Source organism: Bacteroides sp. QWL-09, assembly GCF_058683585.1.
The window spans coordinates 57672-115342 of the sequence record NZ_CM178748.1 but is presented as its reverse complement, the minus strand read 5'-3'; the positions used below and the strand labels follow the sequence as shown (position 1 = coordinate 115342).

Here is a 57671-nt window from a genome sequence, read left to right as displayed (position 1 = left end):
GACTCTTTGCAAAGATGGCCAGTTGTAAAGATGATTAGTCGTAAAGATGATTAGTCGTAAAGATGGAAATTTACAAAAATGGCTAGTCGCTGAGATGAAGAGTTACGGAAATAATGAGTTTTAGAGATACTGATCGACAGTAATTTACTGGTAAAAACAAAGACCGGCAGTGTGCGTTATTCGTAACGCATAGAAGTGGCCGGATTGATGCGGGTAATCAAGAAAGAAGGGCCGATCAGCATCAAGACCGAGACCAACAACGTACCGATATTGATCAGTAGCCACAACAAAACATTAAACGAGATAGGCACCGTATCGATATAATACGTTTGCGGATCGAGCTTAAACAAGCCGAAATAGGATTGCACAAAGCAGAAAGCCAAGCCAATGGCATTTCCCCAAATCATCCCTTTCCCAATGAGAAAGACAGAGAACCAGAGGAAAGTCTTCCGAATGGTGTAGTTGCCGGCTCCCAACGCCTTCAAGATTCCAATCATATTGGTGCGTTCCAGAATGATGATCAACAATCCGGAGATCATCGTGAAGCCTGCCACTCCGACCATCAAGAACAAGATGACCCATACATTCATATCGAGCAAATCGAGCCAAGCAAAGATCTGAGGATTCATCTGCAAGATATTACGCACATAATAGACGCTTCCATAGCGGTCGATCCGATTATCGGTCACCTCACCCAACTGATTGGTGATCTGTTCCAAACGATCATAATCGTTTACCTTCAGTTCAACACCGCTGACTTGATCTTTCTCCCAGCCATTGAGACGGTTGACCATGTGGAGGTCGGTGATTAAAAATAGATTATCGTATTCCGAGAAGTTCGTTTCGTAGATACCGACAATTGTCAGTCGGCGGACTCTCACCTCTTGCTGAACGTAATAGGTATAGATCCGATCGCCTAATTTCAGACGTAACTTCGACGCAAGTGATCTGGAGATCACCACTTGATTCGAAGAGGTCGAATCACTGAACGTCGGGAACTCCCCCTCAATCAGATGTTTTTTAAAGAAGGTGGCATCGAATTCCGCTCCCACCCCTTTGAGCACCATACCCTGAAAAGCATCGGCCGTCTTGATCATGCCGGGCTTGGTGGAATAGCGTTCCACATGCTTAATCTCCGGAAAGGTCGTCAGAGCCTTCATCATACTGTCGCCCACCTCAACAGGATGTGTCTCATAAGAGGTCGCCGCATCCAGATTAGTCACCTGAATGTGCGAGCCAAAGCCAATCACCTTGCCACGTACCTCACTCTTAAAGCCAATCACGACAGCTACCGAAACGATCATCACCGCCAGACCGATCGCAATCCCAATGATTGCAATCAACACCGCCGGACGAGAGACACGTTTCCCGCCATCATGATCACGATAAATGCGTTTCGCTATGAAGAGTGATAATGACATGGTTCAAAAAGAGTTTACTGTTCGGTACGACCCGGATAAGCTTCCAATGCTTTTTGCAGCACAAACAACGCACGGTTCAAGTCTTCTTTCTTCAAGACGTAAGCAATACGCACTTCATTGATTCCCGCACCCGGTGTGGTGTAGAATCCCGAAGCCGGTGCCATGAAAACCGTCTGGCCTTCATAGTCGAAGTCAGACAGACACCATGCACAGAACTTATCGGAATTGTCGACCGGCAATTTAGCTACGGTATAGAACGCACCCATCGGAATCGGTGAATAGACGCCCGGTATTCGGTTCAGCCCATCGATCAGACATTTACGACGTTCCACGTACTCATCGTACGTCTCACGATAATATTCTTCCGGAGCATCGAGCGAAGCCTCAGCAGCAATCTGACCAATCAATGGAGGACTCAGACGAGCCTGACAGAATTTCATCACGGCGTCTCTGATGGATTTGTTCTTACTGATCAACGCACCAATGCGAATACCACATTCCGAGTAACGTTTCGAAACCGAGTCGATCAACACCACATTTTCTTCGATACCCTCAAGGTGACAAGCCGAGATATAAGGCGAACCGGTATAGATAAATTCACGATAGACCTCATCAGAGAAAAGAAACAAATCGTACTTCTTCACCAAGTCACGAATCTGATTCATCTCACGGCGAGTATACAGATAACCGGTCGGATTATTCGGGTTACAGATCAAGATCGCTTTCGTACGCTCATTGATCAGTTCTTCGAATTTCTCAACCTTAGGCAATGAGAAGCCTTCTTCAATGGTCGTTGTGATGGTACGGATCTTTGCACCGGCAGAAATAGCAAAAGCCATGTAGTTGGCATAAGCCGGTTCGGGCACAATAATCTCATCTCCCGGATTCAAGCACGATAGAAAAGCAAAAAGCACCGCTTCCGATCCGCCCGAAGTGATGATGATATCATCGGCAGTTAAGTTGATGTTATACTTTTCGTAATAGTGTACCAACTTCTCGCGGTAGCTTCTGTATCCGGCACTCGGACTATATTCTAATACTTTACGGTCGATATTGCGTATCGCATCAATCGCGGCTTGAGGAGTCGGCAAATCAGGTTGTCCGATGTTCAAGTGAAAGACATGCACTCCACGTTGCTTAGCAGCATCTGCCAAAGGAGCCAGTTTTCTGATTGGAGATGCAGGCATCTCGTTTCCGCGAATCGATATATTAGGCATAGTTAATATTAAAAAAAAATCGTTTTTATTTTCGTTGATTGTGCACAAAGGTACGTAATAATTTGAATACAGAGATATAAAAACTTTAAAAACCTTATCAACCCTAAAAACGTTGTATAGGTAAAAAAAGAAATACCTACATTTGCTGAAAAATAACCCAATTATCAAGCATAATGACAATAAACCTTATAACTTTTGCTTCGCATCTGCACAAGCAGGCTTCTATAAAGAGCTCACATGAAGCGATCTTAAGCGAACTTGAAAAATATTACACGCTAAAACTTGTCGACTACAAAGAGATGCACAAGCTTCGAGAAGATGATTTCAAAATTGTTTTCATTGCAACCGGAGGAGTGGAAAGACAAGTGATTCAATATTTCGAACAACTTCCTCGGCCAACCATCCTACTAGCCGACGGCATGCAGAATTCTCTGGCTGCATCACTCGAGATCTCATCATGGTTGCGTAGCAGAGGGATGAAATGTGAGATTCTGCACGGCGAATATCCCTACATCGTTCAGCGCATCGAAACCTTATATACCAATTTCTGTTCGCAACGCGCGATCGTCGGACAACGGGTCGGCGTGATCGGTACGTCGTCACCTTGGCTCGTGGCAAGCAGCGTCGACTACCTATTGGCCAAGCGTCGCTGGGGTATCGACTTCATCGACATTCCTCTCGAAAGGGTGTACGACGAGTTCGAACGGATCACCGACGACGAGGTGGGAGCTTCGTGTGCAGCAGTAGCCTCACAAGCTTTGGCTTGTCGGGAAGGTACTCCAGAAGATTTAATCAAAGCCATGCGTCTCTATCGGGCTATCCGTAACATCGCTCACCAAGAGAACTTGAACGCTTTGACCCTAAGTTGCTTTAAGATTATCGAGAAACTCGGCACAACGGGCTGTCTGGCTCTATCGCTACTGAACGACGACGGGATCATTGCCGGCTGTGAAGGCGATCTGCAATCGGTTTTCACCCTCTTGGCTATAAAAGCGCTAACGGGAAAAACGGGATTTATGGCCAACCCGTCGATGATCAGCGGACGAACCAATGAGGTCACCTTAGCACACTGCACTGTGGGACTAAAGCAAACCGACCGTTATATCATCCGTAATCATTTTGAGACTGAAAGCGGTATCGCCATACAAGGTTTATTGCCTACGGGTGACGTGACGCTAGTAAAATGTGGTGGGGAATCGCTCGATGAATATTTCATCTCATCGGGATCGCTGACCGAGAATACCAATTATATCAATATGTGTCGCACGCAAGTACGGGTCAGACTCGATGGGTCGACCGATTATTTCCTAAAGAATCCGTTGGGTAATCATCACATTTTGATACAAGGCAATTGTGAACAAGCTCTACACGACTTCTTCCAGGCAAACGGTTGCCGTCGCGTAGAATAACATTCAGAACCATCCGTTCATTTCTATATCATGGGTGGATTGTCCCGATCAGTCAACGATCGGACAATCGACCCATTTTTCATGATGCCGCTCCACAACCGTCTGATAGCCCACTTGCTTCAGATGATCCAAAGCGATCCGTCGCTGATGGTTGATCCGTTCCGGATAATGTGCGTCACTGTTGACCTGCACGCGAATGCCGAGTTCACGCATCATAGAGAAATAACGTTCATTGGGATAGAACGTATGGAGTTCGCGATGCGCTTTCGTGTTGATCTCAACGATATACCCTTTCGAGGCAATGTCGGAGAAGTAATCCGCCATCAAGGCCTCATACCAGGGCTCGTCGAGCATTCCCGGGCGAACCGCTTCGGCATTATAATGAATTTTATCGGCGTGACCTAAAATATCGAAACCACCTAAAGTCATCATGCGACGCAAACGTTGGTAATAGAGCTGAACCACACCTTTCACATCATTCTCAAAATGATCGCGCATCAAGGTCTTGAACACCTCAGCCGACACATCGACATCGACAATCTCTCCCTTCACATCGGGCAAGAGATGGACCGAACCGATGCGATAATCGAGAGGTAACGCTTGAAAGCAAGTCGCCCCCGGGTGATGTTCATCGTTCAGATAATCAATCTCGAGACCAACAGCCAATTCGATCTGATCCTTATATTTCGTTTTCAGGCGGGCGAATTCCCGGAGATAATCCGTCATATCCTCCCATTCCATGGTCCATGCCGTAGAAAAAGGTAGAGGAGCATGCGACGAAAAGCCATACGACGTAAAGCCTTCGCCGATGGCAAAACGTACAAATTCTTCCATGTTTGCCCGTCCGTCGCAGTACAAACAATGACTGTGATAATTGGTCAGATTACTCATAAAACTAATGCCTTATACCTTAACAAATGACTTAACAAATGACTTAACAAAGACCCTAACAAAAGGCCTTAACAAAATACCTTAAAATCATATCTTAAGACCGATGCTTCTATTCACATCGGCCGTTACAATCCTTAATGATTACAACTCTTAGTCGCAACAATCCTTAGTTGTTACAATCCTTACTGATTATAATCTTTAGTCGTTACAACTCTTAGTGAGTACAACTCTTTACCCTTCGATCTCGCTCAACTCCAACCAACGCATGGTTTTCTCGTCGATAAGCTCGTTGATCTCGGGCAAACGTTTCGACTTCTCCGTCAGCTCGTCGACCGAGAGTGATCCGCTGCAAAGCGATTCTTCGAGACTTTGCTTCTCAGCCTCAAGTGCGGCGATCTCGGTTTCCAGTTGCTCGAACTCCCGCTTTTCCTTAAAGCTCATCTTACGTTTATCGTTCAGACGTACCCGAGTGGTTTTCTCTTCCTGAGGCTTCTCGGCCAACTTCTCCTTCTGTGCCTTAGCCTCCTTCCAGTCGCGGTAATCGCTATAATTTCCGGGGAAATCGCGTATATCAGCCTGACCGTTGAACACCAACAAATGGTCGACCACCTTATCCATGAAGTAACGGTCGTGCGAAACCACGATGACGCATCCCTTGAAGCTTTGCAGGTACTCCTCAAGCACGTTGAGCGTCACAATATCCAAATCGTTCGTCGGCTCATCGAGCACCAAGAAATTCGGGTTACGCATCAACACGGTGCATAGGTACAACCGGCGACGCTCTCCCCCACTCAACTTATAGACATAGCTATGCTGAGTCTCGGGAGTAAATAGGAAATGTTGCAAGAACTGCGATGCCGTGAGCTTCTTACCGTTGCCCAGCTCGATCACCTCAGCAATATCCTGCACCACGTCGATCACCTTCATCTGTTCGTCAAACTGTAAGCCGTCCTGAGAATAATAGCCGAAACGTACCGTCTCACCGATGTCGAGCGTTCCACTATCGGCTTGCTCTATCCCCATGAGAATCTTGATAAACGTCGACTTTCCGGTGCCGTTGCTCCCCACGATACCCATCTTCTCATAACGCGAAAAGATATAAGAGAAATCGTCCAGGATCTTCAAGTCGCCAAACCGCTTACAGAGGTTCTCGGCTTCAAAGATCTTACTTCCGATGTACGACGCCTTCACCTCCAGCTTCACATTATCGCTTTTCATCCGTTGCTTCGCCACCTTCTCCAAGTCATAGAAAGCATCTTCGCGATAGCGAGCCTTGTGACCGCGCGCCTGCGGCATACGTCTCATCCATTCCAGCTCCGTACGATAAAGGTTGTTCGCCCGTTCAATCTCGACCGTCTTAGCCTCGATACGTTCCTCCCGCTTCTCTAAGTAGTAGCTGTAGTTGCCTTTATATTGATAGATCTGACGATTGTCGATCTCAAAAATCTCCGAACAGACCCGATCGAGAAAATAACGGTCGTGCGTCACCATCAGCAGACTGAGGTTGGTCCGTCGCAGATACTCCTCCAACCATTCGGTCATCTCCAGATCCAAGTGGTTGGTGGGCTCGTCGAGGATCAACAAGTCCGGCTCGGTGATCAGTGCATTGGCCAAAGCCACACGCTTCAACTGGCCTCCCGAAAGCTGACCGATCGGTTGATTAAATCGATGAATTTTAAGTTGCGACAAGATCTGCTTCGCCTTCTGCTCGTAGTCCCAAGCCTTCTCCTGTTCCATACGGGCCAACAGTTCGTCGAGCCCCGGATGTCCCTCGGTATCCATACACCGTTCGTACTCCTTAATGAGTTCGACGGTACTATTCCCATGCAAGAAACAGGCTTCGAGCACGGTGATGTCGGCAGGATATTGCGGATCTTGTTCGAGATAGCCTACGCGAAGATCACGACGAAAGACCACCGATCCGTCGTCGTAGCCCTCCTTACCGGCTATAATATTTAAAAGAGTGGTTTTGCCCGTGCCGTTCTTAGCGATCAAGCCAACGCGCTGGCCTTCGGCAATACCAAAAGAAAGATTGTCAAAAAGCACCAAGTCGCCGAACGATTTCGTCAGTCCGTCGACTTGCAAATAAGGATTTATCATAATAGTTCGTTATACGCTTCAATCAGGTTACAAGGCTCACCCGCCTTCACTTTACTCCAAGTCAGCTTCATCGGGTCAATCAGTCGTTCGCCATACATCAAGACCGGTGCTTCACGGTTACCGTCGACCAATGTCCGCCATTCGGCTCCATCCACCTCATTAGCGAAGATCACACACAGTGTAATGCCAAGAGCCACCCATTCATCGCGTTTCTTGCGACCGATGATCTCCTTATCGACAATCTTCTGCAGCTTCTCCAGATCCTCTTCCGTTCCTTGGAAGTCGACCTTCAACTCCTCCTTAACCAAGTTCGTTGCCCACTCGTAGCTCTCGTTCAGCTGATAAATCTCCATCAGTCGGATGGGAATCAGTTCAGCCGGGTACTTCTCACCTTCGTGACGCACCTCCAAAGAAGCAATGGTTTCCTCAGCCTCATGGATGTCACCACCCTTAGTCAGGGTGAACGAACAGTCGAATGCCAGTTCACCGGCACCAACGATCCAAACATGCGTCGTGTAGAATTCACCTTCCTCCTGAAACATCTCTTTGCTATAGGCACAATCCAATGCCCCAACACGCTTACGAACAGCCGTCGGATTCTCTTTCAGCTCCTGCTCCACGCTCTGGCGACCGAAGTTCGCCCCTCCTTTGTAAGCCGATATTCTGAAATTTCCGGTCCATACCTCCGGATTATAGAAGAGAAAAGACCCTTCACCATCCTCAAACTCATTCCATTGCGAAGGGTAGCTCATAGCAAACCAAGCTCCCGGAGAGATAAATTTCTTACCTTGCATTTCTTACTGACATTTATTTAATAAGGTACAAAAATAACATTACCGCCAATGATATGCAAACTTTTGCTCTATTTCCCTATCGGCTGAATCTTCTGGCGGACCTCCTTCGAGATTTCAAGGAACATATAGTTCAGCTTACCGGAATGGATACCCATCTCATTCTCTTGATATTTCTTGTTGGCATACTGCTTCGATTTTTCAAAAGTCAGCCGCGACATTTCGTTCTGCGATTTGCCCACCATGGTCGAATCGAGCTGTTCATCAGGGAAGAAATCGTCCAAATCGATATCCCCGATCATAGTCGTTTCGAGGAAGTTCATCTCCTTATGTTTCATATCGGTGTAGTACCCCACAAACATGTGACCCGGCGTACGAACCAAGATCGGTTCAATATTGATCGCTCTCAACAAAGAGGCAAACAGAACACTTCCATCCACACAGTTGATCTGCGACGATTGCAAAGCATCGTCGAACGTACGGACACGTTGCGAGAACACCACGTTGCTCGACAGACTAGTGTTGGAGACAGAGCTATATCGGAACTTACGCTTCTGCAGAACATTCCAAAGCGCATAGATTTGCTTGTCGACCGTATTCTTATACGAAGCTTGATATCCCAAGAAGCGGTTGACGATCCGGGTATTGAGTGCCTCGCGCAACAATTGGTCGATCATCGGATGATCTTCATTGACATAAGCGGCGAAGAAGATGCTCGTATCGTGAAACTCCGTACCATTGGCCACATAACCCAACAAACACTCGTTGACACTGCGCACCGAAAAGGTACGTACCCGTTGCCCAAGGTCTTCACCGTTCATCTCGACCTTAACCACCACACTCACCGGCTCAGCCTGTGCATTATTCTTCAACGCCTCATAGTTCCAGATGATATCCGGATAAATGGTATATTCCGTTCGAGGACGATCTAACACGAACTCCGATACCGAACGGGAGAAGAAAGGCGTTTCACCCACCTCTATCCGCACACGAGAATAGGCCGATCGTGATTTCAGACGAATAGAGATACACGACTTCGGGTTACCCAAATAGACCGAATCGGAAGGGACCACCACCTGAGCATCGGTCGTCGCCACCGACAAGATCGCTGAAGGAAAAATATTTCCTCCCAAATCGTCCGTAATCTCAAAACCGGTTTTAAAATCGGAACATTTCAAGACCCAAACACTCAATGCCACCATTAATAATACAGCAGCGAAAGCGAGCTGCTTCTTCTTAGTCAAAAATCCCTTTCCATGATCCATCTGAATAGCCATAACGTACTTTTACCTTTTATTGATAGGACAAAGTTAATAAATCGCTGCCGATATCATATCATTCTACCCAAAAAGAATGAAAGTAAAATCGGGCTTTTCATCGAAATAAAACCATCGATAAGCTCCAAATAAAACGGCGATAAAACATTCTTAACACTTGTCTCTCGAAAATGTCACATAAATGTAATGCCTGTTTCATTCACCAGTAACAAAAGAACGGCTATTTTGTATGGAAAATAAAATAAAAGCATAACTTTGTCTTAAAGGTTATTTTAACAGGCTTTTAATTACATCATTATAATAGTTACAAAAAGATGAATGATTATCGTATTTTAGTCGTTGACGACGAAGAAGATCTTTGCGAGATCTTAAAATTCAATCTGGAGAATGAAGGTTATGAGGTAGACACCGCCCATTCGGCAGAAGAAGCGTTAAAGCTAGACTTAAGTCAATATAACCTTTTATTGCTCGATGTGATGATGGGTGAGATCTCCGGATTCAAGATGGCTAATATGCTGAAAAAGGACAAAAAGTTGGCTCATATCCCCATCATCTTTATCACCGCCAAGGATACCGAGAACGACACCCTCACCGGGTTTAACTTGGGAGCCGATGACTATATCTCGAAACCTTTCTCTTTGCGTGAAGTTATCGTCCGCGTCAAAGCAGTACTCCGACGGGCTTCAGCAACGGCAGAGCCGGCTCAGAAAACCGAACAGTTGGTCTATGAGAAGATGGTAATCAATATCACCAATAAAAAAGTGACGATCGACGGCAACGAGGTTGCACTCACCAAGAAAGAGTTTGAGATCCTTTTATTGCTCGTGCAGAACAAAGGACGCGTCTTCTCTCGCGAAGAGATCCTCACCCGAGTTTGGAGCGACGAGGTCTATGTGCTCGATCGCACCATCGATGTGAATATCACACGATTGAGAAAGAAGATCAAAGCGTACGGCAAGCTGGTTGTCACCCGTCTGGGTTACGGTTATTGCTTCGATGCGGAATAAACGCACAGCAGCATCGCCCGACCTCTTTCGAGGATCTATTCATGCGGTGATTGATTCATGCGAGAATTTATTCAATGATTCGGGATTGATTCAATGATTCATTAATTCATTGATTCATTCAATAGGCTATTCATTCGAGGATTTATTCAACAGATTAAATACATGTATAAGAACACTCCTAAACGCCATTTCTTATCGTTCAACCGTAAGTTGTTTCTTTCGGTTATCTCGATCTTTTTTATCTTCATCATCACCTTCTTGGCTTATCAATACCAACGGGAAAAAGAGTTTAAGATAGAAATGCTCGAAGTGCAGTTGCAGAACTACAACAATGCGTTGTATGAGAAACTGAAGCAGCACCCTTTATCGGACGAACTCATCCGGGAGTCTCTCTACAATCATCTGAAAGATAGTCGTGTTACGATAGTAGACCTTAAAGGAAAGGTGATCTTCGACAGTTTCCGAAAAGACTATAACCTCTTAGGTAACCATTTCTACCGCCCGGAGATTCAAGAAGCGCTGAAGTACGGTTACGGATTCGATGTCCGTCGTACCTCCGAAAGCACGGGGTTGAACTATTTCTACGCCGCAACAGCCTACGATAGTTATATTATCCGATCGGCACTGCCCTACAACGTCCCCCTCATCAACACCTTGAAGGCCGATTCCAACTACCTTTGGTTCACCGGCATATTAACCCTCATTCTGGTTGCACTCTTCTACAAGTTTACGCATAAGCTCGGTAAGTCGATCAATAACTTGCGCGAATTTACCATGCGTGCCGATCGTAATGAGTCGATCGAGATGAATGCACTGACGGACTTCCCTCACAACGAGCTGGGCGAGATCTCACAACATATCATCCAGATCTATAAACGCCTGCACAAGACGAAAGAGGCGCTCTACATCGAACGCGAAAAGTTGATTGCCCACCTGCAAACCTCACGTGAGGGACTAGGCATCTTTACCAAAGACAAAAAAGAGATCTTGGTGAACAACCTCTTCACTCAATACAGCAACTTGATCTCCGACTCCAACCTGCAAGAGACCGAAGAGGTGTTTGCCGTGAAAGAGTTTCAAGAGATCACCGACTTTATCAGTAAGGGACAAGCACAGCTTCCTAAGGGACGTGAAGAAAAACGCATGTCGATCAGCATCGACAAGAACGGACGCACCTTTGCCGTGGAGTGCATCTTGTTTCAAGATTCTAATTTCGAAATCTCGATCAATGACGTCACGCTCGAAGAGGAACGGGTACGCCTTAAGCGCCAACTCACCCAGAACATTGCCCACGAGCTGAAAACACCGGTGAGCAGCATACAAGGCTATCTGGAAACCATTGTCAACAACAAGAACATTCCACCGGAGAAGTTACACACCTTCCTCGATCGCTGCTATGCGCAAAGCAATCGCCTCAGTCACCTGCTTCAAGACATCTCCGTGCTCACCCGCATGGACGAGGCCAGCAATCTGATCGGCATGGAAACATTAAACCTTTCGGTCATTGTCAAGAACATCATCAACGAGGTCTATCTCGATCTCGACGAGAAACAGATCACGGTGATCAACTCGCTCAAAGACAATCTCATGATGCGAGGTAACTACTCCTTGATCTACTCCATCTTCCGTAACCTGATGGACAATGCCATTGCCTACGCCGGGAGCAATGTTAAGATCTACATCAGCTGTTTCCGAGAAGATAGCAACTACTATTATTTCAGCTTTGCCGACAACGGTGTGGGAGTTGCTCCCGAACACTTGAACCGCCTGTTCGAACGCTTTTATCGCGTCGATAAAGGTCGCTCGAGAAAACTCGGAGGAACGGGATTGGGACTGGCTATCGTCAAAAATGCGGTTCTGATCCACGGAGGAAGCATTTCTGCAAAAAACTACCAACAAAACGGGTTAGAGTTCATCTTCACTCTGGCCAAAGGAAAATAATCTGCTATAATCGTAGTATTATTCAGCAAATAATCTTACCTTTGTAAGGTATTGGTTTGCGACTCTTGTTCACAAGGGAAGCAATTAAAAGGGAATCAGGTGAGAATCCTGAACAGTCCCGCTGCTGTAAGTTTCATAAAAACGCCGAAAGCAAACTACTAATAGCCACTGGATTAACTTCCGGGAAGGCGCTTGTTGGCCGAAACAAGTCAGAAGACCTGCCGTACTATCCATTTCACTGCTTTCGTGGAAAAAGCGTTGACTCTGATAGATTGGGAAATTCTCCCGTTATTAATCAATCTGATTCAAAGAAAGCAACTTTCTAAAGACAAAAAACTCTGCCGAGTTTATTGAAAATGTCCGGTCGAAGGGATTTCGCTCGGACATTTTTTTTATAATTCAAGGCCAACAGAGTTGAAAATCGTTGAAGCAGTTGAGACTATTAGAATATTCACATACACTAATTTACAACTGTTTCCACAGTTGGTCTCTTATAACCATTTTGCGGAATTAGAGAAAGATATTAATATTTCTATTGTACAAAGCTTTTCCATCTGATAGCCCACAATTTGTTAAATACATAGGGTTATCTACATACATCCTATTGGATGGTCCATTCTTTCTCAGTTAAGGGAGAAAGAACGCAAGTACTACATGCATAAACCCCTATAGCAACCCCTATTCTAATCTCCTCTTTCATCAATCAAATGCCAACTACGCAGCCACCTATCGATCAAAATTGACAAACATAAGCACGTTATTAGGGTTTTCCTCTTTAAGAAGTGAGGCAACCAATTCTTTCAACTTCCCACTGAGCTTATTTGCATAATAAGCTTCTTCCAATTCGTCAAAATTCAACTCAAAAGAGCACTTTCTTTCCTCATAAGCTGAAAGCCGTGGATTAACACAGAAGTCTTTTCCTTGATAATCCGAAAGGGTCAATTTCTGGCGGAAAATTTCACCAGTTTTTTTGTCACGCATGTAATATTGAGGCGATGGAGATTTTCCCGTCAGATAAGTATAAATAGAAATAAACTGGAATCGACCTGCGTCCATGCAAATATCCATCGCAGTCTTTGGATTATAATCGTTCACCAAAGGCTTTTTATAAAAATAAGGTACTAACAACTTATCTTTATTATAGAGAAAAACGGTATCCGCTTCCGGATTGTACAGAAGAAGTCCTTCCGGACATTTTCTCACACGTCCATATGCCACTTGAAAAATAAAAGTTCCTTCTAAATCCTTATAACTTAAATCAACATTCTTATTGGGCAATGGAATGTAATCTAACACAGCTCCATCCATTCTCGAAACGAGGAAAAAAGTTGAATCACAAATCAAATTCCTAGAACGATCTTTATCTGCAAAACTATTTTGCATAATGGCATTCCACAATTTAGTATTATCATACACCAATATAGATTGATCGTCAAACAAGATCACCTGACCGTTAATATTTCTTTGTGGCAATGCTATTTTTCTTTTAAATTCACCGGAAGAAGAATAGACCATGATATGGTCACTAAAATCCGGAAAAACAAAAGCCTCATCCTTCTCTTCATCATACATCACAGAAAAAATATCTGTATACTCTTCCGGGCCTTGCCCTTTCCGATTAAAGCGCGATATAGGATTTCCATCTTTTGAGAAGAACAACACACTCTGAGATGCGCGATCAATAACAACAATTCTGTTTTTGGTTACATAACTGATGCCCCCTTTAAAAACATAATCATCACTTTTCGAATTTAAATAGACGTAAGTTACCTCAGCAAGATCGGTCAACTTCAGTTCCTTTTCAGCATACTCCTTAGAGATATCTATGAATGCTAATTCATCCTTTGATGCTTTGTGCGAAGAACAACCTACCACAAAAATAATTAGAACCCAATATAAAGGGTAAAATATAATTCTTTTCATATTTTAGATTTAACATTTATATAATGTTATAAAGATATTTATATTATCCGACAATAAAATATTCATCTCAAACTCCAATATTCTAATTGGCGTGAGTTCAATAATCCACATCTAACTAAAAATCAGCAAAATAGTGATAAAATCAGTAAATTTACAATGCAAAAAAAATAACCGTTACAATCCTTTTATCGTTACGTTCACCGATTTCAAAGTTACTAAAATATTTTATTTGACAGATAATTACCGTAATTTTTTTTCAACTTTCTTTTAGATAATCACTCTTTGCAGTCATCTTCCATATCTCTTAAGCGTAAATATCATCGTTCTCCCAGAATGTCTAAATCCGGATAGCGACTTATTGCTATTTTCCAGAGAAAACAGCAATCAACTTGGCGAAAGAGATTGATACACAGTTACTTTATTCTGAAAGAAGTCGCCGAATTCACATTATGTACAATAATTTAATATCTATGTCGAGTGGTTCGTTATCCACGCACAATAATTTATTATCCACGCAGGGTAATCAATTATCCACGTAGGGTAATTCATTACCCTCCAAGAAAAAAATGAGATCAGTCTCAGGTTCAACAAAGAACCATCCAAGTCAGCACAAATTCATCCCGCAGTTCATAGCGAACTGTAAGCATCTTCTCGGGATCTCTCGACATCTGACGAGCCATCATTTGTCCTGACGTTCCAAACTTGAACGGATCAATTTTAATCTGCCGCAAGTCGGCATCGGCATCATCTACCCCTTTGTAGATACTCTCTTTAGCCGACCAATAAGTCAGCAACTCCCACGTCGTATCCCCTTCGGTTTGCGAAAGCCGCTCATCGGGATGCATGAAGCGACTCGCCACCCGATGCACTTGTCGACGGTAATGCTCGAGATCGACTCCAACACGACAGTCTCGGCTCAATAATACGGCCACATAACCTTTGGTGTGTGAGATGCTGAGTTGAAAAGAATCGCCGGTCAAAAATGGGCGACCGTTTTCATAGTAGTCCACCACCTTTTCTTCACCCAGCAAACGAGCGAGTAATACGCGAACAGAGAGCCATTCCAAACGACGGGGATCAGAGGTGATTCGAGCAAAAGCGGACTCGTAAAGCGCAGGGTTGTGCAGAAGTTGCCACAACTCCTCCGTCGTCTCCTCCATCTTCCAGACGCCAAGACGGTAATCGGGTTGATGATCATCTAAAAATAACGGCATATCAAGACTCTTTACGGTTGGACGTTTCGTCTCCGGAAGGCGGAAGAATGGTAAACTTAACTTTCATGATGCGACGTTTGTTCATCTCCAACACTTCAAACTCGTAGTTCTTATAGACCACCTTTTCATGCAGTACCGGGAATTCCCCTTTGATCTCCAACAAGATGCCGGCCAAGGTATCGGCATCGGCACTGATCTCATCGAAATCCTCCTCGTCAATGTTAGCCACCTTATAGAAGTCGAGCAACTGAGTCTTGGCTTCAAAGATCCACGACCGCTCGTTCAACTGTACAAACGTCCGTTCATCTTCGTCGTATTCGTCTTGAATCTCACCGACGATCTCTTCGATAATATCTTCCATGGTCACAATGCCCGATGTCCCTCCAAACTCATCGACTACCACCGCGATATGAATCTTGTTCGCCTGAAAGTCACGCAGCAGATCGTCGATCATCTTCGTCTCCGGTACGAAATACGCCGGACGGATGAGCGACTGCCAACGGAAAGTATCCCCTTTCGTCAGATGAGGGAGCAGGTCTTTGATGTAGAGCACCCCTTTAATATCGTCGCGCGTACCCGAATAGATCGGAATACGAGAGTAAGCATTATCGACCACACATTGGATCACGTCCTTAAACGGTGTGTGGATGTCGAGATCGACCATATCCAGACGAGAGGTCATCACCTCTTTCACGGTCTCTCCTCCAAAGCGAATAATCCCTTCAAGAATATTACTCTCTTCCGAGATCTCTGCCTTGTCGGTCAGCTCAAGCGCATGCGACAGCTCATCGACCGAGATGTTACGACTCTTAGGTAAGAATCGCTTGTTCAGAAAAGTGGTCGAGCGAATCAAGGCCGTTGCAAAAGGATGAAACAGTTGGCAGAGGAACGAGACGGTCGGCGCCGAAAAGCGACAAAAAGCCAACGTCTTCTGAGCAGAGTAAATCTTAGGCATGATCTCCCCAAAAAGGAGCAAGAGGAAAGTCAGCAGAACGGTGAGCACCACAAACTCGGCCAACATGGAATGAAAGACAAAGACATTCATGAAGAAGTAATTGCAAAGCATGATGATGGTCACGTTCACAAAGTTGTTCGTAATCAATATCGTAGCCAAGAGTCGTTCGGAATTGTTCAGCAGACGACTGATCTTTTCATCCGACGGATGACGATGTTGTTCTATGTCGTTCCGGTCGGATGGCGACAAAGAGAAGAAAGCAATTTCTGAGGCAGAAGCAAAACCTGAAGCGAGCAGAAGTAATGCCGCTAAGACAATAGCTATGATAGCAAAGGTGGAGGGAGCGTTTACGGTTATACCGCTAAAAATAGTTGCCATTTGGCATAAATAACCATCTGAGTCCAAAGAGTATCGGTTTTAGTTAAACAATAGTCGTATGTTCCACGAGCGACCGATGATAAAAGATGATCGGCCGCCGTTTCGGAAACATAGCGATGAATTTTAAAAAGGTAAATCGTCTGTTGGGTCCGACGTCATACCAGCCGACTGTCCTTGTGCAGGAGCCGCCGAAGGAGGAGTCGAATAACCGGTTGAGGAAGGGTTCGACAAACCGCCCATCGGATTGGGCTGAGCCGTAGTCGGATGTGCTCCCTTAGGCGTCAACATCTCCATGTTATCCACAAAAATCTCGGTAACATAGCGTTTCGCTCCGGTCTGATCGTCGTACGAACGTGTTCTGATCTTTCCTTCAATATAAAGTTTATCTCCTTTATGCACGTATTTCTCGGCCGTTTCGGCCAAACCGCGCCATAGCACCAAGTTATGCCACTCTGTACGCTCCGGAACTTGTGTTCCGTTGGATAACGTATACGCACGGTCGGTTGTCGCCAAAGATAAAGTAGCAACCGCAATACCTGAATCTAAATATCTTACTTCAGGGTCTTTCCCCACATTTCCTAACAAAATAACTTTATTCACTGACATTTGATGTAATATTTTTAGTCGTCAAATTGATTTATTGCCAAAAATAAACAGAAATAAAATAGAATGCAAATGTTCATCCTATTTTTATAACTCCATTTTTCAACTTTATTTCAAAATATATTTCTCAATAAAAAGGTGCATTAATCTCGACACGGCATAGCGTTCCAAATCGTTCAGGTCGATCCGAAGAAAGGTGTTAAAGGCTTCCGAACCTTCGGGTAGCGTGACTTCATAGAAGTTGGCGTAAATGACCCGATGCGAAAGGACGTGCTTGATTTCGCGACAAACCGTTCGAACGGTGATCGGCTCACCGGGCACGAGGAAGGCACGAAAAGCATCTGATCGCAAGAACTCTTCTTCCGAAAGCAACGTCTCCGACTCGACCAACGGAAACTCAAAGAGGTTTTTCCAAATGTCATTGCCCGAACGCTTTTGCAAAAAAGTATGCGCGCCCATGCGTACATATATATAGTTAAAATATCGGTTGGTTGTTTTCGTTTTATGCTGTTTCACCGGCAAAACATTCACCGTCCCGGTGGCAAGAGCCGCGCAAGAATCGGCTAACGGGCAGCGGATACAATCGGGCGATTTCGGGGTACATTGCAGAGCTCCGAAATCCATGATGGCTTGGTTATAACTGTCGGAATGTTTCTGGTCGAGCAATTCTTGTGCCGTCGCCGCAAACAACTTCTTTCCCGGAGTCGAATCGATCGGAGTGTCTATGCCTAGATAACGCGACAACACACGGTACACATTACCATCGACCACCGCATAAGGCATGCCATAAGCAAAGGAGCAAATCGCTGCAGCAGTATAATCGCCTACCCCCTTAAGTGCCAGCACCCCTTTATAGTCGGTTGGGAATACTCCATTCATACTTTTTGCCGCCGCATGCAAGTTACGTGCACGCGAATAATAGCCCAATCCCTGCCAATATTTCATCACCTCATCCTCCGAAGCCGACGCCAATGTCGTCACATCGGGGAAGCGTTCTACAAAACGTAAATAATAATCGTATCCCTGCTTCACCTGCGTCTGTTGCAGAATAATTTCCGAGATCCAAATCAAATACGGATCGGAAAGTTCACGCCATGGCAGACGACGCCCATTCTCTTTATACCAATCGATCAACACCTTACTAAAAACACTCATACCTACTATCCGGTCAAAAGTTAAACAATTCCTCCCGTGATCATAGATCCGGGAAGATTTCTGCAAATGTAATGAAGATCAGCCAATAGAATGACTTTTTTAGAAAAATGTGCAGAATATATTTTTTTAGGACACCAAAAAGCTATATATTTGCAGTCCAAAAAATTAGAAAGAACATAGTAATAATATTTTTTTTAGGACAAAATGACTAAAGCAGACATTGTAAACGAGATTACAAAAAAAACAGGTATTGATAAGGTGACTGTTCTTACTACTGTTGAAGCCTTTATGGAAGCAGTGAAAGAATCACTTTCGAATGATGACAATGTATATCTTCGTGGTTTTGGTAGCTTCGTAGTGAAGAAAAGAGCTCAAAAAACAGCTCGTAACATCTCTAAAAACACAACGATCATCATTCCGGAACACAACATTCCGGCATTCAAACCTGCAAAGACGTTTACCATTGCAGTAAAGAAATAATAAACAAGAGTATTAACCCATAAAATTTTGAAGCTATGCCAAGCGGAAAGAAGAAAAAAAGACATAAAATGTCAACGCACAAGCGTAAAAAAAGACTAAGAAAGAACAGACATAAAAGCAAAAAATAAGCTTTAAAGTCTGCTCTAAGCAGAAATAAAGAACAAACTTGTGAAGCTATTGTCTTTCAAGTTTGTTCTTTGTTTAAAGACCCGATGAAATGAACAAAAGAGAGTATAGATTGTTCATTTTTATAAACATAAATAACATAGGAAAATACAAATTGTGACCAGCGAATTAGTAGTAGATGTACAACCCAAAGAAGTCTCTATAGCTTTACTCGAAGATAAAAGCTTAGTCGAACTTCAAAGCGAAGGAAGAAACCTTTCCTTTTCTGTGGGTAATATGTATTTGGGACGCATCAAGAAACTGATGCCCGGACTAAATGCATGCTTTGTGGATGTCGGCTATGAGAAAGACGCTTTCCTTCATTATTTAGATTTAGGGCCTCAATTCAACTCTCTAGAAAAGTATGTAAAGCAAACCTTAAGCAACAAAAAGAAGCTTAACCCCATCAGCAAGGCAACCATCCTCCCGGATATCGAAAAAGACGGAAGTATCTCGAATATTCTGAAAGTCGGTCAGGAAGTGGTTGTACAGATCGTTAAAGAGCCCATCTCAACCAAAGGACCACGATTGACTTCAGAAATCTCTTTCGCCGGTCGATATTTGGTTCTTATTCCTTTTAACGATAAAGTTTCTGTTTCTCAAAAAATTAAATCGAGCGAAGAGCGCGCAAGGCTTAAGCAGTTACTGATGAGCATCAAGCCCAAAAACGTGGGCGTCATCGTACGGACAGTAGCCGAAGGAAAACGCGTAGCCGAACTCGACGGGGAGCTCAAAGTGTTGCTCAAGCATCTGGAAGATGCCATGGTTAAAGTACAGAAGGCGACGAAGTATCCAACGTTAATCTACGAGGAGACCAGTCGGGCTGTCGGACTTTTACGCGATCTTTTCAATCCATCGTTTGAAAACATCCACGTGAATAACGAAGAGGTCTATAACGAGATTAAAGATTACGTTACTCTGATCGCACCCGAACGCTCTAACATCGTCAAGCTGTACAAAGGGCAACTTCCTATTTACGACAATTTTGGGATTACCAAACAAATTAAATCCTCTTTTGGAAAGACTATATCCTACAAGAGTGGTGCCTACTTGATTATTGAGCATACAGAGGCGCTTCATGTCGTCGACGTGAACAGCGGTAACCGCACTAAGAATGCCAACGGACAGGAAGGTAATGCACTCGAAGTCAATCTGGGAGCTGCCGACGAGCTGGCTCGCCAATTACGATTGAGGGATATGGGAGGAATCATTGTCGTCGACTTCATCGATATGAATGAAGCCGAAAACCGTCAGAAGCTTTACGAACGGATGTGTGCCAACATGCAAAAAGACAGAGCAAGACACAACATCCTTCCACTGAGTAAGTTTGGTCTGATGCAGATCACCAGACAGCGCGTACGTCCGGCCATGGACGTCAACACGACTGAGATTTGTCCGACCTGCTTCGGTAAAGGGAAAATCAAATCGTCGATTCTCTTTACAGACACCTTAGAGAGTAAAATTGACTACCTAGTCAACAAGTTGAAGGTAACGAAGTTCTCACTTCACATCCACCCGTATATAGCAGCGTATATCAATCAGGGACTTTTCTCTCTGAAGCATAAATGGCTATTCAAGTACGGGTTTGGTATTAAAATTATTCCAAGTCAGAAGTTGGCTTTCCTTGAATATGTATTCTATGATACAGACGGCGAGGAAATCGACATGAAGGAAGAATTTGAGATTAAATAATAAAGAAGGCGGCATCTGAGTGATGACCGCCTTTTTTGTATCTTATTCACGTGTGGTGTTCTTAGGAGGATCACTCGAAACAGGTTTCTTATTACCGATCTTCATCAAAGCCAGACCGATCAAGATCCAAACAATTTCACGTACACGCGTAATCAAGGCCGTATAAACGCCATAAGCTCCGGTGAGCGAAAGACCTTCGACCGCCAAAGCAAAACCGCCCTCACGCCCACCGATCTGCATCGGCATAAAAAACAAGAGGTTGGCCAACAGCGATGAAAAGGCAACAATGAGTATACAATCCCAGAACGAGACATTGGTCGTTAGAATATTTAAGATGAGCCAGACCTCCAAGCAACTCACCACTCGCGCCAGATATTCCGAGAAGAGAGCCGTATAAAAATGACGCTTCTTCTGTCGATGGAGCAAGGCGATTTGTTGGTCGATGACTTCAATCTTATCACGATGAGCTTCAGCCAGACGAAGGGCATGCCTCTTCAAATAAGGAATCATGGTCCCCAGACGGATCACAGCCGCAGCCATCCCTTGGCGATAGCCTCGCACAAAGAGTCCGCCGAGCAAGACACAAAACAGCGTGACGAATGCCAAGACCAGCCCCATAGCCCACCCAACGGGATAAAGACAGAGGTAGAGGATTACGGCACTCATCCACAAACAGAAATGCGAAAAGATATGAGTCATGACATAAAGGACGACCGACGAGGTAGCGCGCTCCACTCCAACGTACGGAGTCAGCTCCATAATGCGATAAGGCTCTCCCCCCATCAGTCCCACCGGAGTCACATAGTTCAGTGCAAAGCCGGATACGGTGATCTTATACAAGCGCATAAAGGAAAAGTGGGTCTGTCCATCGCTGCGAATAATCACATACCAAGAACAGGTATTGAGGACATAAATCACTAACCAAAGCAGGAGAATCAAAGGCAGATAACCTCCGGCCCGCTTCAGGTTCAACCATAAATCGTAATAATCCATATCGAACGATAGAATCATTACCACCACAGCAACCACACCAAACCCTAAAAACCAATTCCGATACTTATCTTTCATCGTCCGCTCCTTCTTTATTTTTCACAGTCAGAAGTTTACTCAATCCATCGTTTGACAAGATAGCAACTTTATTCAATATAACGACGATAACGATCGAAGAACCGTTTAAATGCCGGTAAATTCATCAGTCCCTTTTCGAAGATCCAGATTCCGACTAACGCACAACCAACGCCCAGTATCACATCGATAATGTAGTGATGCGACGTGTAGACAGCCGTTGTCCAGATGCCAACCATAATCACCGCAAATAAGGTGATCACAGGCCAAGAGCACTTCCTGATCCAAGCATAGACAAGGGCTACCACCATATAAGCCGCATGAAGCGACGGCACCGCAGCAAACACATTGGCATTTCGTCCGTACATGGACTCAAAAAGAGTGAGACCGGTCAGCTGATCGAACCGCAACAACCCTGCAGGATCGCCCGGTGTATGAAGGATCGGTTCAAAGCCATAACGAAGGGCATACCAAGGTGGTGCCGCCGGATGAACATAATAGCCGACAAAGCCGATCAAGTTAACAAATAAGAAAACCATTGCAAAGCGTAGGTACAACGCTCTCGACTTCGAGAAGTAGAGCCATAAACCGAACGCAATCGGCACAGGCACCCAACACAAATAGAACAGTCCGGCAAAGAGATCGGCCACCGGATGGTGATGAGCGGCAAAATATTCACAAGGAATCATCAACGCTCCTTGATCGTAAAACCCAAACCATTTCTGTTCCAATCCATACAACTCCGCCACATCAATCGGGTTCACCTCATAGTTTGGATAAACACGCATCCAATCGTACGATACCCCAAAGATAATGAAAGGCAGCAAAGCCACAGCCAACTTACGAGTACTCCGGTTGAAGAAGAACAACCCCGTAAAGACAACAGCCATAAACAAATGCTCCGGACGAAGTCCGATGAAACTCGACGTTAAAGCCAAAAACAAACCAATAAAAGAAAAGACCGTCAACGACTCCCTACGGGACGGACGGCTTAATAAATGCGAACTCACACTCATACCTATTCCACTCCAAAATAATCACTTCATCTCTTTCAACACACGACGACAATGCTCAATACGCACAAAAGCAGTTATATTGGCAAACACAGCAATCAAGATCAAAGGAACAACCAGAATCATGATCGGATCGACCACCGTGGTCTCACTAAAAATGCCACAGAACAATGCTCCCAAACTCGTGAGTACCACCCGCTCCGGACGCTGCATGAATCCAACCTTACACTCAATGCCCAACCCTTCGGCTCTTGCACGCACATAACTCACCATCAGCGAACCGATCAGAGCAATAAATCCAACCATCGATGCCACGAAATAGCCTCTCATAAACAAGAAATAACACAAGCCAAAGAACGTCACCAACTCGCTGTAACGATCCAATACCGAGTCGTACAAAGCACCAAACGTCGAACTCATATTACCCATGCGTGCCACACGGCCATCCATCATGTCGAACAGTCCCGCGAAGAGAATGATTCCTCCGGCCCAGCCCAAAGGTTTCAGACTGCCGTCGCTGCTATACAAACCGGTATACACCAAAACACCTGCGGCCAAGACATTAAGCAAAAAGCCCACAGTCGTTATCACATTAGGAGTAATCCCAACCTTGATCATTCCCTTAATCAAGGGATTAATCACCTTATAAATCACTTGTTGTAACCAATCTCTATAATTCATATTCCTTCCATTTATTTTCGTTCAAAAAAGCCCTCCAAAGCGGTTTTTCTATACACAAACCAGCGTTGCATATTATAGTTCCAACAAATCGCAACGATGATCGCGACCACGACTTTAGAGAGAATAAAATAATCACCGAAATAAAGGCTCAAAGAGTGCTTCACCCACGGGATACGCCCCAGCTGTTCGGTAAGCAGATACGTCCCCCAAGTGTTGAACCCGATGCTACACAGCCAAACCATCACAAACTTTATCGCCACATTGATTTTCTTACAATCGGTTGCTTTGAACGTCCAGCGATAGTTGACTACCCCATTGACGATTCCTCCGTAGACCGCTCCGATAAAGGTGGCATAAACATAATAGATATCAAAAAAGGAGACCAACAAGATCGTCACCAGAAAGTCGACCAACGTAGCGATCTGAGCCGAGAGTTGAGCTCTGATAAACATAAACACGCCTCCCTCACTCGCCATCTTTCGCGATATCTCTTTCAGCCAACCCACCATTGTATACCCATCAAGATTATAAAGCCATAAACACCGGCCAGAATATCATCCATCATCACCCCGACTCCACCTTTAAAACGTTCCATCCGCCTAATGCCTAATGGCTTAAAAATATCGAGCAGGCGAAACAAGACAAACGCTCCTAAAGCATACCAAGGCCAGGCCACCGTATCAGGCACCGCCAATAAGGCTATCCATACGCCAACCATCTCATCGACCACCACCTTTGAAGGATCTTTCCCCCAGTACTTCTCCATTCGGTTAGCCGACCATATACCGGCTACAGTAAAGACAATAATCGCCCCGATCGTCAGACCGATCACCATCCAATAAGAAAGCACATCGTGCGCAACAAGCCAAAGCAAAGTGGCCAATAAAGCCCCTGCCGTTCCGGGTGCGACAGGCGAAAAGCCCGATCCGAATCCGGTAGAAATGATCAAAGGTAACCAAGGTTTCTTCTCCACGTCAACAAACATTAAAAAAAAGATTGAGAACTCAACTCATCAGCCAATGATTATCAAATTCTCAATCTTTTTCCATTCAAAATACCAAATTATGATAAGTAATAATTATGATAAATAATCAGGTTCTTTCTCTCCAACCATGTTACGCAACGTCTGTTTCACGATGCGCCATTGAGTGAACAAGTCATGTTCCGGTTGATGCTCAAAGTCGTGCATCGGACTCTTACAGAAGAACGACAACCAAGTCTGAATGCCACACATACCGGCACGAGAAGCCAAGTCAGAGAACAAGACCAAATCGAGTGCGATCGGTGCTGCCAAGATAGAGTCGCGGCATAAGAAGTTCACCTTAATTTCCATTGGATAGCCCATCCAACCAAAGATATCGATATTATCCCAAGCTTCCTTATTATCCTTACGTGGCGGATAATAGTTGATACGTACCTTATGATACACATCCCCATACAAGTCAGGATACTTTTCAGGTTCAAGAATCGTGTCGATTACCGAAAGCTTGCTCACCTCTTTTGTTTTGAAGTTGTCCGGATCATCGAGCACCTCACCGTCACGGTTACCTAGGATATTTGTTGAGAACCAACCATTCAATCCTAACATACGTGTCTTAAACATCGGTGCAAGTACTGTTTTCATCAAAGTCTGTCCACTCTTAAAGTCTTTTCCCGAGATAGGCACATTCATTTTCTTTGAGAACTCCCACATTGCAGGTGTATCGACACATAAGTTCGGTGCCCCCATCACGAACGGAGCGCCTTCAGCGATTGCTGCATAAGCATAACACATACTTGGCGAGATCACCTTTCTGTTGTCCTCTTTCATTGCTTTTTCCAAAGCAGCAAGCGACATATGCTCATCCGACAATGGAATATAGATCTCCGTACTGGCTGCCCAGAGCACCACCACGCGTTCGCAATGATTATCCGCTTTAAACCGACGGATATCCTGACGAAGTTGTTCCACCATATCCCAACGATCGGTTACCTTCTTTACATGAGTACCATTCAGGCGTTTAGCCCATTCATGGTCGAAAGCAGCAGGCATCGGTTTAATCGTCTCCAACTCTTCTTTCACTCCTCGTAGATCTTTCTCTTTCAATACTTCCGCATATAGAGCAGCCTCATAAGCATTATCCGGGAAAATATCCCATCCGCCAAAGACAATGTCGTTCAAATCGGTTAAAGGAACAATCTCTTTCACCAATTTCTCTTCATTGTTTTGCATCCGCATCGAGGCCAATTGAGTAATAGAACCGATGGGTTTTGACAGTCCTTTACGAGAAGCTAATGTACCTGTAATCATAGTTGTGGAAACGGCACCTCCCACTCCAACTACCAAGACTCCTAAGCGTCCGGTAGCCGGTTTAATTTCTTTCTCCATATCTATTCTATATTAAGATTAAATCAAAATTAATGCAAAAATAAAATTATTTAATTATTAATACATGTTTTAGTAAATTCCTGATCAACAATTAGCAGGATTTAACTTAAAAAATACATATATAACACAGAGCAAACAGCCATCAATTCGGTCATTCATCTTTTTTTGTAAAGAACTATTCCAGCGCAACCAAACAAATTCAAAAACAAATAGTTATTTTCCAAAAATCACAAAAGACTCAGTTTAAAATCTTTTCAACGAAAGACCTAAAAGCCACTTAATTCTCAATACATTAAAATAATATAATATATAGAATTATTCACACTACCTTTCTTCCGGTTATGCGATAACAAATTACAACAAAACAAACATAACAACCTTGCCGACGTTCCAAAACTCCATCAGAACTGACTCAAGATTATTTATCTATCGATAATTTTCAGGGATACGAACCTCAAAACGAGTCCCTTGACCCGGTTCGGAAGTCACAGAAATCTTTCCGCACAACCGTTCCACGATCGTATAACAAATGCTCAGTCCAAGTCCCGCTCCCTGCGTGAAATTATCCACCTTATAGAACCGTTCGAAGATGTGTCGGATGTTATTCGCATCGATCCCCACTCCCGAATCCTCAACAAACAGACAGACATAGCCCGGAGTCTCATCAGGTTCATAACCAAAGAGCACATGCCCCTCCGTCGTAAACTTCGCCGCATTATTAATCAAGTTATTGATCACCTGTTGCAGACGTACGCTGTCACTGATGACATACCGTTTATCTCCCTCAGGAACGCTCAAGCGCAATTCCACCCCCGGCTTCATATTAAACCGTTGCGAATCGTATATATTCTTTAGCAACAGCGGCAAGTTGTGCGGCTTAAACAAGAAATCCATCGTGCCCGACTCAATGCGCGACAAGTCGAGAATATCGTTAATCAACGCCAAGAGCAGTGAACAGTTCTTATTAATCGTCAGGATGAATTGCTCCACCTCCTCTTCCGAGAAATCGGCCTTGTTCGTCAACAAGTCGGAGAATCCCACGATTGCATTTAATGGCGTACGGATCTCGTGACTCATATTAGCCAAAAAAGCCGTTTTCAGTTTATCAGCCTGCAACGCCTTATCACGTGCAATTCGCAACTCAATCTCCGTAGTCTTGTAACGGTTCACGTTCTGACAAACCCCCAGCGCACTATAAGGCAAGCTATCCGACAACCCCTTCAATACCGAGAAGCGGAACTCCCACCATTCATATTCCTTATAGACATTCAGCAGACGAATATTGATCCGTTTAGATCCCTCCTTCTGCTGCAGAACCTCCTCAAAACACGCATAAACTTCCGGCAAGTCATCGGCATAGACCAATGCCCGAATATCCTCTTTCATGATATGTCCCCCATCCTCCGGACGTCCGAAGTAAGACAAGAACGCTTGAGGGAAGATAAACTGATTCTTCGAAAAGTCGTATTGCCAAGGATAAATGGCATTCTGTGCCACAGCCATATCGAAAAACTGCTTCTGGATCTCCTCATTCGAAATGTTTCTGACCGAGAGAGCCAATCCAATGACATGCTCCTTAGCCAAGATCGGAACCACCTCACCCGATACGGGAAAATACGTTTCACTATGCAGATCCTTCAAGAACGCCTGTTCAGGGATAGAAACCCCCTTTCCGGTACGCATCACCTCATTAAGCAGGTCATACAACACATCCTTTCCCTCAGACACAATCTCGAACAGCGGTTCGTTGATCTGGTCGTTACGTCCCGGAGTCTTCTCCACCAACTGAAGCATCTCCTTCAACGCATGATTAACAAACGAAATATTCAAGTTCAAGTCGAACGTCATAATTCCGTCGCGTATAGAATGGAACACATTATAATACTCATGTCGCTGTTCCACCAATTTATTCTGTACCAACAGACGAGTCTGCGCATGAATGCGCCTTCTATACTCCTTCTGTCGCGCCCGAACCAACCAAACGATTGCCGCGATAAACACAAACAGCACAACAGACACCAATAAAATCAGAACCCAGTAATATTGTCCCAGATAAGGTTGATTCAAAACATCCGCATTCTTCCCGATCCGGTTCACATCGACATGGAAATAATCGAGCTGCTTATAGTCGTAGTAAAACTTCCGGCTATCCACCTCATACGACAAGTCGTTGAGCGGATGTCCACTCAAAATCAATCCCGCCTTTTCACCGGCCAACCGCCCCACGGCAGTCGGGTCCGCATCGTACACACACAGCACCCCATTTTTCAGCACCCGATGTTGCGGAGAGAAGAACGGCGCCTTAGAATTCTTGCCCAAGATCGAGATAAAGAACGACCAGTCGGGCACCACCACCACTCGATTACCCGAGTTTCGAGGATTACAAATCTGAGAAACGAGATATTCGGTTGAGTCCTTCTCAATATTATAAATGCGAAGCGAACGATCGGAGAATTCCTTCTGATACGCCTCCCAATGATAAAGAAAATCTCTCATTCCTTCCCCTTCCTGAAAGCTATTATTGATCAAGCAGATCGTCTCTGTACGGTTAGGGAAAAGGAAATGTGCCTTCTTTAAGATCTCCAGATAATCGGGATGAGACGTAATCCCATGCACCTTAGGAAACTTCCGGATCAACGTCCAGTCGGGATGCTTCACATTAAAAAAGATCACCGGAATCTTCTTGATCCACTCGTCCCCACTCATCAGTAGCGCATACAACGCCTCCTCCCCGGAGACCAAGATCAAGTCCGTCTGTCGTTCCTCCGCCCGCTGACAATAACGCTTCACGATCACTTTCTCGGCGGCAACCGACCAGAAATCGGCATCCAAATACTCTTTCGTCAGTCGAATATTCGATCCCTCATGCTGCAAGCCAGACAACAATCCATCGAGCAATTGCTCGTCCCACTCCTTATTAGGCGTATAAGAATTGATGAGTAAGACTTCCTGTTTATCCCCGGCAAATACCCGGGTCGAGCACAAAAGTAAGATAAACCAAAAGAAAAGGCGATTATGTTGTTGCGTCATAGCGATCCGATTAATCTCATTGAGTAAAGAAATAAAAACTATATTCGCAAATATACGTTAAAAAAGGAAAAAGAAACACTCCTTTTGCAAAAATAAATCACATTTTTTCAATCCAACTCCTTTTACCGCCCTCCAATCGCTTCCTTAATCTAATTCAGCCTAGATCAAAACCATCCAGCCCACAAAAAAAGGTGAGCCTTTTTTCAAAAGCCCACCCTCATGACCGATTAAAGTCAATATCGTTTATCTCAATCGCAATCTATCGCCAACTTCCGGTACATATTCCCCGTCCTTGCGATTCATTTTATAGAGATATTTCAACTTAATACCGAACATCTGCGAGATCGTATGCATCGAATCGCCGTCCTTCACCACATACACCGTGTACGGATCCATCGCCTTCTTCCGTTTCGACTTCAGATAGATAATATCACCGTCGGTCAGCGTATAATCCTTATGCAGATCGTTATACTTCACCAGTTTCTTCCAACTGATATCGAACTCTTCGCCCAACGAACGGAACGAGTCGCCTCGGCGAGCCACCACATAAGCGATATCATTAGCGATAAACACCTCATGAGCATTCATCGGCACACGCTCTACGGTCACCTTCTCGGTCTTCTTAGCTCCCCCCTTACGGTCGTATTTATACAGTTCATAATCCTCAATGATCGTAATCAGTCGGTTGGCATACGACGGATCAGTAGCATACCCCGCCTTCTTCAGTCCCCGAGCCCAACCTTTATAATCGGTGATGTCGAGTTGAAACAAAAAAGCATACCGCGCTCCGCGACGTAAGAAATCGGAATGATCCTCATACGACTCCCGTGCATGCCGATACGCCCTGAAACACTCATTACGGGCATCATCATCGTGGCGTACCGACGGACCGTTCCATCGTCCGCCACATTTAATACCGAAATGGTTATTACTCTTTCGTGCCAACTCACTATACCCTGCTCCACTCTCGAGCAAGCCCTGTGCCAGCGTGATGCTTGCCGGTATCCGATGCAGACGCATCTGTTCGATAGCCAAGTCGTTGAATCTCTCAATATACTCCAAGTAGCGTGCATTCCGCCGTTGTGCCTGTAAGCCCGAAGTCAGCCCAATCACCAAAAAGAATAAGATCAGCCGATATCTATAATTCCTCATACTATTACCATAAATAAATGAAATACAAAAATCATAAAAATAATTGGGATTACCAATCTCTTTTCTAACTTTGTAACATTATTTGTAAAAACCAAATACTTTTCGGATATGAAAGATCTGACCATTACAACTACTATTCATGTCTACCGGTTCGAAGAACTCAATGAAGCCGACCAGAGGTTACTCAATTTGGCCAAAGAAGCCACGACACGAAGCTATGCGCCCTATTCTCATTTCTCGGTTGGCGCTGCCGCACTGCTCGCCAATGGTGAGGTAGTGACCGGTACCAATCAAGAGAATGCCGCCTATCCTTCGGGGTTATGCGCCGAGCGTACCACCCTCTTCTACGCCAACTCACAATATCCCGACCAAGCGGTCACCACTTTGGCCATTGCCGCTCGTACCGAGACCGATTTCATCGACAGCCCTATTCCGCCTTGCGGATCGTGTCGGCAAGTCATCCTCGAGACCGAGAAGCGTTACCAACAGCCCATCCGCATTCTGCTGTACGGGAAGTCGTGCGTCTACGAAGTCGGAAGCATTTGTGACCTGTTACCTCTAACTTTCGAATCCTCATCCATGCAAGACCAATGATCAAAGAATATCAAACCAAGCTCAAAGGGATCGTTGCGATGACCGATTCCTACCATGAAGCCGTCGACCTACAAAAGCAGAAGCGGCTTTATAAATTCATCTGGGTCAGAGCAGGTACCATTACCGTAGAGATCGACCATCAGCCCATCACGCTGAGGAAGAACCAAGTCATCTCGCTCTCACATCTGCAACACCTCGACATCACCAACATAGAGGGAGAATACCTCACCATCCTGTTCAACAGTAACTTCTACTGCATCTATGGCAACGACCAAGAAGTCTCCTGTAGTGGTTTTCTATTCAACAGTACCACCCATGTCCTCTCGCTCGATCTCAGCGACGACGAAAGCGAGAAACTCGGTCACCTGCTCAACTGCCTCGGTGAAGAGTTCAACATTGTCGATCGCCATCAAGACGAGATGCTCCGTATTCACCTTAAGAGCTTCATCATCCAGTGCACCCGTATTGCCCGCAAAACCTTCGACATCACACAAGAGAAAGAGCGAAGTTTCGAAGTGGTTCGCAAATACTTCAACCTGGTCGACGAACATTTCCGTGAAAAGAAACAAGTGCAGAACTATGCCGACATGCTCCACAAGTCGCCCAAGACGCTCACCAACATCTTCTCGATGTGTAAGCAGCCGGCACCGTTGCGCATCATTCACGAACGGTTGGAAGCCGAAGCCAAACGCCTCTTACTTTATAGCAATAAGAGCATCAAGCAGATTAGCGACGAGCTCGGCTTTGATGACCCCGCCTCTTTCAGTCGCTTCTTTAAGAAGATCACCGGAAAGAACGCCTCGGAGTTCCGCCAAGAAGAACTTCAAGCCAATGAAGCGTAACTCCGCGACCGTTGCCCCCGCATAAAGAGCAACGTCAAGCAATAGCGAAGAGTTTCGATAAAAAGAACTTAAGATAACAATGACTTAAGGCACCACTGTCTAAGGCAAATGGCCTAAGACGAAAGCCTTAAGACCTAAAACGAAAATATGATTATGAACGAAAATAAACCCTCATTTTGGTTCCTTTTTCATAACGACCGACTGCTGCTTCATCGTGACAAGCCGCAGAACCCGCTGCCTTTCGGCATAGAGCCCCCGCTGAAAAACGGAACACACCCCATACAAGAAATCGGACTGATCGGTGACATCCCTTGTCGCACCTTCGAGTTAAGCACCCCCGTCGACGAGAGCAATGGCTTTCAGATGAAAGGTCTGCGCGAAGCCTACGACGATCTTCAACCCGAAGAGTACAGCCTAGCCGGCAAAGCCCTCGAGATGCTCCATTGGGACAAGACCAGTCGCTTCTGTCCCGCCTGCGGCACCCCGATGACACACGAGAAACCCATCATGAAAGTCTGTCCCTCATGCGGACACACCATGTTTCCCGCCGTATCACCGGCCACCATTGTCCTGATCCGCAAAGAAGACTCCGTCTTGTTGGTCCATGCCCATAACTTCAGTCGCCCGTTCAACAGCCTCGTTGCCGGCTTCGTCGAAACCGGAGAGAACCTCGAAGAGTGCGTTCGCCGCGAAGTGAAAGAAGAGACCGGCATCGAAATCACCAACATCCGCTATTTCGGTAGTCAGCCATGGCCCTTTCCCAACACCTTAATGATCGGGTTCATTGCCGACTATGTAAGTGGAGAGATCGAGCTACAAGCCGAAGAACTCAGTTCGGGAGCCTTCTATCCACGCCATGCCCTTCCTGAGATTCCACGTAAGCTCAGCTTGGCACGTCAGATGATCGACTGGTGGATTGCCGACCAAGAAAAGAAAGAAAAAGAAAAAGAACTTAACGGGCTCAACTGCTTCTATGCCCGTCCGAAACAAGAAGTCAACGGACGATAAACTCACCGTTGCTTCATTGATCATTCCCCCTTCCAGTGAGATGCAGAAAAGGCGGTATCCCTCGTTCAGAGAAATCCGCCTTTCTGCATCATTTTTATAAATAAAACTCAATAATTTAACTTCTATCGTTTTTTATCGAAGTTGCGCATAAATTGACTGATCTCATTCTTGCTTGACGAAAAAGTTAGTGCATCCATCACCAAGAACATATTCTCGCGATCCACGATTCTGGGATACATCAGCTTAAACACCTTTATCTTATCGTTGTCGAACGAATAGATCGACATCAACCGCTTACACTGGTCGCATGTAAAATACGCCCCACCAATCGCAGCCGTCTGAATAAGATTCAGCTTATCGGAGTCGAACGGCTCATTACGTACCTTAGTATAAAGCGTCTCGAACGTATTTGCACTCATCGGTCGCACACGATGATAACTCCCACCGTCATGGCGATAATCCCGATCACGATCGGTATAAATCACATCACGATCATCCTCACGATCACGGTCGGTAGAGATCACGTCACGGTCGCCCACAACAATCTCCTTCACCCCGGAATTACTGATATAAATACGGTTATTATAAAGCACCGCCCCTCGTCTTGGGAAACGCGGCGAACTGTTCGGGTCGATCTCGAACACCTCAATCCGATAATATCCGGAGCGCAGATTCGCCACGAAGCAACTCAACGTCGGCGGACACATCTCCTGTCCATCGATACAAACCACGATCGGACCCTTCACACTATTCACCGAAAGCCCCTTTAAAGGTGCCGCTTGTAAGGCAACAGTCGCCACCAACATCAAGCATACGATCAAAAACTTACGCATCATCTAATCTCCTTATACTTTAAATTATCACATTTATTGACTTATCACATTTATTGACTTATCATATTTATTTCCATTCCCTTTTCATCGACAATCGAAAGGATAAGAGCCTTCCGGCCCGTCAACAGCCACCCCTTTAGGTTTCAATGTTATACGACAAAGATACAATAAAAAACAAATCACGAAAGAGTATAAACCCGATCTTTCCATAGGAAAATTCCTATCCATGATAGACATTCACCTCGCCCGTCTTCCTCTCAAAGATCTTCATACTCCTTACGAACATCGAAGCACGGGCAAGCCTTATGAATATCCCCGCTCAACTGTCGATGCCCCACGATCTCGGCCTCAGGGAACAACTCCTTCAGCTCACTCAACACCCGACGCAACGCTTCCCGTTGAGCCGGCGTGCGCGTATCCGTCGGCTGTCCGTCGACTCCCAATCCCCCCTCATAGCAGATCCCAAGGCTGTGTAAGTTAAAGCCTCGCGCATGCGCCCCAATCTCCGCCATCGGTCGCGTGTGATACACCCGTCCATCCTTCGTGATATAAAAATGATACCCGATCGTTCTAAACCCACGGGCCAAATGACATCGCAACAAGTCGTCGACCCCAAAATCCACATCTACCCGTGTTGCACTGCAATGCACCACTATCAAACGAATCCGACGGGAGATGTATTCCGCCGGATTCAGTTCCATAAACTTCATGCTTCACCTAGCATTACATGCACGAACTTGCGCCTAAAGTCGTAACAATCGCCGTAGCAACCGTAATAATCAACTGCAACAGCTGTTTCCAAACACTCTTTTTCATACTCAATTCGTTTTTAAAAGATTTAAGATTGAAGATTACTGATTTAAGATTAGAGATTAGAGATGATCGCTTAAAGATGATCACTTAGAGATGATCGCTTAGAGATTATCGCTTAGAGATTAAAGATTTCGATCCACTCCCCATTCATTTAGCCGATCGGATCGGGAGCCTCCCCACTTCCATCGTCGATTGGCTTTCCATCATTGGTTGGCTTTCCCTCCTCTTCCTCAGGATGCCTAAACGAATACTCCATCGACTTACACATCTTTTTAAGCAAACGCCCCGGCATGAAACGCACATGCGATCCCTTGATACAGGTCGCCACACTAAACTTCTTCTCATCGACCACCGGATTACTATTACAGATGGTGACATGGAAACATCCCAACTCACCCAGACGCACCGTATTCCCCTTTTCGAGCACATTCATCACCTCCAACAAGAACTCCTTGATCATTCCCTCAAGCTCCCCTTGCGAATACGATGACCGTTCGGAAACCCTACGGATCACATCACCGGTCTCGACCATTCCATTACTCACCGCAATGGCATAAAACTTCTCCGGTGCGGTTGGTTTCAACACATTCTTTCGCTTCACTAATACAAATTTCTGTGACATAACAACACTGTTTTAATTGGTTAACGATGCAAAGATAACCCCTCCGACAACGGGCATGTCCGTCATTGTCCTTCACTGTCCGTCAGCTATTTACATCATCAGAGAAAAAGAAGAAAGAGCCGTAAAAGCGGGAAGTAAACAACGACAGAATAGTTGTATAATTCACTAAAAATGAGTAATTTCAGATCAATAACCAGAAAGAAAGGCGAAAAGAAATGAAAGAAATGAAAGGCATGAAAGAGATGAAAGACATGACATTCAGAGTCCGGTGCTACGAGAAAACCACGCTAGCCAACCTCTATTTCCCACAAGTCAAACCCGAAACCGCCGTGAAGCACCTCCACCGGTGGATCTGCCGTTGCACCGCATTGATCAACGAGATGCAAGCCGACGATTACCATCCACGGTCGAAAATGTTCAGCGCACGCGAAGTACGACTGATCGTCCGCCATCTGGGTGAACCCGATCCACCTGAGGAGAGCAGTTGGACGAGCCTCTGCGATTCATAACAAAGAAAGTAAAGGAAATAAGAGAGGCGAAAGGAGACTAGAGAGGGGAAAGGAGATAAGAGAGGCGAAAGGAGATGAGAGGAAAGGGGAAAGAAAGAAAGAGAAATAAGGAACAATCTTGCTACAGAAAAGGAAGAAGACCCAAAAGCAGGGATAAACAAGCAGAGAATAAAGAGAAAGAAAGAGACCATTAAAAAGAAAAGGATCAAAGAAAGAAAAGGAAGGAAGAAGAAGAAAACGAAAAAAGTCGCTCGTGCAGTCTTAACAACCACACAGAGCGACTTCTCTGTTATACGATCGGCATAGGTTGCGAGTAAAACCCGCTAACCCTATTATTAATAACGGTCGTTGCTATAACCACCACGGTTACCACCGCCACCGTAACCACCACGGTTACCACCGCCACGGTTTCCGCTACCGTAACCGCCACGATTTCCACCGCCACGGTTAAAACCGCCACCATTTCCTCTTTCTTCTCTTGGACGAGCTACAGCTACGCTAATAGTTCTGCCTTCGAATTCTGTTTCGTTCAATTTGTCGATAGCTGCTTGACCTTCTTCGTCATTAGCCATTTCAACAAATCCGAATCCGCGTGAACGACCGGTTTCTCTATCTCTTACAATGTTAGCAGAAGATACCTCACCATACTCTGCAAATAATTCTTCTAAGCTCTCACTTGTTGTGTCGAAGCTTAAACGTGCCACATAAATGTTCATTTTTTCTTTTTTTAAAAATTAAGTATTGAAATTGGTTATTTCTTCTTTGTAATAGAGATTTCCACGGCATTCATGCCCTTTTTTCCACGTTCCAATTTAAAAGTCACCAAGTCTCTTTCTGATATTGATTGAGGAGCATTGTTAATGTGAAAGAAATACTTATCCGCACTATCCAAATCTTTAATAAATCCATATCCCTTACTCTCATTGAAGAACTCCACTCTCCCATTGAATTCAGTAATGACTTCCTCTTCCGATTTTTTAGGCGTTGAGATTAAAATATCCTCCACCTCAATTTCCTCTTTTTTTCTTGTTAAGTCCGGCGGTGTATTAGTAAGTTGACCATGTTCGTCGACATATGCAATCATATCCTCAAACGAGCGGCTACCTTCCGCCTTACGCTCTTCACGGCGTTTTAGTTTTTCTTGTTTCTTCGTCTGTTTCTTTTTCTCTAATTCTTTCTTGTTAAACGATATTGCCATTAGCAGTTCTATTTTTTTATAATTATATTAAAATCATTGCATCACTCTGATGCTCTTACCGGTCAGTTTTTGAATATCTCTGACCATTGATCGTTCGTCCTTAGCACAAAGCGTCAGGGCTACTCCCGAATGACCGGCTCTACCGGTACGTCCAATACGGTGCACATACGTCTCAGCCACGTCCGGCAAGTCGTAATTAATCACCATTTCCAAATTTGCGATATCAATGCCTCTAGCTGCGATATCGGTTGCTACAATCACCTTCGTCTTACCCGACTTGAAATTCGTCAACGCCCGTTGTCGCGCCACCTGCGTCTTATTGCCATGGATCGCTTCACATCCGATGCCCGTCTTATTCAGCATCTTTGCGATCTTATCCGCTCCATGCTTTGTGCGCGAAAAGACCAAGACCGATTTTTCGGTTTGTTCGTTCAGCAAGCTGATCAACAGTCCTCTTTTTTCTTCTTTCTCAGCCATATACAATCGTTGTTCGATCGTATCGACCACCGAAGCCACAGGAGCGACCTCCACTTTTTGCGGACGGTTTAAGATCGACTTCGACAAAGTTGCAATAGTAGTCGGCATTGTTGCCGAGAAACAAAGCGTTTGTCTGGTCTTAGGAAGCAATGGGATCAATCGTCTGATATCATGAATAAAACCCATGTCGAGCATACGGTCAGCCTCATCGAGCACAAATATACTTAATTGTGACAGATTCACATACTTTTGTGCAATTAAATCGAGTAAACGTCCGGGAGTTGCGATCAGAACATCCGTTCCGCGTCTCAATTGTTCGATTTGCGGTTTAGCGTTCACGCCGCCAAAAATCACGGTATGCCGCAAGTTTAGGTAAGTTGTATAATCTTTAAAACAGTCGTCAATTTGAATCGCCAGTTCTCTGGTAGGAGTTAAAATCAATGCACCGATAGATCGCTGAGAGCGATTAGATGCTTTTTCGGCAAGTTTTTGTATTATAGGAATAGCAAAAGCTGCTGTTTTGCCGGTTCCGGTTTGTGCTATTCCTAGTAAATCGTGTCCTTTAAGCACCACTGGAATAGCTTTTTCTTGAATAGGTGTCGGACTCTGATAATTTTTTAATGCTAAAGCCTTTAAAATAGGCTCTGAAAGAGATAATTCTTTAAATGTCATAAATTGGTTGTGGCCGTACGAAACAGCCTAAAAATAAATATTAGCCATCATTTTCTCCAAACAAGAAGCTAATTTTGAGATCTGTTTACGATGAACGTCCAACTAACACGGGGAAAGCAAGTAGAACAAAGCATTGTTGAGAAAGAGTCAAGACGAACTTTATTGTTTAAAGTGCAAAGATACGATAAATATTTGAATTATTGGATATTTTGCAAAAATAATAATAAAAATGAAGTATTCACACCGATACGGTGCAGATATATTTTGTGATATCAATATCGGGCAGCACGCTTCCTTTATTCCTAACCGTTTCTATAAACTCCCGGCACTCCTGTTCGGTCATCTTCCCCTTGCAATAAGCATAATATAAAAAATCGATCGTCGTCAGATAAGCAATCCCATTTTGAGCACAATACACTTTAATGTCGCTCAAATTACTGCTACCTAAAACATCCTGATTATACTTACAGTAAACCATACAAGCACTTTCACCCCGTCCACGATCTTGTTGAAGCGAGAAGAACTCTTTCATCGCCTCTCCCCGGGGCGCAAACCTTTCTTGCCTCATTTTAGGAAAGAGAGCCAGATATTTATCTAAATAATTTTTAGTTTTCGAACGTTTTGCCACCTCCTCATAAACCACATCCAAGATCAAGAAATCATACTCCGGAAAGATCTCAGGCAAAAGAGGAAAGCTATTCGCCTTCATAAAATGAATAATCACATCAGCATCGAGCACAATCTTCGTTTTCTGCCTTTCCATTACTATTGATTTTATGGAGTAATTCCCAATAGTGACCTTCCGATATTTTGTTCGCTTTGAACAAAGCATGAGCTTTCTCTCCAAAATCGCCGATCACCAATCCTTCATTTGCAGATTCATATAAAGAGGTGTCGTATCCATAACAGATGGCAGAGTTTTTCACCCCGATTAGCAACAAATCGGAATGCGTCTTTTTTTCAATCAATCCAATATTAAGCAAGCGATAAAGCAGTGCAGAGCGAGACACCGAAAAGTAATGTTCCAATTTTAAGATCGTACCAATCGACACCTCTTTACTGATCAACTCAGATTCAGGAATGAATTGACACAGCCCATCGCTAGGCATTAACAAGAAAGCCGCGAATAGATCAGCTTCCTGCTCTATCGTCGAGTTAACATACCCCGGGTTACATTTATGTGGTTTGGGGTTTTTCTCAACATACAAATGGTATAATTCATGAGCAATTGTAAAATGCTGTCTTCCTCGAGAGTGGTTAGAGTTAATCAACATAAACCGATGCTCGGAATTATCCTTCAAACACATCCCCGAGAAATTGTCCGACAACGGCTTGAAGACGGTGAGTACATTCAATTTCAATAGCAAACTTTTCAACGAAATAGGCTCACACGAACTCAGCCCATTCTCCTTACGGAACGCCGAAACCTGCTTCTCTATGACAAATCTATTTATTCTCATGCCTTGCAATGCGTTCCATTTTAAGATAAGACTTCACAATATCTCTGAAATGCGCCACCTCCCTCAGGTCATTTTCTTCCAGATCGGACATTCTAAAAGCCGTGGCCAAAATCTCATTCTGCGCCTCGACATGTTCTTCGAACAACAAGAAAGGTTCACACCCAAACAAATTTGAAAGGTTTTCCAAAACCTCATACGGGACTTCCCGCGTTCCTCCTTCATAATTACTATAAGCAGAACGTTCTATACCAACCGATTTAGCCACTTGCTCTTGTGTGAAATTGGACAGTTCTCTTATTTTTTTCAGATTATCTCCAACTATTTGATTAATCGTTTTCATAGGTACTCCTCCTTAAATTGTGTGGCAAAACTAGTCTTATTTTATAATAAATACAAATATTGACACACAAATGTTTATTTATTTAGTGTTAATTATAGCCTCTTCTCAACTTTTCAATAACAAACTCATATAAAGACGATTAGAACACACACCCATGCAATAAAAGCACCCCATTATTCGCACGATCGCATCCAATACCCTGCGTGGATAATTAATTATCTTACGTGAATAATTCCATATCCTGCGTGGATATCGAATTATCCACGCAGGATAAATCATCGCCCTCCAAGGTTTTCGGCACCAGCACGACTACGGCACACGACTACGATCGGCACCAGCACGACTACGGGCACCACCACTACGATAAGCACATTAACACTGCAATCTCTGCAATCACTGCAATCTCTTTCTTAATGATCCCCTACATCATCCTTTTCGTTATTCTTTTCGTTATCTTACCCATTATCGCCTACATTATCGCCTGCATTATCGCCTGCATTATCACCTACATCATCCTTTTCATCATCCTTTTCATGCCCCTCTACATCATTCGTTCCCGCGAACATCAACTCCCCCTGTTCGATTTCCGAAAACTCATCGAGCCAATTCGCCTCCACCTTCTTCGACCGTGCAGCCGGTGAACCCTGCCCCATCTTTCCATCGGGATGCACCTCGCTGAACGGCACATAACGCCCATTGCTCAAGTTGTAACAGAAGGTCACATCCCCTTTCTTACCCAGATGCTTAAACTTCACCTTGTCGACATAGAGATGCACCACCCCTAGCGCATCATCACGGTCGACCACCAACCCATAGTCCGCCTTATTAAAGAAGTCGGCCGACCCACTGATATCGTACATTTCCGGACGATGCGACTTACCCGTCAAGGCATCACGATACATCTTCTTCGGGTGCGCCACCAAGATGATGAGACAGTTGTAACGCTGCGCAAAACGCGTCAGGCGATTCAGGAACGACGAGAGATACTGCGTCTCAGTCTGCCCCGGTCGCGCATTATGATCGAAGCGGTTGAGCGGGTCGAGCACAAAGACACTACACTCCCGACGCACCACCAACTCGCGACACTTATTCAACACCACATCCGGCGTCGCCTCACCATCCGGACAGATATGCGTCACGTTGCGCGTCAAGAAGTTCACGACCTGATCGTAACGCCCCTGATTCATGTCACTGCTCGGCTGAAACTGACAACCCGTGAGCTTCTCGGCCAACTTCCGCAAGTGATAGACAATCGGGACATTCTCCGGACTAAAGAAGCCGATCTTCCAACCGTGACGGAGACAGAGCCGAAGCACCAACTCATCGACCCACTCCGACTTGCCACAGTTCGGGATACCCGTCACGATGGCCAGTCGCCGACGTTCATACGTACAAATCTCGTCCATCTCACTCCACCCCGTCTCGGCACCACGCGAGAAACCATTCTCGAACAACGCCCGCAAATCGCTCTTCAGATCGCTCGCCGTACACGCCCCCACAAGCGGCACCTCCTTGGCCTGCTCCATGACGATACGCAGACTCTCCGCACCGAACTTCTGCAAATGCTCATTCGCATCCTTACACCCCTCACCATAAGTCGCCACCCGACAACGCTCCGGTCCAAAGTACGTCAGTAGATTCTCACGCAACGCCAGTCCCGCCTCGTCAGTATCCGACGCCACGATCACCGTCCGCAGTCGCCCGAAGTGCGACTCTCGAAACCGATCGAGATACGTCAATCCCGCATTGGCACCGGCGGGTACCGAGATGACCGCCGAGAAGCCCACGGTAAGAAGCGACAGCGCATCGATCTCCCCTTCGGTGACATAGATCTGTTCCGCGTCACGCACACTGTCGATGTTATACGGGATCAGCTCCGCCCCCTGCACCATCTTGAAATGCTTGCTCCCACTCCGGAACTTCGTGTTTACCAACCGCTCATTCTCGAAATAGTTGAAACAGACACACCGTTCACGCTTCTCCGATTGAGGCATCCATTCCTCCTGCTCCGTGATCTTCATCCGTCGGATCACCTCCTGCGAGAGACAACGTTCCTCGACCAGCCACCGCTCCAACCGTTCGGAGATCGATAACTTCGTGACGTCGAACACCGGTCGCCTGAAGTGCTGCGGCACCTCCTCCCGACGTGATTTTTGTTGCCGCTCCCGCCGCCGATCCTCCTCATCGTCATCGGGCACCACGAAGGTCACCCCACAATGGAAACAGTGGCACACCCCTTTGTCGATGTCGACCAACAACGAACGGTCGCGCTTGTTGCGGCGGGTCGACCGACAACGTTCGCAATAGGTTTTTACTCTTCCTGCCGAATGTCCGCGCAAATCGACATTATACTTTCTGAAATTTCTCATGGTCGTATTTCGTTTAAGATTAAAATCAAGTTTAAGTTTAAGATCAAGATTAAGATCAAGATTAAGATTAAAATCAAGATCTGGGTTAAGATCAAGGTTAAGATCAGGTTTAAGATCAAGACTAAGGTTAAGTTTAAGATCAAGATCAGATCATAAGACTTTATCAAGTCATAAAGCTTTATCAGATCATCGCCAATACAATCGCCGTTCGTCCCACACCGACTCACGAGAGGGACGAGGAGGCGCATCGGGAGGAATCACATTTCCGCAATAAGTGCGGCAACCGTCGATCAACTCTTCAAACCGATAAGGATTCTCTTCCCAACGGCGTTGTTCCTCACGATCGAGTTCCACCGCAACTTTCTTACACGTGGGACTCCCTTCGCGCATGAAATTGGCGAAGTAATACTTCACATCCGAAGGAGATTTCAACCCCACATCCGTACCCAGCAACCGCACGTGACGTTTAAAAGCCTCGACGATAAACGCCTTATCTTTGATAAACCGCTCGTTCAATCCCGAATGCACCGCCATCATTTTTTGGTAACCCTCCGGGGAAAGAATCTCATCAAGCATCGACTCCCATGAGGAAGAGCCGGAAGAAGCCACCGACTTTTCTTGATGCTTTCTTTTTCTTTTTATCTCTCTCTCTTTATATAAAGAGATACTACTGTTACTAAAGCGCGCGCGTACGCGGGAGGACAAATTTCTATCTTTCAGCGCGTTACAGGTTCGAAGTTCCATTCGATTAACATTTCGATTAACAGTGGCGTTAACAGTTGCGTTAACAGTTGCATTAACAATTGTGTTATCAGATGCATTATCAACTGCGTGAACAATGGCGTTATCAGCTGCGTGAACAGTGGCGTTATCAGCTGCGTGAACAGTGGCATTATCAGTGGCGTGAACAGCAACATTATCAGTGGCGTGAACAGCAGCATTATCAGCTTCATTATCAGTTCGATCGGCAACTTCATTCCCATCCCTGTCCACATAGTCATTTACAGCCACACAATCGTCCGTCCGAACAGTCAGATCGTTGCCACCCCTTGTCAGATCATTACCGCCCCTTGTCAGATCGTTGCCACCCCTTGAATCCCCCATAAAAGAGCGTTCATTCCAACGAGCCGTCTCTTCCACGACCTTCACCGCAAACCGATTGTCGGTAAACAAGAACAAGTCGAAGTCGCGCACAATATGTATAAGATACGAATAGTTCACCCGGCACAAGCCCGTCAGCCAATGCAAGATGCCAAACGACGCCGAACGGTACGGCTGTCGGTTGAGTGTCAACAGAAGCAGATAGTAAACGCCCATTCCTTTCAGCCCCTCATTGACTAGCAACAACTGAAGCTTATCATCCACACACATCACACTCTCTCGGAAATTAAAATCTAATGTTTTCATCGTCAAAACCTTTATTTTTTAAATAATTTTCAGAGGGATAACTCCCTTAACCTGTTACACTTACAAAGGTCAGCATAAAAAAAAACATAACCGGTAAGGTAGACCTTACCGACTATAAAAAAAACAACATCTATCTTTGTAAACCACTGAATAAAAGGACAGTATTTCAACTATTTTTTTATAAAAACAATGAAAAACAACGATTTTAAACCACGTAAAGACAAAGAAGAACCGGCAGTCGATCTATGCTTATTGATCATCAAGTTACGATACTTTTGTCAACTTTCACTCGAGCAGATTTATGAAGACACAGACCAATGTAAGGAAACGACATTACGCATGGAGCACACCCTCAACTCCACCGTCAGTCATTATTTTAAAACCGTCTCTTATCTGTTGAAGGAAGCCAACTATAACTTCCATCTCCGACAATTCTTGGGTGCAATGTTATATTGCATATACAATCAACAGCGACTCGATATCATGCCTGTGCCGGTCGACTCTCCCATCCGCTCCGGAGAAACCATTTTCAGTCCTATCGACACGAATCACTTACTCAAGAAGCAAGAAGCCAACGAGCGGGTTCGCCAAGCTCAAAAAAACAAAAAGAGGGGAAGAAAGGAGAAGGTAAAAGCTAACCAACTCAAAGAAAAAAAGGAGAAAAAAGTCAAAGAGCCGAAGAAGGAAGTCAGTCAAGACTTAAACTTAAACTCAAACTCAAACTTAAACTCAAAGCCTAAATTAAAGAGAGAACAAGCGAACGAAATAAAAAACCAAACGGGAAAGGAGATCAAGAACCAAGCGGGAAAGGAGATCAAGGATCAAGCGACAGACAAGACAAAAAGTCAATCAACGGGCGAGGCAAAAAGTCAAACGGCAAGTAAGATAGAAAATCAAGCAGCAGGCAAGACGAAAAGTCAATCAATGGGCAGAGGAGTGAGTCAATTGGAGAGTAAACCAGTCAACAAACCGACTAGCAATTCGATGGGTAAATCGGTGAGTAAATCGGCAACCGAATCAGCTGGTCAATCGGCGAACCAATCAATAGGTGAATCGATAGGAGAATCAATAGGCAAATCGATGAACGAATCTACAAATAAACCACCAAAGAGAAACGCATCAGAACAGACACAAAAGCGAAGAATAAAGTGGAGACAAGAGAAAAGAAGAGCCCTCAATGAGGAACTTAAAACGAGCCAAAAAGAGCAAAGGAAAATAAAGCAGAAGAGTTACAGTCTCAAAAAAAGAATTGCACTACTGACTCAACAAATTGACAAGACAAAGAAGCAGATCGGCCTCAAACGACGAAGACCGGTGGTTGTCCCCGCCCCTTGTCCTCAATCACCCCCGGGGCTCATTCCATCGAACGAGCTAGAGCCAAGGGATTTCGATCCTAAGGATTTCGATCCTGAAGATTTCGATCCTGAAGATTTCGATCCTGAGGATGGTGCGTCATTATCCAAACGTTCAATCATTGAGAAGCCTTCGCTACTGAAAAAGCCTTCGCTACTGAAAAAACCTTCGCTACTGAAAAAACCTTCAACATCTAGCTTCCGGCAGCAAGAGTCTTTGTCGACCGACAGTAAAACAGACGACAACGATCCCCCTATCTGTCATTGAAATTAACCTTAATTATTCATTTTAAAAAAGAAAAACATGAATACCAATTCTTCCAGATCGAGCCAACGGCCGATCAATGAGCCGACCTACGGCATCGAATCATCTTCAAAAGCAAACGAGAAGCTTAAAAAAGAATGTGAAGCGTTCCCTAAAGAAAATGAGACGTTCCGTAAAGAGAACGAAACGCTCAGAAAAGCAAACGAAGTGATTAAAGCAGAAAACCAGTCGCTAAAGGCTGAACATGAAAAGATGCTGCTAGAAAAAGATTCTATCAAAAAAGAAGTACTAACCATGCAACAAGAGGCCAAGATCACGGCAAAAGAGGTCGGGGCTATGGCAAAGAATCAAAAAGCCATCAAAAAGGAGAACACGATTATAAAGAAGGAGAACACGCTCATGAGGAAAGAAAACATGGCTCTCAAAAAAGAGAACGTCGCCATCAGAGGTGAGAACCGATCTCTCAGGAATGAGAACAATTCCATCAAAAGTGAGAACAATTCTATCAAGAGCGAGAATAATCATTTTTGTCAAGTGATTACAACCTTACAACTGGAGATCACGCGCCATAAAAAGAGCGAAGAACAACTCCAAGTCGCTTGTCTATACGAGAGCATGCCCATCGAAGATCTAGAGCTCTCGCCAATCACCATAACCCGACTTGACAACGCGGGAATACATACCGTGGGCAATCTCCTGCTCTTCCCCACATCTGCCCTATTAAGGGTTTCGGGAATGAGCCTACCAATCGTGCAAGAGGTGGAGAAAGCTCTCATCCGTTATGGGATGACTTTACCGGACACAGAAGTGTTACCATTCTAAGACTATATTTAGGTATAAAGGTGCTGTTTTCAAAAAAGAGTCGTTCAATAAAGAGAACGGCTCTTCGCAGAGAATGTAATTGTTTTTATTTACTTTTTTAGTATCTTTGCACCATTGGTTACAACTTTAAAACTATCAATCGCAAAAGAACGTTAGCCTATGAATAAAGAGATGATATCCAACCTCGAGAAAAGACACAACCTTCATATTCATAAAATTTCCGAGGTGAATTTTGTGGCATTTGAGAACCACGAAAAACTAGGCCCATATACTTACATTATGAGCATGAAACACCCTAATTTAATGTTTCAATGTTTACCGTTCAAGACTGATGAAGACCTTGAAGCCTTCCGTCAGAAAGCACTATATACACACGAGATGGTACGCGGCTATCGCATTGCAGTGAATCTCGTAGGATCCTTACAAGACATCGGATTACGCGGTGATAATGCGAACGACATCAATCAGGATATTTTGGTCACTATAAAATGTGCCGCCAAATGGATCAAACTCTATCGCAAAATGGACGAAGATCCCCAATATATACCCTACAGAGTTGACACCAAATAGAGCCTAGCTGTTGTGATTTTTCACAAATTCAACAAAGACGGTGGGAGTTGCTCTAAAATTTGTATCTTTAAACCATTGGTTACAGCAACTAAATATAAATGAATATTATGGAACAAGCTGTGATTTGCTCTCAAATTAGTATCTTTGAACCATTGGTTACAGCAGGTAAGGCGGATGCTGTCAAGGAAGATGGTTGTGATTTGCTCTCAAATTAGTATCTTTGAACCATTGGTTACAGCTTTCAGATACAAAGAAAGATAAAATATTATGTTGTGATTTGCTCTCAAATTAGTATCTTTGAACCATTGGTTACAGCCTATATATATCTTGTAATTCTACTAGAGTAGTTGTGATTTGCTCTCAAATTAGTATCTTTGAACCATTGGTTACAGCTTCTTAACGGATAGATAGATGTCTGCTCCTGTTGTGATTTGCTCTCAAATTAGTATCTTTGAACCATTGGTTACAGCTAATAGCCGCTGTTGGATACAAAAATACTAGTTGTGATTTGCTCTCAAATTAGTATCTTTGAACCATTGGTTACAGCTGCTAAGCCAGTTATTCCAATGAAATAGAAGTTGTGATTTGCTCTCAAATTAGTATCTTTGAACCATTGGTTACAGCCAACTACTGATGTTCCACCTACAAATACTGGTTGTGATTTGCTCTCAAATTAGTATCTTTGAACCATTGGTTACAGCTGTTACTACGACATCTATACGTCACGATGCGTTGTGATTTGCTCTCAAATTAGTATCTTTGAACCATTGGTTACAGCTATGCTGTTTCCCGGTTGAATCAGGTTCCGGTTGTGATTTGCTCTCAAATTAGTATCTTTGAACCATTGGTTACAGCATCTATATGTATGTTTGTTGTCAAGACTAGTTGTGATTTGCTCTCAAATTAGTATCTTTGAACCATTGGTTACAGCGCAGCTTCGATAAATAACGCATCACAGCTGGTTGTGATTTGCTCTCAAATTAGTATCTTTGAACCATTGGTTACAGCACGAGGATGGCTCTATCTCAACGTGGACTGTTGTGATTTGCTCTCAAATTAGTATCTTTGAACCATTGGTTACAGCCATGCCATCAAGCAGACGCAGCTAAACTTTGTTGTGATTTGCTCTCAAATTAGTATCTTTGAACCATTGGTTACAGCGGTTGCGGATTTGAGCATTGCGGACGTTCTGTTGTGATTTGCTCTCAAATTAGTATCTTTGAACCATTGGTTACAGCCTTGCATCTCCTTCAACATGTTGCATAATAGTTGTGATTTGCTCTCAAATTAGTATCTTTGAACCATTGGTTACAGCTGCCGTGATGTGGGGATCATTCGCAGCCTCGTTGTGATTTGCTCTCAAATTAGTATCTTTGAACCATTGGTTACAGCATCTGTAATGTTTTCATTTTTTATTTACTTGTTGTGATTTGCTCTCAAATTAGTATCTTTGAACCATTGGTTACAGCACGCGAGTAATTTTATATTGAAGTTTTTCGTTGTGATTTGCTCTCAAATTAGTATCTTTGAACCATTGGTTACAGCTTCCGATGGGAAAGTGAGTTTCACAAAAGAGTTGTGATTTGCTCTCAAATTAGTATCTTTGAACCATTGGTTACAGCGAAAAAATGACTAACTAACTAGGAAGGTATGTTGTGATTTGCTCTCAAATTAGTATCTTTGAACCATTGGTTACAGCGTACACGTCTCATGTTAGTGGTCCATACCTGTTGTGATTTGCTCTCAAATTAGTATCTTTGAACCATTGGTTACAGCGAATCTATGTCGACCCCGATACTGGGTTAGTTGTGATTTGCTCTCAAATTAGTATCTTTGAACCATTGGTTACAGCAGTAAGCAGTCACTCGATGATTATATCAGAGTTGTGATTTGCTCTCAAATTAGTATCTTTGAACCATTGGTTACAGCCATAGGGAAAAATACCCTAGGAGATAACAAGTTGTGATTTGCTCTCAAATTAGTATCTTTGAACCATTGGTTACAGCCAATAACCTCGTTAGGAAGCCCATAATTCGGTTGTGATTTGCTCTCAAATTAGTATCTTTGAACCATTGGTTACAGCACGATCCACACAAACGACTGAAAAACAATGCTTTACAGAGCGTTTTAGGATTAAAAAAAAGCTGTATACACATTAAAAAATCCCGTAAGATTACGGGATTTTTTAATTCTATCAACACGACTATATTGCATTAGAAGAGCTCAAGTTGTTGCCCCGGAGTATTAATAGCATGTATTTTCTTGCCATAAAAGAGTTCTATCTCGCCAAATTGCTTATCGGTAATGCAAATAATACCGACTTGGCCAAATTCCGGCAAAAAAGACTTCACACGTTTAATATGCACCTTGGCGTTCTCACTGCTAGCACAATGCCTTACATAAATAGAAAATTGAAACATCGTAAAACCGTCTTTTTGAAGATTCTTACGGAAATCAGTATAGGCTTTTTTATCCTTCTTTGTTTCGGTAGGTAGATCAAAAAGTACAAGTATCCACATAATTCTATATTCACTAAAACGTTCCATTATCTCTCGGGATAAACAATTCGGCGAGACTCTCCACTAAAACATCGATAAAGTGATGCCGTGGTATGGGCTACTGCAACCATCAATGGACTGCGCTTACCTCCAATCACCACATCAAGTGTGGGGATCGTGAGCAACTGTGCCTTCAGTTCTTTATGAAGTGAATTACAATCGACTCGACTATCGAACAAGCGAACGACCAATTCATCGACATAAGGTCGATAAGGCTCCATAATGTCGTCGGCTAAGCAATAAGCATTGTATTTGTTATGATGAAAAATACCAAATGTTGGTAACAGTCCGCTGACAACCAATGAGCGCGCAACCACGGCACGCAGAATGGCATAGCCATAATTAAGGACATTATTAGGAGGTATGCCATTACGATCTCTAATAAATCCCGGCACATGACCAAACAACGACTTCCAATAAAAGGCTGCCGCACGAGCTTCCAGATTATCGGGATCACCGCTTTTCAAATCGTTTGCCCAGATACGCATGCAACGTACGTTCTCTTGGCGATACTCGGACAAGATCGTGGCTTGATTGTTGATCTTTGCCATCATGGTCTGTTGCCAAAGTTGCTTTTTCAAGGGTACAGACGCATTCAGCTGTTCATGAAAACGTTCACATTGAAGTTTATTCCCACACAAGGGAAGCAATAAACCCACCGGAAGACTTTTACTATCGCAGGTGATGATCGCACAATTATTTTCCAATAAAGCTTCCATCACTCCGGTAGTTAAAGTTATCTGTTTATGATCGAGTACCACAACGGCTATATCTTCAATCGGTTTGGTGAGCTCCGATTGCGCTTTAAAGCCTTCCGGAAGTTGATCGTTCTTTTCAACTTCCGGTAGCTTTATGACGAGTTGTTCGTTACGTAACGATAAGTAAGCCGGATTACCAAAGTATAAGGTTTTCTTTATCATTGCTCTCCTAAACGATTAATCTTAAATGGAACGCAAACCGATTTTATCATTTCACCCGTCCACGACTTTTCTGCTTTATTGTTTGCACCTAATTCTAACACATTAACAATAGGTGTAGAAATGAAATACGGAACAAAAAAACATTGATTTCCTGTTGAAGACACCATCTTATAAACTCTTGTCTTATCAATCTTACTCCAATCTATTCCGGAGATTTGCTCTTCGGGGGTTGGCACATAAACAAGATCGTTTGGCGAAAGAGAGAAGAGCAAGGTATCACCCTTCTCATTCGTTTCGTTGATCGAACTCCATCCCATCTTCTGACGTTCGATGACTTCGTTCAAAGGAACGGTTGTGTAACTTCGTTGTCCGTCTTTTGTTTGATAAACAGCAAAAAACAGATTAGTTCCTTTGGCCGATTCAACATATTTATCGACTTTGCTTCCGGTATAACCCACTTTAAATTTTAGACCGAGCGACTCGTAAACTCGTACTTTCAGAATCGGCTGATGAAACTTTCCATTGTTCAATGTTACAATGTTTTTATTCATGGCATCAATTCCATCTTCAGAGAAAGCTAGTTCTGGCTTATTCTCGTTGGCTTCCAAGTGAGCTAACAGAATCTTTTGTATACCTGTATCCGTGACCGATTCTTCGATCTTCTTCCGATTAAAGCTAGTATCGAGCACTTTACGACAAGCCACAAATGGCTCATTGGTCTGATCACTAAAATAGTAAACGGCAACTTTGGCCGGGGAGAGTTCTTTCCACAAAGAGGCATTCTCTTTGAAATACTTCTCAATCTTCTTCTTATCGTAGCCATAAGACAAAAGCTGCCGAACTTGGGCCTTCACTTTCTTATCGACAATAAGTTCCGGAGTCTCTAAAGCCACAGAAAGACGGACCTCTTTTTGCTGGCGTAGATTGACACGTCCATAAACGGTCTCCTTGTGCAACGGCTTACGAATAGCCCAACTATCACCTTTCACTTGTTCACGATTGGTTTTCTTACCGGTCGACGGATCAAAACCTTCGGTATAGTTCTTCGTTTTGTTTATCACACGCAGGTTCTGCTTGAAACTGACAATAATATCGGATAAGCTTTGACGAACCTCTTGGGTAAAGGTGTCCCAAGGTTTCTTAACCACCCATCGGTAATTACCGCCGGCATCGGTCTTTTGTTTCTCACAAAGCAGATGTTTTAAATCGTTACGCGAACAGGCTGCTTTGGCAGAAGCCGATTCGTTATTGAGATAGTTCACATGATTACGATTGGCACAAGCAATCACAATGGCATCCATTGCATGGTGACGATGGTCGATACGTTTCTTATTAAACCCTCTTTGATATTCTAATGGCATGGCGGTTTGAAAGTATCGCTTACCATCGGCATTCTCCCAATGTCCAAATTGGTTATTGGGCAGTTTGTCGTTCATCCGCTCAAAACGTGGTGTAACAATACTATTCCAAACATCATTCACCCCCCAATCTCTTTTCAGTCGGTCGGTCACTCCACCGGTACAGACGATGACATTCTTCGAGATGGCTTCCGGCTCGTAAGTGCCATCGGGAAGTTCTTCGCGAACGATATTCGACAATAGACTTTTGACCACTTTGCTGATGTAACGGGTGTCGTTCAGCTGACGCTCGATGAACTTCTCCGGGATCTCGTCCATCATGAGGTTTCTCATCTTGCTAGGCACTTTACCGTAATGATCTTTCACAAAAGATTCGTAGGCTTCTACACTCAGAACTTTGACTGTGCGACCAAAGCTAAGTTCAACCAATCGTCCGGCATTCGCTTTGATAAACTCATAGCCTAGCTGATTATCTTTAAGTTTGTTGACTTCCGATTCACAGATCACTTTATTGTTGAAGGAGTCGTCGAAGTAACGCGACTGTGGAATGATGTGCTCTATCTGATAGGCGGTGGTAAAGAGTTTGCCCAACGGAATAATCTCACCGGTATAGGGCGAACGGTATTTCTGTTCTAGCCAAAGCTTGTAGCGTAATACTTCGGACGTTGTCGGGTGTTTCTTAACGTCACTTTCTTTAAACTTCTTCAAGATCGCGAGGATATCGTCGGGCACTTCTTCATCGCCGTTCAATGCGGCATCTTCGTAAATACGGAGAATCTCTTGCTGGCTAGGAGAATAAGGGCGTACATTCTCAATAGCGAACTGAGGATTCATAAACTCTGCAAGAAGGGCTTTGATGCGAAGATTGGCGTTTTCGTTCTCTAGATTTCTCAAAGTCATCTGTTTCCGCTTATCGGCCGGGTTCTTCATCTCGCGACCGAGTTCAACATGGATCTCATCGATCCGGCCAGCTTTGCGCCAGAGGTCGCGAACCACACGAAGGGTTTCAAGGATGACTTGCTCGACAATCGGATTGCGCAAGGCGTGTTGTTTGAATCCTTTAATATAGGCTTCTAAATCTTCGGGGCTATGCCACTTCTTGATTTCACTCGCTTCTGAATGACGTCCATAAGCGACGTAACAAGCCTGCCAAAGGGGTAATCCGCTAAACTGTTCGATTCCTCCAAAGGTTATCTTGCTTTGAGCCTTTTGTGTCCATTTTTCGTCTAATTCGCCTGCAATGAGTTGGTGAATTCGTTCTTGCGTGGAGGCATCGATCGCTTCGACTGTCCAACAGGACCCGCGTCGCATCAAAGGCAACAGTTTCTTGATGGCTTTGGCGGAATAAGCGCCATATTCTTTTTTAAACGGAGGGAATTTCAGGAACACTTCAACAAACTGTTCGTTGAGTTCGTAGGTCGATGCAAAGCGTTTCAGTGCGGTTGCTAACTCATGTTTGTCTTCAACGGAATAGAGGAGATGCCACAAATGGTGTTCGATTGTTGGTAGGGTCCGGGGTGCCGTATGAGCGCCTTTGGACTGTAGCTTTGCGGGTTGATTTAAGAACTCCGCAGGAAGTCCGGCTTTAGTCAAAGCATGGATCATCAAATCACGGGTCTCATTGCAAGGATAAGCTTTATCTTCAACATAGTTCCAACGATAGCGATCGGCATTCTTCTTTAATCCAAAAGGTGGATATTTCAAAAAGGTGGCTTGCTTGATCTCTTTTCGATCGTTCAACCAAGTAAATAAGGCTACATAATCATCGGGAGTCTTTAGAAAGTCGGCCGTGACATCAACATCGAATTGAAGGCGACCGTCGACTATTTTTTCTTTCTCGTAAAGACGAATATTGTCGATGAATTGCCACAAACGGAATTCTTGAAAGAGGAGGTGCGATTTCGCAATGCACTTCACGCCGACAGAGTGAATCTCACCGGAAGAACGGTCGACGTATTCGTGCGACTCGTATGGACAATTGTCGATCAAGCTCTTTTTGCTTTTTAACAAGCGCTGATAGAAAAGAATATCGTCGACTAATAAATAAACAAAGTCACGCGCCGAAATATTGTTCTTATACTCTTTGTTTTGAGGATAAAGGACGTTCAGGCAGGCTTCATAAAGGGTACGATCGGTTAGCTCGGGATGAAAGGCCATTTGCTGACGAAGGATCGCCTTGAGCTCATCTTTGTAGAAACGACGTTCGACGGTATGCACCAGCTTGCCCTTGATCTTCTGATTTGGATTTTGTAGAAGCGTATCATAAATATAGGCTCCAACCGTTTTTCCACTTTGATCAATATCGAATTCGGTCTTTTTCTTCAAAAGTTTCCATTCATCCTCCTTAGGTGCACGAAACGATCGTTTCACCTGACCGTCCTTATCGGTTTTTGGGGTACCATCGGGAGCTAAGTCGGTGGTCACAATAAACTCTTTGATTTTACCTTCCCAATCAAGAGGGACACGACTTGAACGACGATAAATCCAACCGTTCTCGAGATATACATTATACCAAACATCCTGCCCTTTCCGATCATCGGTCGCTTCTACCCGATCGACTCTTAAAGCGTAGTAACGCTCATCTTTATTGGCCTTTTCTTCATCCTCTTCACCACGCAACTGATAGTAGCCTCGTTTCTGATTGAAATTTAACAGTATCCATGCCAATTCTTCTTTACTAATTTTAGCAGATAATGCTTTTTTTCGTAAATAATAAATGGTCCAATCGTAAGGAACTTGTCGCCCTTCGGAGACTAATGCGGGTTGATGAACCCGAAAATCGTTCAACATTTCTTCAAAAGATTCCCGGAAAAGAAACTCATAAGTCTTTGGAGCAATTTCCACCCAAGCCAATTTAGGCTCTGAATGAGCCTTGAATTTTGCCGAATGATTAGAGAAGTCGATCGATTGGCTAAAATGTTCCGGTAAGAATCCCATGGTATTCAATACCTTTAACATCCTTTCGCGTCGCAATAAGCTACGCTCACGGATACGCCGCACTAGACGAAAATTGGTACGTTCATGCGCTTGCGACTGAACATTCCCCTTATCAAAATCGCCAAGTGTGGCTGCATCCATTGGTATAATGCGACTACCCGATAGTTCTATGCACTGTGTCTCTTCCTCTCCCTTTTGGTTGAGTCTGACTACAGCCCAACCTATACTATTTGTCCCAAGATCTAAACCTAAAACCCGTTTCATGATAAAATATTTATTATTTAAGTCAAAAGTATATTTTTTTTCCAAAAGAAAGAATAAACTATTAAAAACATTATTATATTTGCAACACTAATTTTGAAGCAAATCACAATAAGGATTATTCCGTTGTGAAAACTTTAGGTTGCCCTCGTCCTATAACGGGGGCTTTTTTAATACGAATCTGCAACTTTAATAAACGCCTATACGTCTAATATATTTAGTGATTAACGTTCTCTAGCAAGAGACATAAAAGCCACAACTCATATATGAATAACCACAACGATGAACATGGTTCATATCGAGAACTCTTATTTGATAAGCGATGGATGGAAAAACGCGCCAATATCATTAAAAGAGATCAGTACAAATGTGCCATCTGTGGTGCAACAGATCGACTGACCGTACATCACAAACAATATCATTTCAATCTACGAACGAAAAAGAAGTGCGCTCCATGGGAGTACGACGATAAATATCTTGTCACTCTTTGTGAATCATGCCACAAACGAGGACATTATAAATACGATATTCCAATGAAGAATATTAATCATTAACACATATCATATCTTATGGGATTATTTTCATCACTATTCGGCTCAAAGAAGCCGACTGAACCAATCGCCGCCCCGGAAGCACCGGCTAAAGAGCTTCCGGAGATCAGACCTGAAGATTTTGTCGACCACTCCGACCCGGATAATACACCTTCTGGGAAAATCTATTATGGAACAAGCATGCCTATTGATGCGGTCTATGCTTTTATCAGTAGAGACTATGAGGAAGATGGGTATAATGATGCCATGTGTAATGCGGATTGTGCTTACAAAGATTCGAAGAAGGTAATTATCCGAAATGAACTGAAACGACTGTTCGAACAGGTTACTTTGCGTTATAAGGGAGACTTAAGGGATATCGAGGTACAAATCGGTATTCTCGAACAGCAAGGACTGATTAATACTTCATTGACTTTAAAAGCTAGAAAGCAAACTTATCTGGAACACATGGAGGTGTTGGCACAAATGAGAACTTCGCTCGACAGAGATGAAGAGCAGTTATTGAGTATGGTCAAGTCGTACGAAAGAGGCTTTTTAAAGGGGTTAGCAGCTAAATCGGAAACTTTACTACGTCATGAGAGATAAGAATAAGGTCGGCTTTCTGACCAAAATCGGCTGCTTCCTGATTGGATGGGATGCGAACATTCTAAGGGAATGTGGTGAGGCGAGCCATCGTTCGCTGAAAAAGTATATCTCGGCAATCATCATCTTGATTGCGATCTGGGGAACAATTGGTTTCTGCTTTGCGGATAACTATATCGGAATAGATAGCTTGCTCGGTAAGATCGCGGTATCGGCGGTATTTGTGGCTATCATCATTTGCATCGAACGGTATATCATACTTACCGGGAAACTCGGTTTTATGGCTGTGGTACGTTTCTTTCTAGCGTTTCTTATGGCGGTCTTGGGATCGGCCATCTTCGACCAGATTATCTTTAAGAATGATATTCAGGTGAAGATGAAGGAGATCAGAACGGAACAGATCAATAAGGAGATTCCTAAACGGATGCACTTTTTGGATGCAGACATTGTACGCGTCACGCAAACCATCGACTCGCTGGGAAAGGCAAACATCGAACTTTATGATAAGCTCGACAAACGACCGGTGATCGCGGCTACTGATGTGCAGACCATCACCCGACAGACAGGGGTGGATAGCGATGGGAAACCGATCTTGGAGAAAACAACCAACGTGACGAAACGTAATGTGGAAAATCCGTTAAGCGGTCAGGTGAAAGCGAATGAAGAGGCTCTGAAAGCGGCGGTCAAGCAGCTGGAGGATTTTCAAAAAAGGAAGATGACAGTGGCCGACGAGGTACGGAAGGAGTACGAAGAGGCGGAAACGGGATTCTTAGAGGAGTTGAAAGCATTATTCGGCATCTTAAGCGAGGATGGTGTGGCTCTAGCCTTTTATCTGTTCTTGTTTGCGTTTCTGATGTCGCTGGAATTATTGGTGGTGACGAGCAAAAGTGCCGACCAGCATTGCGATTATGATCTGATCGTGGAGCATCAGTTGAAGATTAAGAGCGAAACACTTAAAAATACGGAGAATAGTCTGTTGATTAAAGGAAGGGAGTGACGGATGTCACTCCTTTCTTTTTATGATAGGTTAGCCGTGCTGCATGGTTATTTCTTTACGGCGATCATCTGCGATAGTCCTCCATCGAGTCTTACTCTTCTGATGGCCGTGAAACCGGCATGAATCAGCCAATCGCTCACCTCTTTCTCGGAGTAGCAACCTCCATCGTTCACGCCAACCAGCATATTGATTGAGAAGATTGCTCCGGCCACCGGTTCGGTCTTGTCATCATTCATGATCCAGTCTTGTATCACGATCTGTCCATTGGGATTTAGGGCTCGATAACACTTCCGGATCAGTTCTTGATTGATCTCGGAGGAGTTGCCGTGAACGATGGCGGATAAGAAAGCCAAGTCGTAACCTTGTGGTAACTCATTCTGGGTATAGTCGCCTGCACAAAACTCGATCTGACCGGCGAAGCCTTCTTTTTCGACGATCGCTCTGGAGATGGGAACGACATTGGGCAGATCAAAAATGACGGCTTTCAGAGTGGGTTTCGATTGGATAAATGCCATACTGTAGCATCCCGAACCACCGCCAACATCTAGCATTGAATGAACTCCTTGCAAATCGATCTTGGCAACTTGGGAAGGGGCTTGCTTCATGCCTCTGTCGTGCATCGCGTGGATAAATGCACTGAGCCATTGATCGCCACGATTGTTTATATCGACTTGCTGAACGGCTTCACCTGTTTTCACCACCTCAGTCAGCTGACTCCAGGTATTCCACAGATGATTGGTGTGCATGAATCCTGCCATGTAGGAAGGACTATCAGCAGAGAGATAGGTCTGCGAGAGTTCGGTATTTGTGAATTTCCCTTTCTCCTTACGGAGCAGTTCCAAGGCAACCAGAGCGTTTAACAATCGCTCGGTAGCCCTATGATTTAGTTTCAGTCTCTTTGAGATTTCCATCGAGTCTAGACTCTGACGACCGATACACGTGAAGACATCTAGTTCGTAGGCCGTCAGAAGAATTCTGCTATCCCGAAAGGCCATAAACATTTCTCTTAATTCTGATACATCCATAATACGTTGATTTATAGGTGATAACAAAAAAACATCTTGTGATCGAATCTAACACAAGATCCTTAGCCAATATACAAGTTGGCTAAGGATAGGTGTTGTTAATCAACAGATAAGGATCATATAAAGTTTAAACTTGATGATCAGACTGAGATCTCTATTCTTGAACTTTTAAGATTCCCACTTCACCATCTGCGTTCTGTAGCGACTTCTTACTTTTCTTCAGTGACTTACCCCAGTTGAGCTGGTAGGATACTCCAAGCACGAACATGTTGCCGTTGTCTTTGATGCGTACACTTTCACTGAAGGGGTTGACTGACGACAAGGATTCGCTCTTGACTTTCCATGCTTTCGTAAACGGATAATAGACACCGGCTCTTAAGCTCAAACGCCCATGTCGATAA

The 57671-nt window shown here is 44.2% G+C and carries 49 protein-coding genes, 2 pseudogenes, 1 CRISPR repeat array and 1 riboswitch (1 of these 53 only partly in view); of the genes and pseudogenes, 15 read left to right on the top strand and 36 right to left on the bottom strand.

Annotated features, from left to right (window positions below):
• Nucleotides 1-176: 176 nt before the first annotated feature.
• The gene (locus AC4PG5_RS00480; RefSeq protein WP_492029546.1) at nt 177-1421 is read right to left on the bottom strand and encodes an ABC transporter permease; all 1245 of its coding nucleotides are present in this window, start codon (nt 1419-1421) and stop codon (nt 177-179) included.
• A 14-nt stretch (nt 1422-1435) separates the two neighbouring features.
• A complete protein-coding gene (locus AC4PG5_RS00475; protein ID WP_492029545.1) occupies nt 1436-2638 on the bottom strand; it encodes a pyridoxal phosphate-dependent aminotransferase in 1203 nt (400 codons plus the stop codon).
• Between the two features lie 173 nt (nt 2639-2811).
• On the opposite strand from AC4PG5_RS00475, the gene AC4PG5_RS00470 reads away from it, so the two are divergent.
• Entirely contained in the window at nt 2812-4047 is a 1236-nt protein-coding gene (locus tag AC4PG5_RS00470; protein WP_492029544.1) for a fucose isomerase, read from the top strand.
• A 48-nt stretch (nt 4048-4095) separates the two neighbouring features.
• Here the strand turns inward: AC4PG5_RS00470 and AC4PG5_RS00465 are convergent, their stop codons facing one another.
• From AC4PG5_RS00465 to AC4PG5_RS00450, 4 genes are all read right to left on the bottom strand, one after another.
• Nucleotides 4096-4938 carry a histidinol-phosphatase gene (locus AC4PG5_RS00465; protein ID WP_492029543.1) on the bottom strand — a complete coding sequence of 281 codons (843 nt, stop codon included), beginning with the start codon at nt 4936-4938 and terminating at the stop codon, nt 4096-4098.
• A 231-nt stretch (nt 4939-5169) separates the two neighbouring features.
• Entirely contained in the window at nt 5170-7038 is a 1869-nt protein-coding gene (locus tag AC4PG5_RS00460; RefSeq protein WP_492029542.1) for an ABC-F family ATP-binding cassette domain-containing protein, read from the bottom strand.
• On the bottom strand, nt 7035-7832 hold the full coding sequence (locus AC4PG5_RS00455) for a DUF3805 domain-containing protein (RefSeq protein WP_492029541.1): 798 nt from the start codon (nt 7830-7832) through the stop codon (nt 7035-7037). The genes AC4PG5_RS00460 and AC4PG5_RS00455 overlap by 4 nt, the downstream gene beginning before the upstream one ends.
• Nucleotides 7833-7900: 68 nt before the next feature.
• A complete protein-coding gene (locus AC4PG5_RS00450; protein ID WP_492030651.1) occupies nt 7901-9031 on the bottom strand; it encodes a hypothetical protein in 1131 nt (376 codons plus the stop codon).
• A 389-nt stretch (nt 9032-9420) separates the two neighbouring features.
• Between AC4PG5_RS00450 and phoB the strand changes: the two genes are divergently transcribed.
• A complete protein-coding gene (phoB, locus tag AC4PG5_RS00445) occupies nt 9421-10113 on the top strand; it encodes a two-component system response regulator PhoB (RefSeq protein WP_492029540.1) in 693 nt (230 codons plus the stop codon).
• Nucleotides 10114-10275: 162 nt separating this feature from the next.
• On the top strand, nt 10276-12054 hold the full coding sequence (phoR, locus tag AC4PG5_RS00440; protein WP_492029539.1) for a two-component system sensor histidine kinase PhoR: 1779 nt from the start codon (nt 10276-10278) through the stop codon (nt 12052-12054).
• A gap of 34 nt (nt 12055-12088) precedes the next feature.
• Nucleotides 12089-12294: riboswitch (cobalamin riboswitch) on the top strand.
• Between the two features lie 486 nt (nt 12295-12780).
• On the opposite strand, the gene AC4PG5_RS00435 is transcribed toward phoR, so the two are convergent.
• From AC4PG5_RS00435 to mutY, 5 genes are all read right to left on the bottom strand, one after another.
• Complete coding sequence (locus tag AC4PG5_RS00435) at nt 12781-13977, bottom strand: DUF4934 domain-containing protein (protein WP_492029538.1); 1197 nt, start codon at nt 13975-13977, stop codon at nt 12781-12783.
• A gap of 584 nt (nt 13978-14561) precedes the next feature.
• Nucleotides 14562-15191 (bottom strand): 4'-phosphopantetheinyl transferase family protein, encoded by a 630-nt coding sequence (locus AC4PG5_RS00430; protein WP_492029537.1) that lies wholly within the window; start codon nt 15189-15191, stop codon nt 14562-14564.
• Between the two features lies 1 nt (nt 15192).
• Nucleotides 15193-16551 carry a gliding motility-associated protein GldE gene (gene gldE / locus AC4PG5_RS00425; RefSeq protein WP_492029536.1) on the bottom strand — a complete coding sequence of 453 codons (1359 nt, stop codon included), beginning with the start codon at nt 16549-16551 and terminating at the stop codon, nt 15193-15195.
• Nucleotides 16552-16647: 96 nt separating this feature from the next.
• Nucleotides 16648-17130 (bottom strand): single-stranded DNA-binding protein, encoded by a 483-nt coding sequence (locus tag AC4PG5_RS00420; protein WP_492029535.1) that lies wholly within the window; start codon nt 17128-17130, stop codon nt 16648-16650.
• Between the two features lie 105 nt (nt 17131-17235).
• Nucleotides 17236-18282, bottom strand: coding sequence for an A/G-specific adenine glycosylase (mutY, locus tag AC4PG5_RS00415; protein WP_492029534.1), 1047 nt, complete (start codon nt 18280-18282; stop codon nt 17236-17238).
• A 204-nt stretch (nt 18283-18486) separates the two neighbouring features.
• On the opposite strand from mutY, the gene AC4PG5_RS00410 reads away from it, so the two are divergent.
• Together AC4PG5_RS00410 and AC4PG5_RS00405 are read left to right on the top strand one after the other, a co-directional pair.
• Entirely contained in the window at nt 18487-18762 is a 276-nt protein-coding gene (locus AC4PG5_RS00410; RefSeq protein ID WP_492029533.1) for an HU family DNA-binding protein, read from the top strand.
• A 282-nt stretch (nt 18763-19044) separates the two neighbouring features.
• Nucleotides 19045-20619 (top strand): Rne/Rng family ribonuclease, encoded by a 1575-nt coding sequence (locus AC4PG5_RS00405; protein ID WP_492029532.1) that lies wholly within the window; start codon nt 19045-19047, stop codon nt 20617-20619.
• Between the two features lie 42 nt (nt 20620-20661).
• Here the strand turns inward: AC4PG5_RS00405 and AC4PG5_RS00400 are convergent, their stop codons facing one another.
• The 8 genes from AC4PG5_RS00400 to AC4PG5_RS00365 all read right to left on the bottom strand — a co-directional run bounded on the left by AC4PG5_RS00400 (nt 20662) and on the right by AC4PG5_RS00365 (nt 29928).
• Complete coding sequence (locus AC4PG5_RS00400; RefSeq protein WP_492029531.1) at nt 20662-21687, bottom strand: lysylphosphatidylglycerol synthase transmembrane domain-containing protein; 1026 nt, start codon at nt 21685-21687, stop codon at nt 20662-20664.
• Nucleotides 21688-21755: 68 nt separating this feature from the next.
• Nucleotides 21756-22694, bottom strand: coding sequence for a phosphoinositol dihydroceramide synthase (locus AC4PG5_RS00395; protein WP_492029530.1), 939 nt, complete (start codon nt 22692-22694; stop codon nt 21756-21758).
• 27 nt (nt 22695-22721) lie between these two features.
• Nucleotides 22722-23378: a CDP-alcohol phosphatidyltransferase family protein gene (locus tag AC4PG5_RS00390; protein WP_492029529.1), complete on the bottom strand. Its 657-nt coding sequence runs from the start codon at nt 23376-23378 to the stop codon at nt 22722-22724.
• Between the two features lie 11 nt (nt 23379-23389).
• Nucleotides 23390-23887, bottom strand: a complete 498-nt coding sequence (locus AC4PG5_RS00385; protein WP_492029528.1) for a GtrA family protein — start codon at nt 23885-23887, stop codon at nt 23390-23392.
• Nucleotides 23872-24351, bottom strand: a complete 480-nt coding sequence (locus AC4PG5_RS00380; protein WP_492030650.1) for a phosphatidylglycerophosphatase A family protein — start codon at nt 24349-24351, stop codon at nt 23872-23874. The genes AC4PG5_RS00385 and AC4PG5_RS00380 overlap by 16 nt, the downstream gene beginning before the upstream one ends.
• A gap of 105 nt (nt 24352-24456) precedes the next feature.
• Nucleotides 24457-25746: an inositol-3-phosphate synthase gene (locus AC4PG5_RS00375; RefSeq protein WP_492029527.1), complete on the bottom strand. Its 1290-nt coding sequence runs from the start codon at nt 25744-25746 to the stop codon at nt 24457-24459.
• Between the two features lie 426 nt (nt 25747-26172).
• Nucleotides 26173-28776, bottom strand: coding sequence for a sensor histidine kinase (locus AC4PG5_RS00370; RefSeq protein WP_492029526.1), 2604 nt, complete (start codon nt 28774-28776; stop codon nt 26173-26175).
• Between the two features lie 243 nt (nt 28777-29019).
• The gene (locus AC4PG5_RS00365; protein WP_492029525.1) at nt 29020-29928 is read right to left on the bottom strand and encodes a glucosaminidase domain-containing protein; all 909 of its coding nucleotides are present in this window, start codon (nt 29926-29928) and stop codon (nt 29020-29022) included.
• A 108-nt stretch (nt 29929-30036) separates the two neighbouring features.
• Here AC4PG5_RS00365 and AC4PG5_RS00360 point away from each other — a divergent pair, with 108 nt between their 5' ends.
• From AC4PG5_RS00360 to nudC, 3 genes and pseudogenes are all read left to right on the top strand, one after another.
• Nucleotides 30037-30522: a cytidine deaminase gene (locus tag AC4PG5_RS00360; protein ID WP_492029524.1), complete on the top strand. Its 486-nt coding sequence runs from the start codon at nt 30037-30039 to the stop codon at nt 30520-30522.
• Complete coding sequence (locus tag AC4PG5_RS00355) at nt 30519-31364, top strand: helix-turn-helix domain-containing protein (protein ID WP_492029523.1); 846 nt, start codon at nt 30519-30521, stop codon at nt 31362-31364. Before AC4PG5_RS00360 ends, AC4PG5_RS00355 begins: the two co-directional genes overlap by 4 nt.
• A gap of 153 nt (nt 31365-31517) precedes the next feature.
• Nucleotides 31518-32291 (top strand): annotated as a pseudogene (gene nudC / locus AC4PG5_RS00350) (NAD(+) diphosphatase); the annotation flags it as partial.
• A 203-nt stretch (nt 32292-32494) separates the two neighbouring features.
• Here the strand turns inward: nudC and AC4PG5_RS00345 are convergent.
• The 4 genes from AC4PG5_RS00345 to AC4PG5_RS00330 all read right to left on the bottom strand — a co-directional run bounded on the left by AC4PG5_RS00345 (nt 32495) and on the right by AC4PG5_RS00330 (nt 34640).
• Complete coding sequence (locus AC4PG5_RS00345; RefSeq protein ID WP_492029522.1) at nt 32495-33208, bottom strand: proline and serine-rich protein 1 family protein; 714 nt, start codon at nt 33206-33208, stop codon at nt 32495-32497.
• 254 nt (nt 33209-33462) lie between these two features.
• The gene (locus tag AC4PG5_RS00340; protein WP_492030649.1) at nt 33463-33906 is read right to left on the bottom strand and encodes an N-acetylmuramoyl-L-alanine amidase; all 444 of its coding nucleotides are present in this window, start codon (nt 33904-33906) and stop codon (nt 33463-33465) included.
• A gap of 22 nt (nt 33907-33928) precedes the next feature.
• The gene (locus tag AC4PG5_RS00335) at nt 33929-34021 is read right to left on the bottom strand and encodes a smalltalk protein (RefSeq protein WP_492029521.1); all 93 of its coding nucleotides are present in this window, start codon (nt 34019-34021) and stop codon (nt 33929-33931) included.
• A gap of 148 nt (nt 34022-34169) precedes the next feature.
• Nucleotides 34170-34640, bottom strand: a complete 471-nt coding sequence (locus AC4PG5_RS00330; protein ID WP_492029520.1) for an HU family DNA-binding protein — start codon at nt 34638-34640, stop codon at nt 34170-34172.
• A 215-nt stretch (nt 34641-34855) separates the two neighbouring features.
• Here AC4PG5_RS00330 and AC4PG5_RS00325 point away from each other — a divergent pair, with 215 nt between their 5' ends.
• Complete coding sequence (locus AC4PG5_RS00325) at nt 34856-35149, top strand: DUF4248 domain-containing protein (protein WP_492029519.1); 294 nt, start codon at nt 34856-34858, stop codon at nt 35147-35149.
• A gap of 335 nt (nt 35150-35484) precedes the next feature.
• On the opposite strand, the gene rbp is transcribed toward AC4PG5_RS00325, so the two are convergent.
• The 8 genes and pseudogenes from rbp to AC4PG5_RS00285 form a co-directional block, all read right to left on the bottom strand.
• Entirely contained in the window at nt 35485-35865 is a 381-nt protein-coding gene (gene rbp / locus AC4PG5_RS00320; RefSeq protein ID WP_492029518.1) for an RNA-binding regulator, read from the bottom strand.
• 35 nt (nt 35866-35900) lie between these two features.
• Nucleotides 35901-36353 (bottom strand): cold-shock protein, encoded by a 453-nt coding sequence (locus tag AC4PG5_RS00315; protein WP_492030648.1) that lies wholly within the window; start codon nt 36351-36353, stop codon nt 35901-35903.
• 27 nt (nt 36354-36380) lie between these two features.
• Nucleotides 36381-37496, bottom strand: coding sequence for a DEAD/DEAH box helicase (locus AC4PG5_RS00310; protein ID WP_492029517.1), 1116 nt, complete (start codon nt 37494-37496; stop codon nt 36381-36383).
• 238 nt (nt 37497-37734) lie between these two features.
• Nucleotides 37735-38259, bottom strand: a complete 525-nt coding sequence (locus AC4PG5_RS00305) for a hypothetical protein (RefSeq protein WP_492029516.1) — start codon at nt 38257-38259, stop codon at nt 37735-37737.
• Nucleotides 38222-38956 (bottom strand): ImmA/IrrE family metallo-endopeptidase, encoded by a 735-nt coding sequence (locus AC4PG5_RS00300; protein ID WP_492029515.1) that lies wholly within the window; start codon nt 38954-38956, stop codon nt 38222-38224. Before AC4PG5_RS00300 ends, AC4PG5_RS00305 begins: the two co-directional genes overlap by 38 nt.
• Nucleotides 38943-39296, bottom strand: coding sequence for a helix-turn-helix domain-containing protein (locus AC4PG5_RS00295; RefSeq protein ID WP_492029514.1), 354 nt, complete (start codon nt 39294-39296; stop codon nt 38943-38945). The genes AC4PG5_RS00300 and AC4PG5_RS00295 overlap by 14 nt, the downstream gene beginning before the upstream one ends.
• Before the next feature lie 665 nt (nt 39297-39961).
• Nucleotides 39962-41665: pseudogene (locus tag AC4PG5_RS00290) on the bottom strand (bifunctional DNA primase/helicase); the annotation flags it as partial.
• Nucleotides 41666-41851: 186 nt separating this feature from the next.
• Entirely contained in the window at nt 41852-43072 is a 1221-nt protein-coding gene (locus AC4PG5_RS00285) for a DUF7833 domain-containing protein (RefSeq protein ID WP_492029513.1), read from the bottom strand.
• A gap of 189 nt (nt 43073-43261) precedes the next feature.
• Between AC4PG5_RS00285 and AC4PG5_RS00280 the strand changes: the two genes are divergently transcribed.
• The 3 genes from AC4PG5_RS00280 (at nt 43262) to AC4PG5_RS00270 (ending at nt 46081) form a co-directional block, all read left to right on the top strand.
• Nucleotides 43262-44692 (top strand): hypothetical protein, encoded by a 1431-nt coding sequence (locus tag AC4PG5_RS00280; RefSeq protein ID WP_492029512.1) that lies wholly within the window; start codon nt 43262-43264, stop codon nt 44690-44692.
• A 36-nt stretch (nt 44693-44728) separates the two neighbouring features.
• Nucleotides 44729-45511: a DNA-directed RNA polymerase subunit alpha C-terminal domain-containing protein gene (locus AC4PG5_RS00275; protein WP_492029511.1), complete on the top strand. Its 783-nt coding sequence runs from the start codon at nt 44729-44731 to the stop codon at nt 45509-45511.
• 159 nt (nt 45512-45670) lie between these two features.
• Complete coding sequence (locus AC4PG5_RS00270; protein ID WP_492029510.1) at nt 45671-46081, top strand: hypothetical protein; 411 nt, start codon at nt 45671-45673, stop codon at nt 46079-46081.
• Nucleotides 46082-46120: 39 nt separating this feature from the next.
• A CRISPR array of direct repeats spans nt 46121-48164; the repeat unit is 47 nt; unit sequence GTTGTGATTTGCTCTCAAATTAGTATCTTTGAACCATTGGTTACAGC.
• Nucleotides 48165-48294: 130 nt separating this feature from the next.
• Here the strand turns inward: AC4PG5_RS00270 and cas2 are convergent.
• Genes cas2 through cas9 form a run of 3 tightly spaced genes read right to left on the bottom strand, consistent with a single transcriptional unit; the run spans nt 48295 to nt 54118 of the window.
• On the bottom strand, nt 48295-48627 hold the full coding sequence (gene cas2, locus AC4PG5_RS00265) for a CRISPR-associated endonuclease Cas2 (RefSeq protein ID WP_492029509.1): 333 nt from the start codon (nt 48625-48627) through the stop codon (nt 48295-48297).
• On the bottom strand, nt 48627-49559 hold the full coding sequence (cas1, locus tag AC4PG5_RS00260; protein WP_492029508.1) for a type II CRISPR-associated endonuclease Cas1: 933 nt from the start codon (nt 49557-49559) through the stop codon (nt 48627-48629). The genes cas2 and cas1 overlap by 1 nt, the downstream gene beginning before the upstream one ends.
• A complete protein-coding gene (gene cas9, locus AC4PG5_RS00255; protein WP_492029507.1) occupies nt 49556-54118 on the bottom strand; it encodes a type II CRISPR RNA-guided endonuclease Cas9 in 4563 nt (1520 codons plus the stop codon). The genes cas1 and cas9 overlap by 4 nt, the downstream gene beginning before the upstream one ends.
• Before the next feature lie 263 nt (nt 54119-54381).
• Between cas9 and AC4PG5_RS00250 the strand changes: the two genes are divergently transcribed.
• Genes AC4PG5_RS00250 through AC4PG5_RS00240 form a run of 3 tightly spaced genes read left to right on the top strand, consistent with a single transcriptional unit; the run spans nt 54382 to nt 56245 of the window.
• Nucleotides 54382-54669 (top strand): HNH endonuclease, encoded by a 288-nt coding sequence (locus AC4PG5_RS00250; RefSeq protein WP_492029506.1) that lies wholly within the window; start codon nt 54382-54384, stop codon nt 54667-54669.
• A 15-nt stretch (nt 54670-54684) separates the two neighbouring features.
• Entirely contained in the window at nt 54685-55251 is a 567-nt protein-coding gene (locus tag AC4PG5_RS00245) for a hypothetical protein (RefSeq protein WP_492029505.1), read from the top strand.
• Nucleotides 55241-56245: a DUF4407 domain-containing protein gene (locus AC4PG5_RS00240; RefSeq protein WP_492029504.1), complete on the top strand. Its 1005-nt coding sequence runs from the start codon at nt 55241-55243 to the stop codon at nt 56243-56245. Before AC4PG5_RS00245 ends, AC4PG5_RS00240 begins: the two co-directional genes overlap by 11 nt.
• A 47-nt stretch (nt 56246-56292) precedes the next feature.
• Here AC4PG5_RS00240 and AC4PG5_RS00235 read toward each other — a convergent pair whose 3' ends face one another.
• Both AC4PG5_RS00235 and AC4PG5_RS00230 read right to left on the bottom strand, forming a co-directional pair.
• Nucleotides 56293-57270, bottom strand: coding sequence for a methyltransferase (locus AC4PG5_RS00235; protein WP_492029503.1), 978 nt, complete (start codon nt 57268-57270; stop codon nt 56293-56295).
• Between the two features lie 154 nt (nt 57271-57424).
• Nucleotides 57425-57671: the final stretch of a TonB-dependent receptor plug domain-containing protein gene (locus tag AC4PG5_RS00230; RefSeq protein WP_492029502.1), read on the bottom strand. 2093 nt of this gene lie beyond the right edge of the window; the window shows 247 of its 2340 coding nt (coding positions 2094-2340); the start codon falls outside the window, past its right edge — the gene reads right to left on this strand; its stop codon occupies nt 57425-57427.

Excerpts from the sequence above, each read along its gene's own strand:
- AC4PG5_RS00480 (WP_492029546.1), bottom strand. The coding sequence starts at position 1,421 with ATGTCATTATCACTCTTCATAGCGAAACGCATTTATCGTGATCATGAT.
- AC4PG5_RS00475 (WP_492029545.1), bottom strand. The coding sequence starts at position 2,638 with ATGCCTAATATATCGATTCGCGGAAACGAGATGCCTGCATCTCCAATC.
- AC4PG5_RS00470 (WP_492029544.1), top strand. The coding sequence starts at position 2,812 with ATGACAATAAACCTTATAACTTTTGCTTCGCATCTGCACAAGCAGGCT.
- AC4PG5_RS00465 (WP_492029543.1), bottom strand. The coding sequence starts at position 4,938 with ATGAGTAATCTGACCAATTATCACAGTCATTGTTTGTACTGCGACGGA.
- AC4PG5_RS00460 (WP_492029542.1), bottom strand. The coding sequence starts at position 7,038 with ATGATAAATCCTTATTTGCAAGTCGACGGACTGACGAAATCGTTCGGC.
- AC4PG5_RS00455 (WP_492029541.1), bottom strand. The coding sequence starts at position 7,832 with ATGCAAGGTAAGAAATTTATCTCTCCGGGAGCTTGGTTTGCTATGAGC.
- AC4PG5_RS00450 (WP_492030651.1), bottom strand. The coding sequence starts at position 9,031 with ATGGTGGCATTGAGTGTTTGGGTCTTGAAATGTTCCGATTTTAAAACC.
- phoB (WP_492029540.1), top strand. The coding sequence starts at position 9,421 with ATGAATGATTATCGTATTTTAGTCGTTGACGACGAAGAAGATCTTTGC.
- phoR (WP_492029539.1), top strand. The coding sequence starts at position 10,276 with ATGTATAAGAACACTCCTAAACGCCATTTCTTATCGTTCAACCGTAAG.
- AC4PG5_RS00435 (WP_492029538.1), bottom strand. The coding sequence starts at position 13,977 with ATGAAAAGAATTATATTTTACCCTTTATATTGGGTTCTAATTATTTTT.
- AC4PG5_RS00430 (WP_492029537.1), bottom strand. The coding sequence starts at position 15,191 with ATGCCGTTATTTTTAGATGATCATCAACCCGATTACCGTCTTGGCGTC.
- AC4PG5_RS00420 (WP_492029535.1), bottom strand. The coding sequence starts at position 17,130 with ATGTCAGTGAATAAAGTTATTTTGTTAGGAAATGTGGGGAAAGACCCT.
- mutY (WP_492029534.1), bottom strand. The coding sequence starts at position 18,282 with ATGAGTGTTTTTAGTAAGGTGTTGATCGATTGGTATAAAGAGAATGGG.
- AC4PG5_RS00410 (WP_492029533.1), top strand. The coding sequence starts at position 18,487 with ATGACTAAAGCAGACATTGTAAACGAGATTACAAAAAAAACAGGTATT.
- AC4PG5_RS00400 (WP_492029531.1), bottom strand. The coding sequence starts at position 21,687 with ATGAAAGATAAGTATCGGAATTGGTTTTTAGGGTTTGGTGTGGTTGCT.
- AC4PG5_RS00390 (WP_492029529.1), bottom strand. The coding sequence starts at position 23,378 with ATGAATTATAGAGATTGGTTACAACAAGTGATTTATAAGGTGATTAAT.
- AC4PG5_RS00385 (WP_492029528.1), bottom strand. The coding sequence starts at position 23,887 with ATGGTGGGTTGGCTGAAAGAGATATCGCGAAAGATGGCGAGTGAGGGA.
- AC4PG5_RS00375 (WP_492029527.1), bottom strand. The coding sequence starts at position 25,746 with ATGGAGAAAGAAATTAAACCGGCTACCGGACGCTTAGGAGTCTTGGTA.
- AC4PG5_RS00370 (WP_492029526.1), bottom strand. The coding sequence starts at position 28,776 with ATGACGCAACAACATAATCGCCTTTTCTTTTGGTTTATCTTACTTTTG.
- AC4PG5_RS00365 (WP_492029525.1), bottom strand. The coding sequence starts at position 29,928 with ATGAGGAATTATAGATATCGGCTGATCTTATTCTTTTTGGTGATTGGG.
- AC4PG5_RS00360 (WP_492029524.1), top strand. The coding sequence starts at position 30,037 with ATGAAAGATCTGACCATTACAACTACTATTCATGTCTACCGGTTCGAA.
- AC4PG5_RS00355 (WP_492029523.1), top strand. The coding sequence starts at position 30,519 with ATGATCAAAGAATATCAAACCAAGCTCAAAGGGATCGTTGCGATGACC.
- AC4PG5_RS00345 (WP_492029522.1), bottom strand. The coding sequence starts at position 33,208 with ATGATGCGTAAGTTTTTGATCGTATGCTTGATGTTGGTGGCGACTGTT.
- AC4PG5_RS00340 (WP_492030649.1), bottom strand. The coding sequence starts at position 33,906 with ATGGAACTGAATCCGGCGGAATACATCTCCCGTCGGATTCGTTTGATA.
- AC4PG5_RS00335 (WP_492029521.1), bottom strand. The coding sequence starts at position 34,021 with ATGAAAAAGAGTGTTTGGAAACAGCTGTTGCAGTTGATTATTACGGTT.
- AC4PG5_RS00330 (WP_492029520.1), bottom strand. The coding sequence starts at position 34,640 with ATGTCACAGAAATTTGTATTAGTGAAGCGAAAGAATGTGTTGAAACCA.
- AC4PG5_RS00325 (WP_492029519.1), top strand. The coding sequence starts at position 34,856 with ATGAAAGAAATGAAAGGCATGAAAGAGATGAAAGACATGACATTCAGA.
- rbp (WP_492029518.1), bottom strand. The coding sequence starts at position 35,865 with ATGAACATTTATGTGGCACGTTTAAGCTTCGACACAACAAGTGAGAGC.
- AC4PG5_RS00310 (WP_492029517.1), bottom strand. The coding sequence starts at position 37,496 with ATGACATTTAAAGAATTATCTCTTTCAGAGCCTATTTTAAAGGCTTTA.
- AC4PG5_RS00305 (WP_492029516.1), bottom strand. The coding sequence starts at position 38,259 with ATGGAAAGGCAGAAAACGAAGATTGTGCTCGATGCTGATGTGATTATT.
- AC4PG5_RS00300 (WP_492029515.1), bottom strand. The coding sequence starts at position 38,956 with ATGAGAATAAATAGATTTGTCATAGAGAAGCAGGTTTCGGCGTTCCGT.
- AC4PG5_RS00295 (WP_492029514.1), bottom strand. The coding sequence starts at position 39,296 with ATGAAAACGATTAATCAAATAGTTGGAGATAATCTGAAAAAAATAAGA.
- AC4PG5_RS00285 (WP_492029513.1), bottom strand. The coding sequence starts at position 43,072 with ATGAAAACATTAGATTTTAATTTCCGAGAGAGTGTGATGTGTGTGGAT.
- AC4PG5_RS00280 (WP_492029512.1), top strand. The coding sequence starts at position 43,262 with ATGAAAAACAACGATTTTAAACCACGTAAAGACAAAGAAGAACCGGCA.
- AC4PG5_RS00275 (WP_492029511.1), top strand. The coding sequence starts at position 44,729 with ATGAATACCAATTCTTCCAGATCGAGCCAACGGCCGATCAATGAGCCG.
- AC4PG5_RS00270 (WP_492029510.1), top strand. The coding sequence starts at position 45,671 with ATGAATAAAGAGATGATATCCAACCTCGAGAAAAGACACAACCTTCAT.
- cas2 (WP_492029509.1), bottom strand. The coding sequence starts at position 48,627 with ATGGAACGTTTTAGTGAATATAGAATTATGTGGATACTTGTACTTTTT.
- cas1 (WP_492029508.1), bottom strand. The coding sequence starts at position 49,559 with ATGATAAAGAAAACCTTATACTTTGGTAATCCGGCTTACTTATCGTTA.
- cas9 (WP_492029507.1), bottom strand. The coding sequence starts at position 54,118 with ATGAAACGGGTTTTAGGTTTAGATCTTGGGACAAATAGTATAGGTTGG.
- AC4PG5_RS00250 (WP_492029506.1), top strand. The coding sequence starts at position 54,382 with ATGAATAACCACAACGATGAACATGGTTCATATCGAGAACTCTTATTT.
- AC4PG5_RS00245 (WP_492029505.1), top strand. The coding sequence starts at position 54,685 with ATGGGATTATTTTCATCACTATTCGGCTCAAAGAAGCCGACTGAACCA.
- AC4PG5_RS00240 (WP_492029504.1), top strand. The coding sequence starts at position 55,241 with ATGAGAGATAAGAATAAGGTCGGCTTTCTGACCAAAATCGGCTGCTTC.
- AC4PG5_RS00235 (WP_492029503.1), bottom strand. The coding sequence starts at position 57,270 with ATGGATGTATCAGAATTAAGAGAAATGTTTATGGCCTTTCGGGATAGC.